50 protein-coding genes and 1 tRNA gene (1 of these 51 running past the window's edge) are annotated in these 57,671 nt (G+C 41.0%); 22 read left to right on the top strand and 29 right to left on the bottom strand.

The genetic code is table 11. The annotated features are described in order from the left end of the window. From V2H41_RS13110 to V2H41_RS13080, 7 genes are all read left to right on the top strand, one after another. Positions 1–862: the 3' end of a glycoside hydrolase family 3 C-terminal domain-containing protein gene (locus tag V2H41_RS13110; RefSeq protein WP_330975619.1), read on the top strand. It extends 1,754 nt beyond the left edge of the window; 862 of the gene's 2,616 nt are visible here — the last part of the coding sequence; its start codon lies off the left edge, out of view; it ends in the stop codon at positions 860–862. Between the two features lie 44 nt (positions 863–906). Then, complete coding sequence (locus V2H41_RS13105; protein ID WP_330975618.1) at positions 907–2,829, top strand: sialate O-acetylesterase; 1,923 nt, start codon at positions 907–909, stop codon at positions 2,827–2,829. Between the two features lie 263 nt (positions 2,830–3,092). Further along, positions 3,093–3,740 carry a DUF47 domain-containing protein gene (locus V2H41_RS13100; RefSeq protein ID WP_330975617.1) on the top strand — a complete coding sequence of 216 codons (648 nt, stop codon included), beginning with the start codon at positions 3,093–3,095 and terminating at the stop codon, positions 3,738–3,740. A gap of 92 nt (positions 3,741–3,832) precedes the next feature. Then, a complete protein-coding gene (locus tag V2H41_RS13095; protein WP_330975616.1) occupies positions 3,833–5,035 on the top strand; it encodes an inorganic phosphate transporter in 1,203 nt (400 codons plus the stop codon). A gap of 161 nt (positions 5,036–5,196) precedes the next feature. Then, on the top strand, positions 5,197–6,237 hold the full coding sequence (gene galE, locus V2H41_RS13090; protein ID WP_330975615.1) for a UDP-glucose 4-epimerase GalE: 1,041 nt from the start codon (positions 5,197–5,199) through the stop codon (positions 6,235–6,237). A gap of 680 nt (positions 6,238–6,917) precedes the next feature. Continuing rightward, on the top strand, positions 6,918–8,954 hold the full coding sequence (locus V2H41_RS13085; protein ID WP_330975614.1) for a M13 family metallopeptidase: 2,037 nt from the start codon (positions 6,918–6,920) through the stop codon (positions 8,952–8,954). Positions 8,955–9,128: 174 nt separating this feature from the next. Then, positions 9,129–9,923 (top strand): HAD family hydrolase, encoded by a 795-nt coding sequence (locus tag V2H41_RS13080; RefSeq protein ID WP_330975613.1) that lies wholly within the window; start codon positions 9,129–9,131, stop codon positions 9,921–9,923. A gap of 16 nt (positions 9,924–9,939) precedes the next feature. On the opposite strand, the gene V2H41_RS13075 is transcribed toward V2H41_RS13080, so the two are convergent. From V2H41_RS13075 to V2H41_RS13045, 7 genes are all read right to left on the bottom strand, one after another. Next, positions 9,940–10,962: a pectinesterase family protein gene (locus tag V2H41_RS13075; RefSeq protein ID WP_330975612.1), complete on the bottom strand. Its 1,023-nt coding sequence runs from the start codon at positions 10,960–10,962 to the stop codon at positions 9,940–9,942. Positions 10,963–11,094: 132 nt separating this feature from the next. Further along, the gene (locus V2H41_RS13070; RefSeq protein ID WP_330975611.1) at positions 11,095–11,979 is read right to left on the bottom strand and encodes a glycerophosphodiester phosphodiesterase family protein; all 885 of its coding nucleotides are present in this window, start codon (positions 11,977–11,979) and stop codon (positions 11,095–11,097) included. A gap of 44 nt (positions 11,980–12,023) precedes the next feature. After that, positions 12,024–13,511 carry a mannitol dehydrogenase family protein gene (locus tag V2H41_RS13065; RefSeq protein ID WP_330975610.1) on the bottom strand — a complete coding sequence of 496 codons (1,488 nt, stop codon included), beginning with the start codon at positions 13,509–13,511 and terminating at the stop codon, positions 12,024–12,026. 2 nt (positions 13,512–13,513) lie between these two features. Then, positions 13,514–14,443, bottom strand: a complete 930-nt coding sequence (locus V2H41_RS13060; protein WP_330975609.1) for an ABC transporter permease — start codon at positions 14,441–14,443, stop codon at positions 13,514–13,516. Further along, positions 14,424–15,929, bottom strand: coding sequence for a sugar ABC transporter ATP-binding protein (locus V2H41_RS13055; protein WP_330975608.1), 1,506 nt, complete (start codon positions 15,927–15,929; stop codon positions 14,424–14,426). The genes V2H41_RS13060 and V2H41_RS13055 overlap by 20 nt, the downstream gene beginning before the upstream one ends. A 3-nt stretch (positions 15,930–15,932) precedes the next feature. Then, complete coding sequence (locus tag V2H41_RS13050; protein ID WP_330975607.1) at positions 15,933–16,949, bottom strand: substrate-binding domain-containing protein; 1,017 nt, start codon at positions 16,947–16,949, stop codon at positions 15,933–15,935. Between the two features lie 28 nt (positions 16,950–16,977). Further along, complete coding sequence (locus V2H41_RS13045; RefSeq protein WP_330975606.1) at positions 16,978–18,054, bottom strand: LacI family DNA-binding transcriptional regulator; 1,077 nt, start codon at positions 18,052–18,054, stop codon at positions 16,978–16,980. A 230-nt stretch (positions 18,055–18,284) separates the two neighbouring features. Here V2H41_RS13045 and V2H41_RS13040 point away from each other — a divergent pair, with 230 nt between their 5' ends. From V2H41_RS13040 to V2H41_RS13025, 4 genes are all read left to right on the top strand, one after another. After that, on the top strand, positions 18,285–18,872 hold the full coding sequence (locus V2H41_RS13040) for a Crp/Fnr family transcriptional regulator (protein ID WP_330975605.1): 588 nt from the start codon (positions 18,285–18,287) through the stop codon (positions 18,870–18,872). A gap of 98 nt (positions 18,873–18,970) precedes the next feature. Continuing rightward, complete coding sequence (locus V2H41_RS13035) at positions 18,971–19,888, top strand: DMT family transporter (protein ID WP_330975604.1); 918 nt, start codon at positions 18,971–18,973, stop codon at positions 19,886–19,888. Next, complete coding sequence (locus tag V2H41_RS13030; RefSeq protein ID WP_330975603.1) at positions 19,885–20,601, top strand: GNAT family N-acetyltransferase; 717 nt, start codon at positions 19,885–19,887, stop codon at positions 20,599–20,601. The genes V2H41_RS13035 and V2H41_RS13030 overlap by 4 nt, the downstream gene beginning before the upstream one ends. A 2-nt stretch (positions 20,602–20,603) precedes the next feature. Beyond that, complete coding sequence (locus V2H41_RS13025; RefSeq protein ID WP_330975602.1) at positions 20,604–21,233, top strand: NAD(P)H-dependent oxidoreductase; 630 nt, start codon at positions 20,604–20,606, stop codon at positions 21,231–21,233. A 117-nt stretch (positions 21,234–21,350) separates the two neighbouring features. Here the strand turns inward: V2H41_RS13025 and V2H41_RS13020 are convergent. The 4 genes from V2H41_RS13020 to V2H41_RS13005 form a co-directional block, all read right to left on the bottom strand. Beyond that, positions 21,351–21,425 (bottom strand) — tRNA-Arg (locus V2H41_RS13020). 53 nt (positions 21,426–21,478) lie between these two features. Further along, positions 21,479–22,507: a LacI family DNA-binding transcriptional regulator gene (locus V2H41_RS13015; protein ID WP_330975601.1), complete on the bottom strand. Its 1,029-nt coding sequence runs from the start codon at positions 22,505–22,507 to the stop codon at positions 21,479–21,481. Positions 22,508–22,666: 159 nt separating this feature from the next. Next, on the bottom strand, positions 22,667–24,208 hold the full coding sequence (locus tag V2H41_RS13010; RefSeq protein ID WP_330975600.1) for an alkaline phosphatase family protein: 1,542 nt from the start codon (positions 24,206–24,208) through the stop codon (positions 22,667–22,669). A 190-nt stretch (positions 24,209–24,398) separates the two neighbouring features. After that, the gene (locus tag V2H41_RS13005) at positions 24,399–25,043 is read right to left on the bottom strand and encodes a ThuA domain-containing protein (protein WP_330975599.1); all 645 of its coding nucleotides are present in this window, start codon (positions 25,041–25,043) and stop codon (positions 24,399–24,401) included. Between the two features lie 256 nt (positions 25,044–25,299). Here V2H41_RS13005 and V2H41_RS13000 point away from each other — a divergent pair, with 256 nt between their 5' ends. Beyond that, positions 25,300–25,926, top strand: a complete 627-nt coding sequence (locus V2H41_RS13000; RefSeq protein WP_330975598.1) for a DUF4332 domain-containing protein — start codon at positions 25,300–25,302, stop codon at positions 25,924–25,926. A gap of 55 nt (positions 25,927–25,981) precedes the next feature. Here the strand turns inward: V2H41_RS13000 and V2H41_RS12995 are convergent, their stop codons facing one another. After that, entirely contained in the window at positions 25,982–27,001 is a 1,020-nt protein-coding gene (locus V2H41_RS12995; protein WP_330975597.1) for a COX15/CtaA family protein, read from the bottom strand. Between the two features lie 75 nt (positions 27,002–27,076). Between V2H41_RS12995 and V2H41_RS12990 the strand changes: the two genes are divergently transcribed. After that, positions 27,077–27,778, top strand: a complete 702-nt coding sequence (locus V2H41_RS12990; protein ID WP_330975596.1) for a tetratricopeptide repeat protein — start codon at positions 27,077–27,079, stop codon at positions 27,776–27,778. Positions 27,779–27,804: 26 nt separating this feature from the next. On the opposite strand, the gene V2H41_RS12985 is transcribed toward V2H41_RS12990, so the two are convergent. Continuing rightward, positions 27,805–29,214 carry an Ig-like domain-containing domain gene (locus V2H41_RS12985; RefSeq protein ID WP_330975595.1) on the bottom strand — a complete coding sequence of 470 codons (1,410 nt, stop codon included), beginning with the start codon at positions 29,212–29,214 and terminating at the stop codon, positions 27,805–27,807. A gap of 88 nt (positions 29,215–29,302) precedes the next feature. Here V2H41_RS12985 and recR point away from each other — a divergent pair, with 88 nt between their 5' ends. Both recR and V2H41_RS12975 read left to right on the top strand, forming a co-directional pair. Next, on the top strand, positions 29,303–29,920 hold the full coding sequence (gene recR, locus V2H41_RS12980) for a recombination mediator RecR (protein WP_330975594.1): 618 nt from the start codon (positions 29,303–29,305) through the stop codon (positions 29,918–29,920). 93 nt (positions 29,921–30,013) lie between these two features. Next, on the top strand, positions 30,014–30,970 hold the full coding sequence (locus tag V2H41_RS12975) for a lipid A-modifier LpxR family protein (protein ID WP_330975593.1): 957 nt from the start codon (positions 30,014–30,016) through the stop codon (positions 30,968–30,970). Between the two features lie 46 nt (positions 30,971–31,016). Here V2H41_RS12975 and V2H41_RS12970 read toward each other — a convergent pair whose 3' ends face one another. From V2H41_RS12970 to V2H41_RS12940, 7 genes are all read right to left on the bottom strand, one after another. Continuing rightward, on the bottom strand, positions 31,017–32,402 hold the full coding sequence (locus V2H41_RS12970; RefSeq protein ID WP_330975592.1) for a peptidylprolyl isomerase: 1,386 nt from the start codon (positions 32,400–32,402) through the stop codon (positions 31,017–31,019). 108 nt (positions 32,403–32,510) lie between these two features. Continuing rightward, a complete protein-coding gene (gene infB, locus V2H41_RS12965) occupies positions 32,511–35,381 on the bottom strand; it encodes a translation initiation factor IF-2 (protein ID WP_330975591.1) in 2,871 nt (956 codons plus the stop codon). Positions 35,382–35,440: 59 nt separating this feature from the next. Further along, positions 35,441–36,688: a transcription termination factor NusA gene (gene nusA, locus V2H41_RS12960; RefSeq protein WP_330975590.1), complete on the bottom strand. Its 1,248-nt coding sequence runs from the start codon at positions 36,686–36,688 to the stop codon at positions 35,441–35,443. Between the two features lie 48 nt (positions 36,689–36,736). Next, the gene (gene rimP / locus V2H41_RS12955) at positions 36,737–37,264 is read right to left on the bottom strand and encodes a ribosome assembly cofactor RimP (RefSeq protein ID WP_330975589.1); all 528 of its coding nucleotides are present in this window, start codon (positions 37,262–37,264) and stop codon (positions 36,737–36,739) included. Between the two features lie 359 nt (positions 37,265–37,623). After that, complete coding sequence (locus tag V2H41_RS12950; RefSeq protein ID WP_330975588.1) at positions 37,624–38,049, bottom strand: YybH family protein; 426 nt, start codon at positions 38,047–38,049, stop codon at positions 37,624–37,626. Between the two features lie 12 nt (positions 38,050–38,061). After that, a complete protein-coding gene (locus V2H41_RS12945) occupies positions 38,062–38,463 on the bottom strand; it encodes a MerC domain-containing protein (protein WP_330975587.1) in 402 nt (133 codons plus the stop codon). 145 nt (positions 38,464–38,608) lie between these two features. Beyond that, complete coding sequence (locus tag V2H41_RS12940) at positions 38,609–40,129, bottom strand: lipopolysaccharide biosynthesis protein (protein WP_330975586.1); 1,521 nt, start codon at positions 40,127–40,129, stop codon at positions 38,609–38,611. 98 nt (positions 40,130–40,227) lie between these two features. Here V2H41_RS12940 and V2H41_RS12935 point away from each other — a divergent pair, with 98 nt between their 5' ends. Continuing rightward, the gene (locus tag V2H41_RS12935) at positions 40,228–40,833 is read left to right on the top strand and encodes a hypothetical protein (RefSeq protein ID WP_330975585.1); all 606 of its coding nucleotides are present in this window, start codon (positions 40,228–40,230) and stop codon (positions 40,831–40,833) included. 38 nt (positions 40,834–40,871) lie between these two features. Here the strand turns inward: V2H41_RS12935 and V2H41_RS12930 are convergent, their stop codons facing one another. Both V2H41_RS12930 and guaA read right to left on the bottom strand, forming a co-directional pair. Continuing rightward, positions 40,872–42,035 (bottom strand): ABC transporter substrate-binding protein, encoded by a 1,164-nt coding sequence (locus V2H41_RS12930; protein ID WP_330975584.1) that lies wholly within the window; start codon positions 42,033–42,035, stop codon positions 40,872–40,874. A gap of 93 nt (positions 42,036–42,128) precedes the next feature. Beyond that, positions 42,129–43,661, bottom strand: a complete 1,533-nt coding sequence (guaA, locus tag V2H41_RS12925) for a glutamine-hydrolyzing GMP synthase (protein ID WP_330975583.1) — start codon at positions 43,659–43,661, stop codon at positions 42,129–42,131. A gap of 148 nt (positions 43,662–43,809) precedes the next feature. Between guaA and V2H41_RS12920 the strand changes: the two genes are divergently transcribed. After that, positions 43,810–44,532, top strand: a complete 723-nt coding sequence (locus tag V2H41_RS12920) for a head GIN domain-containing protein (protein WP_330975582.1) — start codon at positions 43,810–43,812, stop codon at positions 44,530–44,532. Positions 44,533–44,567: 35 nt separating this feature from the next. Beyond that, on the top strand, positions 44,568–45,326 hold the full coding sequence (gene recO / locus V2H41_RS12915; RefSeq protein ID WP_330975581.1) for a DNA repair protein RecO: 759 nt from the start codon (positions 44,568–44,570) through the stop codon (positions 45,324–45,326). Positions 45,327–45,335: 9 nt separating this feature from the next. Here recO and V2H41_RS12910 read toward each other — a convergent pair whose 3' ends face one another. Further along, complete coding sequence (locus V2H41_RS12910; protein WP_330975580.1) at positions 45,336–46,457, bottom strand: amidohydrolase family protein; 1,122 nt, start codon at positions 46,455–46,457, stop codon at positions 45,336–45,338. Positions 46,458–46,508: 51 nt separating this feature from the next. Here V2H41_RS12910 and prfA point away from each other — a divergent pair, with 51 nt between their 5' ends. After that, positions 46,509–47,573: a peptide chain release factor 1 gene (prfA, locus tag V2H41_RS12905; protein WP_330975579.1), complete on the top strand. Its 1,065-nt coding sequence runs from the start codon at positions 46,509–46,511 to the stop codon at positions 47,571–47,573. 4 nt (positions 47,574–47,577) lie between these two features. On the opposite strand, the gene V2H41_RS12900 is transcribed toward prfA, so the two are convergent. From V2H41_RS12900 to guaB, 3 genes are all read right to left on the bottom strand, one after another. Further along, positions 47,578–49,944, bottom strand: coding sequence for an efflux RND transporter permease subunit (locus tag V2H41_RS12900; RefSeq protein WP_330975578.1), 2,367 nt, complete (start codon positions 49,942–49,944; stop codon positions 47,578–47,580). Positions 49,945–50,083: 139 nt separating this feature from the next. Continuing rightward, positions 50,084–50,362, bottom strand: coding sequence for an Rdx family protein (locus V2H41_RS12895; protein ID WP_330975577.1), 279 nt, complete (start codon positions 50,360–50,362; stop codon positions 50,084–50,086). Between the two features lie 57 nt (positions 50,363–50,419). Next, positions 50,420–51,916, bottom strand: a complete 1,497-nt coding sequence (gene guaB, locus V2H41_RS12890; RefSeq protein ID WP_330975576.1) for an IMP dehydrogenase — start codon at positions 51,914–51,916, stop codon at positions 50,420–50,422. A 173-nt stretch (positions 51,917–52,089) separates the two neighbouring features. Between guaB and V2H41_RS12885 the strand changes: the two genes are divergently transcribed. Then, entirely contained in the window at positions 52,090–52,827 is a 738-nt protein-coding gene (locus tag V2H41_RS12885) for an ABC transporter ATP-binding protein (RefSeq protein ID WP_330975575.1), read from the top strand. 99 nt (positions 52,828–52,926) lie between these two features. Continuing rightward, entirely contained in the window at positions 52,927–53,154 is a 228-nt protein-coding gene (locus tag V2H41_RS12880; RefSeq protein ID WP_330975574.1) for a YtxH domain-containing protein, read from the top strand. Between the two features lie 63 nt (positions 53,155–53,217). Here V2H41_RS12880 and dprA read toward each other — a convergent pair whose 3' ends face one another. From dprA to V2H41_RS12865, 3 genes are read right to left on the bottom strand one after another with little or no spacing between them, the layout of a single operon-like run. Continuing rightward, positions 53,218–54,318, bottom strand: coding sequence for a DNA-processing protein DprA (gene dprA, locus V2H41_RS12875; RefSeq protein WP_330975573.1), 1,101 nt, complete (start codon positions 54,316–54,318; stop codon positions 53,218–53,220). 51 nt (positions 54,319–54,369) lie between these two features. Further along, positions 54,370–55,248 carry a phosphatidate cytidylyltransferase gene (locus tag V2H41_RS12870; RefSeq protein ID WP_330975572.1) on the bottom strand — a complete coding sequence of 293 codons (879 nt, stop codon included), beginning with the start codon at positions 55,246–55,248 and terminating at the stop codon, positions 54,370–54,372. Then, complete coding sequence (locus tag V2H41_RS12865; protein ID WP_330975571.1) at positions 55,238–56,203, bottom strand: CPBP family intramembrane glutamic endopeptidase; 966 nt, start codon at positions 56,201–56,203, stop codon at positions 55,238–55,240. Before V2H41_RS12865 ends, V2H41_RS12870 begins: the two co-directional genes overlap by 11 nt. Before the next feature lie 138 nt (positions 56,204–56,341). Here V2H41_RS12865 and dusB point away from each other — a divergent pair, with 138 nt between their 5' ends. Then, on the top strand, positions 56,342–57,427 hold the full coding sequence (gene dusB / locus V2H41_RS12860; protein ID WP_330975570.1) for a tRNA dihydrouridine synthase DusB: 1,086 nt from the start codon (positions 56,342–56,344) through the stop codon (positions 57,425–57,427). Positions 57,428–57,671 lie beyond the last annotated feature (244 nt).

The raw sequence follows: 57,671 nt of genomic DNA, 5'->3' as shown, positions 1-57,671 counted from the left end.
CGGTGGTAAAGTAAAAACCAATTTTAAAGCGCTTGCTGAAAGAATTAAAGATGCAGATGCTATTGTGTTTGTAGGAGGTATTTCACCCCAACTCGAAGGAGAAGAAATGCCTGTAAACTATCCCGGCTTTAACGGTGGAGATAGAACATCCATAATGTTACCTGCCGTTCAAACCGAACTAATGAAAACGCTAAAAACAACCGGCAAGCCTGTAGTATTTGTAATGATGACTGGAAGTGCGATTGCTATTCCCTGGGAACATGAGAATATACCAGCTATCATCAATGCATGGTATGGCGGCCAAGCCGCCGGTACTGCAGTAGCCGATGTGCTATTTGGCGATTACAATCCAGCAGGAAGATTGCCGGTAACATTCTATAAATCGGATGCAGACTTACCGCATTTCGAAGACTATAGCATGGAAAACCGCACCTATCGCTACTTTAAAGGAACGCCTTTGTATCCTTTTGGTTACGGATTAAGCTATACCCAATTCGAATACAGTAATCTGGAAGTTCCTATCACTGTAAAAGCAGGAACTACTATTCCTGTAAAAGTTACGGTTACCAATAAAGGAAGCCGTTCCGGAGAAGAAGTGGCTCAGCTGTACATAGCTTATACGGATCAAAAAATAAAAGTTCCTATCAGAGCGCTCAGAGGTTTCAATAGAATAGAATTGAATGCCGGAGAATCTAAAACATTACACTTCCATCTAAATGCTGAAGACTTAATGGTTACCGGCGAAGATGGTAAAAGTCTTCAGCCCAAAGGAAAACTTTTAATAAGTGTTGGAGGAGGACAACCTGACGTAAAAATTAAAACAACTAGCAATGTTATAACTAAAGAAATCCGCATTCAATAATCGCATTATATTATCTGATATATACGACTTTTAAAAATGGTCCAATGAAAAAGTTTGCACTACTTGGCATAAGCATATTTTCAATACTGACAGCGCATAGCCAAATAAAATTACCGCAACTCGTACGCGATAGCATGATATTACAACGCAATGCGAAAGTAAACATCTGGGGATGGGCATCGCCCGGCGAAAAGGTTACGGTAAACTTTAAAGGGAAAAAATACACTACCAAAGCAGGTGGCGATGGCAAATGGAAAGTGCAATTACAACCGCAACCTGCCGGAGGTCCTTATACCATGACGTTAAGCGGAAAAAATAAAATCACACTCAACCATATTCTTATAGGTGATGTATGGTTGGCTTGTGGGCAATCTAATATGGAACACCAGGTGCGTTTACACGAAGTGCTATACGCACGCGAAGTGGCAACAGCAAACTATCCGGAAATCCGACAGTTCAAAGTTCCCAATGTTACTAATTTAAATGCTCCTCAGGAGGATTATCCTTCCGGTGCCTGGAAATGGGCTAATCCTTCTGATGTAAGAGAGTTTTCAGCGGTAGCTTACTTTTTTGCAAAAGCCTTGTACGATCGCTATCACATTCCCATCGGCATTATTAACGCTACTTGGGGTGGGACCCCCATCGAGGCTTGGATGAGTGAAGAAGGATTTAAAGAATTTCCCGAAATAATCAAAACAATTGAGAAAAATAAAGATACCAGTTATATCAATAGCTTCAGAGGTGGTCCTCCGCAATTTGCAATGATGAGACAACCTGAAGACAAAGGACTTGAACAAAAATGGTATGCCCCCGAATATCAACCAAAAGGATGGCGCACCATTGCCATTCCGGGTTATTGGGAAGATCAGGGAGTACGCAATTTAGATGGTGTAGTGTGGTATCGCAGAGAAGTAGACATTCCGGCCTCCATGGCGGGTGTTCCGGCTAAAATATTTTTAGGACGCATAGTAGATGCGGATGAAGTATACATTAATGGTACAAAAGTCGGAAACACCACCTACATGTATCCGCAACGTCGTTATCCTATTCCCGAAAATGTTTTAAAACCCGGTAAAAACATCATTGTGGTGCGTGTTACCAACAATGCAGGAAAAGGAGGTTTTGTTCCCGACAAGCCCTATTACATCGCTACTGAAAAAGATACCGTAAATCTTACAGGATACTGGCAATATAAAGTGGGTAGAGTAAACCGCCCCATGCGAGGTTTTGGAGGTGGTCCGCGTGGTATTGCATTCCAAAACCAACCCACAGCTTTATTTAATGCAATGCTAGCACCCGCAGTTAATTATACGCTTAAAGGCTTCCTTTGGTATCAAGGAGAAAGTAATACAGGCAAACCCGATGAGTACGCCTTATTGCAACCTGCAATGATCAAAGATTGGCGCCGCCATTGGGGTAACGAATCATTACCGTTCTTATTCGTACAACTTCCCGGATTTATGGATTACGATTATTTACCAGTGGAGAGCGGTTGGGCTAAATTCAGAGAAGCACAAGCCAAATCTCTATCCGTTCCTAATACAGGAATGGCCGTGGCCATTGATTTGGGAGAATGGAACGATATTCATCCCGACAGAAAAAAAGAAGTAGGCGAAAGATTAGCATTGGCTGCACGAAAGATCACATATGGAGAGAATATCGTGTATAGTGGCCCTATTTATCAATCTGCTGAAATATCAGGCGATAAAATCATCATCAGCTTTACCAATACAGGAAGTGGTCTTACTACCAGTGATGGTGAACCATTGGAAGAATTTGCCATTGCAGGTGAAGACAAAAAATTTGTATGGGCAAAAGCCGTTATCGAAGGTGATAAAGTGATTGTTTCGAGCGATGAGGTAAAATCGCCAAAGTATGTACGTTATGCATGGGCTGATAATCCGGTAAATCCTAATTTGATTAACAAAGAAGGACTTCCGGCCTCTCCATTCAGAACAGATAATTAACTATATTTCATATGCAGTCATAACTTTTCACTTTCCCTGTATGATGGGCGCTTCTTAAGAAAGCGCCTTTTTACTTTTGTATCAGCTGCATAGCTCAGTTTTTAATCTAAAAAAAGTGCCTTTCCGCATATTTTTTCGGTAAGTATCAAGGATTTATCAATATTTCTTCAAATTCTAATATTAAGGAATTATTAATTCCTTTAACTTTAGAGTATACAAGTTCTTATCAGGATATTTTTGCCATTGAATAAACATACAATTTTATGAGTCTGAACTCAATACTTAAAATTTTTACTCCCGCCAGCACAGTCTTCTACGAACTGTTTGAAAAAATTGCCGAAAACGTTGCTCTTTCCGGAAAAATCTTAAAACAGGTGGTATATGAGCCCGACTTCGATAAAAGAAGCACCTTGGTTCAAAACATCAGTGATGTAGAACACGACAGTGATGAGTATACCCACAATATATTTACTGAGCTAGGACGCAATTTTATTACCCCCTTTGACAGAGAAGATATACACTATCTGGCCGCAGCCCTCGATGATATAGTGGATTATACCTACTCAGCTGCTAAAAAAATCAACTTTTACCGTGTAAATCCCAATGAAACCGGGTTTCAGAAAATGGCAGAACTTATAGAGCAGGGTACCGAACACGTTAAAACCGCAGTGGCCGAGCTTCGAGATATGAAAAAGGTCAGAAACATCACCGAAGCGCTGGTCAAAATCAACAGCATCGAAAATCAGGGCGATGATGTTTTCGATATGAGCATCGAAAAACTATTCAATAGTGATATTGATGCAAAAGAACTTATTAAAAGAAGAGATATCTACCAGGTAATGGAATTGGTAACAGATAAATGTGAAGACGCAGGTAATGTAATTGAATCGATTATTATCAAATATGCATAGTTAGTGGTTCATTAATTTTCATTTATAATGCCGGAGAGATAATCCCGCTGCATCCAAGAACCATAGAACGATCTATCACCAACTATTAAATTATGTTCACCTATCTCGTAGTTATCATAGCCCTGGCTCTTATCTTCGATTATATTAACGGCTTTCACGACGCAGCCAATTCAATCGCTACAATAGTTTCTACCAAGGTTCTCACTCCTTTTCAAGCTGTTTTATGGGCCGCTCTTTTCAACTTTGCAGCATATTTTGTTTTTAAAGACCACGGTGTGGCTAATACCATTGCCAAAACCGTAAAGGAGAACTATATTACTCTTAATGTGATTTTTGCCGGTCTGGTAGCAGCTATTTCATGGAATATTTTTACCTGGTGGAGAGGCCTTCCTTCTTCATCATCGCATACACTCATTGGGGGTTTTGCGGGTGCTGCTATTGCACACTCACAAACAGTAGCTTCGGTAAACTCGGCCGTGGTATTGAAGATTGCCTCCTTTATTTTCATGGCACCACTTATCGGATTTATCATGGCATTCATCTTATCCATCTGGTTTATCAACTCTTTTAGAAAAGGATGGGCTATGAAGTTGCTTTCCATTGCCATTATTATTGGAGTACTGACTTTTTGGGCCCTCACTCTGGAAACTGATCCGGCAAAGCTTGCTACCCACTACGACTCTTACCTCGCAAAAGTTATATTCTATTCCACTAACTTTAAGTTTCTGCTATTTGGCCTTATCATTATTATTATGGCTGCATTTTCGCTCTTCTTGAGCAGCCTTAATGCACACAGAGCTACCATTTGGTTCAAGCGTCTGCAATTGGTTTCTTCAGCTATATTCAGCATTGGCCACGGCGGTAACGATGCACAGAAGGTGATGGGAATTATTATGGCGGCATTAGTGGCTTATGATCCTGATAATTACAGCATCGACCACATGGTTTCTTGGGTACCGTTGGCCTGTTATACAGCCATTGCACTAGGTACAATGAGCGGCGGCTGGAAGATCGTAAAAACCATGGGAACAAAGATTACAAAAGTTACTCCTTTTGAAGGTGTGGCCGCCGAAACTGCAGGAGCATTAACACTTTTTGTTACAGAAGAGTTACGTATTCCTGTAAGTACTACTCATACCATAACCGGCTCGATTATGGGAGTAGGCGCCACCAAACGCCTGTCTGCAGTACGTTGGGGGGTAACTATCAACCTGCTTTGGGCTTGGATTCTCACCATCCCTATTAGTGCTATTTTAGCCGGAATCGTTTACTTTATCGTAAAACTGGTATCTTAAACATCTTACCGTTGATTTTTACATAAAAAACGCTCACCTTTGTCCATTAGAGAAAACAGGGAAGGAGGGAGTATACATTGTTAATATTTTATTTTCCCTGAAAAAAATTGCTAGCCATACGGCTGCTTCATATTTTTAACTTTAACACGACTGACACTCTTATGGCTAAAATATTGGTTACCGGTGGTTGCGGATATATAGGCTCGCACACCATAGTTGATTTAATTCAAAGCGGATACGAGGTTATTTCTATCGATAACAATAGTAAATCTAACCCTGATGTACTGAAGGGCATTGAAAAAATAACCGGAAAAAATGTAAAAAACTATCGGGTAGATCTTTGTGATTTTGACGATACCCATGCCGTATTTCAAGAAAATGAAGACATCATCGGCATTATTCATTTTGCGGCTTATAAAGCTGTAGGCGAATCGGTAGAAAGACCGATTATGTACTACGAAAACAATTTGAACTCTTTGATTAATGTATTGAAATGCGTGCGCGATTTTAAAATACCCTACTTCGTATTTTCATCTTCATGCACCGTTTATGGCAACCCGGATTCTATTCCGGTAACAGAAAAAACACCCACTAAACCTGCAGAAAGCCCCTATGGTGCTACCAAACAAATGGGTGAGCAGATACTGAAAGATTTCTCAAGAGTATTTACAGATACAAAAATTATCTCCCTTCGCTATTTTAATCCTGTAGGCGCCCATCCTTCTATTGAAATTGGAGAGCTGCCCATCGGACGTCCGCAAAATCTATTCCCGGCCATTACTCAAACAGCTATCGGCAAACTTCCTAAACTAGTGGTTTACGGTTCGGATTACGATACACGAGATGGCAGCTGTATTCGCGATTTCATTCATGTAAGCGATATCGCACATGCACATACCCTTGCACTGCAGTTTTTGGAAAACAATAAGAATACCTCCAATTACGAGATATTCAATCTTGGTACCGGCAATGGCGTTACCGTGCTAGAAGCCATTCAGGCCTTTGAACGTGTAAGCGGACTGCAATTGAATTATGAAATAGGCCCCAGACGTCCCGGTGACGTAGTAGCTATTTATGCCAACAATGATCACGCCGTAAAAAGCTTGGGCTGGAAAATCCAATATGGTATAGACGATATGATGCGTACTGCCTGGCTGTGGGAACAAAAACTTAAAGCGCAGGAATCAGCCAAGGAATCATAAAAGAAAAAGCATCGTGTTTGAAACTACAAAACGATTGCTCACTCTGTAGCTAAACCCGATGCTTTTAATAGCTTCAACTTTGTCTGCGGGCAGCTTCTCAGTTTCTATAGAATGCTGATTGTCTGCCTGACAATTGGCAAAGCATCCGCTAAAATGCTTAGGCTTTGTCAGGGTAGCCTGCTTCAAAAACTATCCCTGGTTTTACTGCAGAGATTAAAGTTTCTGTATCAGTAGGCATTTTGCCCTGCATTACCTCAGCACATACAACATCATACATTTGCTTGCCATGTACCAACCTGTACAGCGATAGCAGTAGCTTATTGCCATTGCTTCATTACTGACTGGTTTCTAACGGTACACTTTGTCAAAGAATCTGTTGTATGACACTGCCTCCGAACCTGAGTAACTCATTTAATGTTTACCCGCTACTTCCGCAGTGCATTATGAAATTACTACTTGAAAAGCCCGGTTCCCAAATTTTTGGCCATTTTAATACACACTGCTTGTAAACATATTTTTGCACACCCTTATAGCAGGTTATGCACAGCTACGCACAGGTTATGCAGATATTGGTGTGCATAAGCGACCTCTCACTTGAGGCAACGCAATAAAATAGTGTTAATCTCTAATCTGCTTAAAACTTTTATTACTTTCATATCCGAATTTTTAAAACGCATCACATGAGAAAATATTTTATACAGGCAATCGTATTTACCGCATGTAGTCTAGTATGCGCCCTAACCTATGCACAATTGGGGCAAAACGGATTTTTAGACCGTGCCAATATGGATGAAAACGTAAAACCAGGAGATGATTTCTTCACTTATGCCAATGGCACTTGGTTAAAAAATAATCCTGTCCCACCCAAAGAAACTCGTTGGGGTAGTTTTCTTCAATTGAGAGATTTTAATATCAATGCAGTAAAAAACATTCTTGAAAAAGCTGCTGCTGATAAGAATGCTCCTCCGGGCTCGGTTACCCGCCGTGTAGGAGACTTTTATGCTGCAGGGATGGATAGCATCGCCATAGAAAAGGCAGGCTATACACCCATTCAACCCGATCTACAGCGCATTACAGCTATCAATAGTCTGGAAGATGTATTGAAAGAAATCAACTATCAGCGAACCCACGGCATTGCCTCTCCTCTTTACGGATTCTACGTAGGACAGGATAGAAAAAATGTTGAAAAAATGATACCTCAACTCTCACAAGGAGGTATCGGCCTTTCTGATAAGGATTATTATCTCAAGGATGACAAACGCTCTCAGGATATAAGAAATGCCTACAGAAAATACATTATCACGCTGTTTAAATTAGTGGGAGCTGACGAAGTGCAGGCCGAGAATAATGCCAATATTATTTTCCGCATAGAAAAAAGCTTGGCCGAAGCGCATTACAGCCGTGTGCAAATGCGTGATGCCTATCTTACCTACAACAAATTTGCTGTGGAAGATTTCAGCAAAACCACTCCTCATATCAACTGGAGACAAACACTCCATGAACTGAAAGCTGCAGGACAAGACAGTATTCTAGTAAACAATCCACGCTTTTTTGTTACTGCCGACTCATTATTGAACGTAACGCCTATAAGCGATTGGAAAGTATATCTACAATGGGGTGTATTGCGCGGTGCTGCTAACTATTTAAGCTCACCATTTGTAAACGCTGCCTTTGCGTACAATCAGGTAATTACCGGACAAAAAGTGCAAACGCCACGCTGGCAGCGCATATCATCCCTTACCGATGGCTATATTGGAGAGCTTTTAGGACAATTATATGTGAAAGAATACTTTAAGCCTGAGGCTAAGAAAAGAATGGAAGAATTGGTAGAAAACCTCCGAAAGGCGTTCGCCATCCGCATCCAACGCCTTGACTGGATGAGCGACTCTACCAAACAAAAAGCTTTGGCAAAGCTCGCTGCATTCCGTCCGAAAATTGCTTATCCGGATAAATGGCAGAACTATGACGGATTTGAAATCAGCCGCCAGAGCTTCTTTAAAAACATAAGAAACGGTGATGCCTGGAGATACAACGATATGGTAAGCCGTTTAGGAAAACCTGTCGATAGAGAACGTTGGGGCATGACACCTCCTACCGTGAACGCGTATTACAGTGCAACCCTCAATGAAATTGTGTTCCCTGCAGGTATTCTACAGTTCCCATTCTTCGACCCCAATGCCGACGATGCCATTAACTATGGAGGAATCGGTGCTGTAATTGGCCACGAAATGTCTCACGGCTTTGATGATAACGGTAGTAAATATGATGCCGATGGCACCTTGCGTAATTGGTGGACAGAGGAAGATCGTAAAAAATTTGAAGCAAAAGCAGATGCATTAGCCAAACAATTCGATAGCTATACTGTTTTGGATACATTGCATGTAAACGGAAAGTTCACACTGGGCGAAAACATCGGAGACCTGGGAGGATTGAATGTAGCGTATGAAGCATTTAAAATGACCAAACAGGGACAGAGCAATGAAAAAATAGATGGTTTTACCCCCGATCAAAGGTTTTTCCTGTCCTGGGCTCAAGTATGGCGCACCAATATTCGGCCCGAAGCCGCAGCACAACAAATCGTTACCGATCCGCATGCTCCGGCTCAATATCGCACCATTGGTCCCATCGTAAATATGGATGCATGGTATGAAGCCTTTAATGTAAAAGAAGGTGATAAACTGTATAAGAAACCGGAAGACCGAATAAGAATTTGGTAAATATTTTTACTTCGATAACCGAATACAAAGCCGGGATATCCTCCCGGCTTTGTATTTTACTTACTCACAAAGATCTTTGCCAATGGACTATCACTTCTTTATATTTGCCGCAAACGAAAAACTTTCTAAAAACTTAAACTGAAGAGCGGATACAGCGATTAAACAAAAAAGATCATGATCAAACTTATTGCGATAGATTTAGACGGCTCCTTGCTTACCGATTCCAAACAACTGCCTCCGGATTTCTGGACCATAGCAGATAAACTATTTGAAAAGAATATTACCCTAGCCATCGCAAGCGGCCGCCCTTTTCATAACATCGCTAGCATTTTCCAAAGAATAAAAGACAAAATTTATTTCGTTTGTGACAACGGTAGCTATGTCGTGCACAATAACGAAGAACTACTCACCGATCCGCTGGATTTTGCATCAATCAAAAAGTTTATCGATCTATCACGCCCACTTCAGGATGTGTATCCGGTTTTATGTAGTAAACATCTGGCGTATATAGAAGATCAAAATCAAGATTTTGCCGATCAGGCCTTACAATATTATCAGGAGTTTAAAGTAGTGGAAGATTTAACAAAGGTCGAAGATGTTATTCTTAAAATTTCCCTTTGCGATTTGAAAGGCTCCGAAACTAACAGTTACCCATTTTATAAACAGTTTGAGAAAGATTATAAAATCGCTATTGCCGGACATATATGGTTAGATATCACCAGTCCTACAGCTAGTAAAGGCAATGCTATTAAAGCTATCCAGAAAAAACTTAACATCCTTCCCGAGGAGACTCTTGTATTCGGTGATTATTTGAACGATTTAGACATGATCAAAGAAGCAGGTTTTGGATATGCCATGAAAAATGCGCACCCCAAAATATTAGAAGCTGCAAAATATACCACCGAACTAGATAATAATCATTATGGCGTCATTCATACCATCAAACAGCTTCTAAATATTGAAAGTTGATCATACACCATAATTATCACTTAGCTTTTCCATTCCAAACAAATGGCCTGAGGGAAGTTTGTTTAAACCAATCTTTTTCTCCAGGTAAATCAGGATACATGGATGCGAAAATATTTTCCAAAGTATATGCCGCTGCTTCTTTATCAGTAAGCTGCTTCGACCAAGGCACTCGATGTTTTGTATCAGCTCCTGGTCCGGTGTTTTTATACTCCGCATAAAAAGCAGTTTTTTCATTTTCGGGATTGCTCCAATTGTGCCATCCTTCGGGAGCAATTTGTGCAGGCAGCTTACAACGAATGAAAACAGTTTTGGCATATGCCCTCCATGGACGACCTAGATATACTTTCTTAACACCTTCCGCTACTTGTATATCGCAATCCATGAACACATAACCAAACTTTTTGCCTTGTGTTGTACTAGCTGCGGTAATGTATGAATTGGCTTTTGCCTTTATCACGCAGTTCTTGAAAACCGCAGTTGCCGGTCCAAAGATAAAATCGGTTGTACCTTCTATATAACAATCCTCAAAAAGTTGGCGTGAAGTTTCTCCGGCAGTTAGCACGGTATCTTGATTTCCCAAAAACTTACAGTTCTTAAATACAGCTTTATCCGCATCTACATACAACGCTACAGCTTGTCCTACAGGACCTGCAGTATTGGCAAATGTGATGTTTTGCGCATAAAATCTGTTGCCGGAAATTTTAGCAGTAAACGATGTGAACGTCGTAATACGTCCACGCCCACTATAATCATCAAAAGTAATGATGGTACTGTCTACATTCTCGCCAATAAAGATTACATCTGTATTATTAGGCGGCAATACAATTTTCTCCACATACACACCGTTTTTAATGTACAACGTAATGGGAGCAAGTGGATAACCCCGCATGGCATCAATAGCATCTTGAATATATTTAAAATCGCCGCTTCCGTCTTTAGCAACAGTAAAAGTGTATTTGTATTGACCCGGATTGGCTGTTTGTGCATGCACTCTTAAACAGGCTAGTATTACAATAAAGCACAACAACAATTTTTTCATAAACATTTCAAATATTTCATTACAACAGCAATATGTGTATTTTATTACCGAATGGGGTTATGCGCGCTTCAAAATAAATAAAAAATACAACCCAATGCAATTTCTACTCATATTTATAAGATGCATCCGTAATTATTGCTGCAAGCCTGCAAATAACGCCGGATAATCCGTTTCGATGATATCTGGTCGTTTAATCAGCTCCGCGCAATAAGCTCTAATCCGCTCTTCATCGGTTTTAAGTTTATCAAATGTCGGCGGAAAAGAATAAAAGCACATCACTCCTTTACGATGTAGAAAATCGCAGAGCTCTCTTGTTTTGTCAGAAACAGCATCTCCCACATAAGCTATAATACGGTTATAAGGAATTCCTGTGGCCTGAAAGGCCTTCAAGTCGGCGTCGCTTTTTATAGCAACACAAAACATCACATTATCCAGCCGCTCATAATAATATAGCGCTTCTTCCATGGAGCGCACGCTCAATACGATATTGGGATAATCACCACTTTTTAACAAATCCACATACATGGACCAAGGAATTTTTTTATTATCTAGATTGAAGATAGTTTTGTCTTTTCCCCAATCCAGCACCTCTTTTAATGTGGGAACTTTAAAATCGGTGAGGTTACCTTGGCGATCTTTTAGGCGTGCTTTGGAGATTTGTTCATAAGTCAGTTCGCTTACTTTACCCTTCATATTTGTAGTGCGTTTTAGATCCTCATCATGCATAAGAATCATCACACTATCTTTTGTTAAACGCGGATCTATTTCAAAAAAAGAAGGAAGTAAGCTCAGTGTTTTTTCCATTGCTTCTATACTATTTTCGGGATAACCCGGAAGCATACCTCCGCGGTGTCCGGATATAATTACAGGCTTCCCATCTTCATAATGAAAAAACTGCTGCAGCTCTGACATATTTCTTACACGAATGGTATGTAGTTTCTTTTGCGCGCACACCTCAATAACAAAGAACAACAGTATGCTGCATACAAGAAGAATCTTTTCTATACTTTGCTTCATATCGATCGGTTTTAGGCTTTAATGTTTACTAAAATAAATTAAGGTTACACTTGTTGTAAGAGCTGATGAATAACGGCACGTGCCTCGCGACTTAAAAAATCATTTACATACTGCAAGAATAATTCCCGAACTATTGGGGCATCCTTAATCGAATGCAACATAGGCACGCGGTCCATAAACATGGATGCTTCCCATCCCGGTTCACTAAATAATTGCATTAACAAATCACGATGCTGATCTTGCACTTCACGCATTTGATTTTTCTTAAACTCTCGGTCTAAGTAATAATACCATGCAGCAAGAATGAATACACCTATTCGTATTTGAGGAGAACTCTGACGTAACTGATCCCATATCACCGGCAACACAAACTTGGGAAGCTTGTCGGTAGAGCCCGAAATAATTCGAGCAGTACTATCATTAATCATGGGATTGCCAAAGCGCGCCACCAACTGCTCCACATAGTCGTTATAATGCACTCCATTAATAAACGACAAAGTAGGAATCACTTCTTTATTACAATAATGCATGTATACCGAATGAATACCGGTATCCTTTATAGCAGTATGTATGCGATCATAACCTAATGCATCTCCCAACAATCCAGTCAACGAATGTCCACCGTTGAGCAAGCGCAGTTTCATTTCTTCAAAAGGCGCTACATCATCCACCAGCGTAGCACCCATTTCCTGTAACGGAAAATCTGCAAGAGCCGGATGCTCTTCTATTACCCACTGAAAGAAGTCTTCACAAACTACTAAACAGTTATCCTGAATATCGACTTGTTGAAGCAAATCATTTTTCTGTTGTGGTGTAGTAACCGGCGTGATACGATCCACCATGGTTTTAATAAAGGCGGCTTTTTGCTGCACCCGATCTATCATCGAAGGATCATAGCGATGTAAAAACTCCAGCAATGCCAAACGCAACACATCTCCGTTGTGCTGTACATTGTCACAAGACAGTAATACAACTCCTTCGTCGCATGCCTCTTTCCGAAGCTTTAATCCTTCTGCCAATATGCGGAAGACGGTTTTAGGTATTCCTTGCTTTTTTAAATCTTCCTGCACTGTGGAGGTTTCCCATATAAAACGATTTTGAGAAAGATCCACATTATACCCCCCCTCCGTAATAGTAAAGCTGATGATTTTTGTTTCAGGCGATGCAATACGTTGTAAAATCGTATCGTAATCTTCCGCAACATGCAATATCTCCTTAATCGTTGTAATAAGTTCGGTTGTTTGCGTTCCCTCGGGAGCATACCGTTGTACAAAATACAAACCATCCTGTGCCCGTAATGCTTTCACAAACGCTAAATCCTGCGGCATCACATTTACGCCCGTTATACCCCAATTGCTGAACTTGGCAGGATGCTTATTCAACAATTGTTGTAATGCCCAAGCTTGATGCGAACGATGAAAACCACCAACGCCAAAATGCAATATAGGATATGGAGGCTTAGCATTTTTCGAAAAGCCAATAGGCAGCAATCCTTTTAAACGAGCATTGTGATAATTTAATACCATGGCCATTCTTAGTTACGTTGAAACACTACAGCAGCAATAATGATAATTCCTTTAATGATTTGCTGCAAATAAGAAGTGATGTCTAAAAGGTTCATCACGTTGCCGATCATGCTTAATATAAATACACCCAATAACGTATTCACCACCGAACCTTTTCCTCCCGCCAATGATGCCCCTCCAATCACTACGGCAGCTATAGCATCTAGTTCCAATCCTACACCGATATTGGCTGTTCCCACTCCGGTACGACCAACCATCAGCAAACCAGCCAGTGCAGTAATTCCAGCACAAATTACATACACGGCAAACTTGGTTCTTTTTACATTAATTCCTGATAAACGCACCGCTTCTTCATTGGAACCAATGGCCAGCACAATTCTTCCGAAAATGTTATATTTCAGCAATACATGCAGCATTATAAAAATACTAAACAGTATCAATGCAGAAACAGGAATGCCTAAAAGGGTTCCTGTTCCTAACACTAGAATTTTTTGAGAATAAGGTCCCACACTAATTGGTGCACCTTTTGACAATAAATATCCAGCACCTCTTACCATCGACATCATGGCCAGCGTTACGATAAATGGTGCTATGCGCCGATAGGAAACCAGAAATCCGGAAATACTACCTACAACAAGTCCTATCAATATCGAAAGTAAAAAGGCATATGGATAGTACACCTCATAACTCAGTAAAGAAAAAGTCACACCAATCATAGCTACCACTGAGCCTACCGAAAGATCAATGCCGCCGGTAAGTATCACCAGTAGCATACCCAAACTCACCAAACCTATAGGCGCCGACTGGCGGAGCAGATTGGAAATATTATTGGCAGTAAAAAAGTTATCGGTAATAAATCCCGATATCACCAGCATCACTATAAAAATGATGAGGGTGTTGTACTGAGAAAAACTACGACTAATTTTTTCGGCTTTCATTTACATAAGTTTTTTCTTCTATAGCTAATCTGAGTAAGGTTTCTTCGGAAAAATCTCGGCGCTGCACCTCTCCTGTAATAACACCTTTTTTCATTACTACAATACGATCGCAAATAGTCATCAGCTCTTCTAAATCAGAAGAAACAATAATCAACGTTTTCCCTTTATTGGCAAGATCAAACAAGATTTCATAAATCTGTGCACGTGCACCCACATCGACGCCGCGCGTAGGCTCGTCAATCAATAGTATATCAGCACCACTATTCATCCATTTTGCCAAAATCACTTTTTGCTGATTTCCGCCACTCAATGAATCGATATTTGCATCGAGTGATTGACACTTAATTTGCAACTGATCTATCAATGTGCGTACGTTATCTAACTCTCGCTTATGATCAATAAATCCCCAGCCTTTATTAATACTTCTATAATTGGTCATGGATATATTGTTGCGGATACTTTGATTGATAATAGCTCCCTCTTTTTTACGATCTTCCGGAACCATTCCTATACCACTAGCTACACTTACTTTGGGAGATGTAGTAGCAATAAGCCTTTCATCAATATATACGCGCTTACCTTCTGCAACATCGGCACCATAAATCGCGCGTAGCAGCTCGGTTCGTCCGGAGCCTACAAGTCCCGCAATACCTAGTATTTCCCCTGATTTTGCAGTAAGCGAAACTTCATTTTTTGCCATCGACAGTTTAATACCGGTAACTTTAAATTCCGAAACTTTATCGCTATGTAATTCTCTTTTCCTATGTGTGTGTAACAACTCCTTGCCTAACATCATGGCAATGAGCTTATCGTTATTAAGATCTTTATTAGCTTCCGTTGCAATAGATTTACCATCTCTTAAAACGGTGATGGTGTCAGATATCTGCAAAATCTCCTGCAAATGATGCGAGATATAAATAATGGCAATATTTTTCTTCTTTAAGCGCTCGAGTACTTTGTACAAAATAGCCACTTCATGCGGACCCAGCACATCCGAAGGCTCATCGAAAATAATCAGCTTTAAATCATTGGTAAGAGCTTTTGCTATTTCTACAACTTGTTGTTCGGCAACGCTAAGCTGTGATACTTTTTTTGTTACATCGATTTGAAAACCGATATCGGCAACTAAGTTTGCTGCTTGCTGATGCAACTTGGACCAGTTGATCCAAAAAGATTTTCCCAGTTGGTTTAAAAAAATATTTTCAGATGCGGTAAGCTCCGGTACCAGTGAAAATTCTTGATAAATAATACCGATGCCCAAATCGCGCGCTTTACGTGGCGAATCAATCACACACTCTTGGCCGTCGATAAAGATGCTTCCCTCGTCCTTTTCAACAGCGCCGGAAAGTATTTTCATTAAAGTAGACTTGCCGGCTCCGTTTTCACCCAGTAATGCATGGATTTTACCATACTCTACAGAAAGGCTCACATCGTCCAATGCACGTACACCGCCGTATGATTTGGATATACTTTTTAACTCAATCATCGTTTAAAACAGTGAGTTAGGATTATAGAATTGGTCCACATTGTTTTTGTCAATAATTACCGACCGAGTGTAATTGACTTGTTTAATACCAGGTTCGTCATTCAGATAACGCGCTACAATGGTTACCATGTTTTCTCCTAGTATTTCCGGACTGTTTTGCGCTGTAACACTGTATTCGCCTTTTTTAATGAGCTCGTATGCTTCTTTCTGACCATCCAATCCTACTAGAGCAATTTTACCTTGCATGCCCATCTCTTTAATCGTCTTGAGTGCACCAATGGCCATGGCATCATTTTCAGCAAACAATACATTGATGTTCTTATGTGCTACTAAAATATCTTCCATTGCTTTAAGACCACCATTATTGGTCCAGCCACCCCAACCCTGCGTGACAATGGTAAATTCCACCCTGTTGTTTTTGTGCAATTGCGCATCGGCTATACCTCTTACAAAACCTAGTCTTTTTTCCCTTCCTACGGGGTTGCCTTGGTTACCGCTTATGATAGCAATGTTTAAATGAGCCTGTTTAATATTGTTCACTACCCATTCACCCAATAACTCGCCATTGAGTTGGTTATTGGCATATACACTGGAAATGTACGGCGCTTCTTCATCAATAAAGCTATCCAGTATAAATACCAAAACACCTTGTTCACGTGCCCGCTTCACGATGGGTACTAGCGCTTTAGGGTCTAGCGGATTCAATATAAGTACGTGAATGCCTTTGGATAAAAGATCTTCCACAGCAAGCACCTGCTTATTGATATCTCCTTGTCCATCCGTAGCCAGATATTGCATGCCATAACGCAACACATTTTCCCGAACCGATTTTTCCAAAGCCACATAGAAGGGTGCATCTAGGGTAGGGGTACAATACCCTACAACGGTTCCTGATAAATCTTTTTTAGAAACATACGCTCCAGTACTATCGCTTAATATTGCTTTAGCCTGCATCTTTTTGTCCTCAGGAATGCAGGAAAAAAATAACAAGCAAAGCAAACAACCGTAAAAGATTCGCATAACTTTCATATTTGTGATGATGGGCGCATTATGACCGCACCAAATGTTGATTCTTTCTTTTTACAATTGATAAACTACGTTTTGACGATGATTCTTTTACAACTAACGTCCCTTTAAATTCTTTAATTGTTATAGATGGCTTTTCTTTAGGATGTTCTATTCGATTAATCAAATAGCTCACTGCAGCCTTACTCATAGTTTCGATGGGCTGCTTCAAATAACTCACCGGAGTTTTGAACAATTTATACGCTTCGGCTTCGTCAAAACACACTACACCTAATGTTCCCGGTACCTCCACATCAAGCGCAGCAATTTCAGAAAGACCCGCCATTGCTATTTTATTAGTAAAAAAGCACAAACTATCTACTTTATCCTCGTATAAACTTCTTCGAATTATGTGGTGCATTTCTTCTTCCAATTTCTCTTCATGCAACTCATATACAAAAGGGAGCTTTTTAAGCAGTTCTTTGCAAGTAGTAGTAAATCCATCTTTACGCTCCTTCAAATGGCAAAGCTTTCTATTGATAGTTATCAACCCTGGGCGTTTATAGCCATTGGCAGCCATATGCTTTACGATTTGCTGCGATGCATCGTAATTATCGAGAAGTATGGAAGGTGCTTTGGGAGCATTCTTGAATTTTCGATCAATAACCACAAAAGGCTTATTAATACAGGTCAATTCATGAATACTCTTTTCAGCATTTTCAGGAATAGCTAGGATGAGTCCATCTACCTGACGTGCCAACAATACATTTAAAAGTTGCTCAAAACGATCGTGGCTTTCATGTGCGCTTCCATAAATAACCTGATAGCCGTAAGCACTTGCTTCTTCTTCGATATACTTGGCAATAGAAGAGTAAAACAAGTTGGATATATCGGCCACTATCAATCCCAACGTATTAGTTCGATTCGTCTTTAGACTTTTGGCAATTTGATTGGGTGTATAATTCATTTTAGCAGCCAGGGCCTTAATGCGAGCTGCCGTACGCGCATTAATCTTGTTTGTCTTTTTTCCATTCAGCACATACGATACCAATGCTACGGATACGCCGAGCTCATTGGCAATATCCTTCATGGACACCCTTTTATGAATTACATGCTTCACTGGCAAGATTTTAAGGCAGTATTGATGTACTCACAGCCGTCACGACACACTTTCATTGACGATGCAAGCTATCCTCATCGTTCGGGCAAGCAATTTTATAAAGGTTTAATCGATTAAATCTGAAATGTAAATTAGAATATTTTTTTCTTTTTTTAAAAACAATATAATTTTTCTACTGTTTTGAAGATAAAAGGAGTTCGAGTGCTCATACATAAAAACGTTAGAAGGTAATGATCGACTTCATCATATCCAAATTCACGGAAAAAATAAATGCATTCTATCCCATTTCCAAAGAATCGCTTCAAACGTTACTGGATATAAGTAAAGTGTTTCAGCTAAAAAAACAGGAAACGCTAATACAGCAAGGATTTGTAGCACGCTATTTTTCTTTTTTATACTCAGGTTACATGGTCGCCTATATTACCGACGATAAAGGAAAAACCTACAATAAAAACATTTTTGTAGAAGGTGACTGGGTTGGCTCCATGGTGTCAGCTATTACACGCAAACCCTCTGAGTTTACACTGAAATGTATAACTGATTGTGTCTTGCTGAGCTTACCATACAATAAATTTAGAGAATTGGTTTTTGAAAAAGATGACCTGAAGCGGTTTTATATTCATTACTTGGAAAAAAACTGGGTGATAGATAAGGAAAAAAGAGAGGTTTCGATAGTTATGGAAGATGCGGCAACCAGATATAAACGCCTGTTGTCAGCGCATCCTCAGATAGAACAATATGTTCCTCTGCAGGATATTGCCTCACATTTGGGCATTACACCTACGCAGCTCAGTCGCATCAGAAGTGCCAAACGGTGATTCTTGATATTTTTATTCTTCAACATCCACCCGATTACGTACATCTCTCAACATATGTAAAAGGTTGCGCTTTTTGTGCTCCATAGCTTTGCATCGCTATGTTAGATAGATCAAAGCTAGGGGCCATCGGAGCTCTATTGCTGAGCACCCTTATCATGGGAGGTTCCTTTGTGATACTAAAAATCGGATTACAGTACGCCTCAGCGTATTCGCTGCTAGTAGATAGGGTAGTCGTTGCTTTTTTAGCGATTGGACTATTAAAAATAACTAAGGTTGTTATAATAGAAAAGATAAGCTCAAGGCTAAAAACAATATTGTTTTTGCTTTCCTTGTTATATCCAACAATATTCTTTCTATTTCAAAATTTAGGCATGAAGTATATTACAGCTTCGGAAACTGCCATAATGTATGCACTTATTCCGATACTAACGCCTATTGCATCCACCTTTATTTTGAAAGAAAAAACTACTGCACTTCAATATTTCGGTATTACCATTTGCTTGTCTGGAATGATGTATATCATAGCCCAATCGTTTGAAGGAGCATCCCAAAACCTTCTGGGCTATATTTTAATCCTAAGCTCGATAGCAGCCATAGTACTATATTATACCTTCCTAAAGAAAACAACCAGTAAACTTTCCACCTTAAGTATCACGTACTATTTGATGCGCTATGCTGCAGCATCTATAGTCACAATCTATGTGTTATCAGCATTTGCTTTTCCAAACTTTAATCCCGACGTAGATCGTTTTGAGCAATATCCCTATATCCTCACCTTGCTATACTTAGGCGTTTTGTCTACGTTGGGGACCTCTTTTCTTACTAATGTCGGAATTAAATACTTATCGATTGTTCAAACGGCGATTCTTTATAATCTGAGTCCGCTTTTCGGAATTGTAGCTGGGGTGGCTATTATGGGAGACATTCTCAAAACCTATCATTTTATCGGAGCGGTTCTGGTATTTATCGGAATATTTATTTGTTTAAAGTTTCAAGCTAAAAAAACAATGTTATGAAACAAGCGAATATTGATAATCTGGTTTCACTTTGGCTAACTGCTGCGCAGGCATTTTCGGGCTATAACCGATCGGGAAATTTACATATCATTAGCATATCCAATTCTGAATGGCCCAACAGAATTTGGTGCAATCCGGACGATGCCATTCATGCGGAAGAGGTTCAAAAACTTATGCAAGAACATAATGGGAAGCTAACCTTTTCACATTGGATCCCCGTAGATAGAGATGAATATCTAGAGTCTGAAAAATTAGGCTTGCAATTAAAAAGTCTGCAAATTGGCATGTCTTTGTCTTTATCCGACTATCAGGAAGAACATATAGCACCTACTGTATCATTGAACCCTGTGAACACGCTTGAAGAAGCACAACGTTGGTCCGAGGTATTTAAAAACTGTTTTAATTATTTGATTCCTGAAAAAGTTATTAGCGCCATTAGAGACAAAGCAAACTTTTATTTAATTACTAAAAACGCCGACACGGTCGGTTGTGTAGCTACCTATATTAAGGATGGTCAAATTGGTATTCATTGCCTAGGAACATTAGGTACTTATCGCAAACAGGGTATTGGTGAGAACGTGATGCACCAGGTATTAGCTGATGCTAAAAATAAAAATATCACCACCGCGCATTTGCAGTCCTCAATGATGGGATTAGGTATCTACACTAAGTTAGGATTTAAACAACTGTTTAAAATGTGTAATTGTAAATAACTATGGAAGTACTAAATCTTTTAAATCGCAGGTATGCTACTAAGAAGTTCGATACAAATAGAAAAATAGCTGAAACAGAAGTAGCACTTCTTAAAGACGCAGTGAATTTATCTCCCACCTCCTATGGGTTGCAACTCTACAGATTACTTGTGATCGCAGACAAGGATACAAAAGAAAAACTAAAACCCCTTTGCTGGAATCAGCAGCAAATAGAAGAATGCTCTCATCTGTTTGTATTCTGTAGTTTCAAAACTTACGAGGAAAAGTTTGTTGACGATTATATAGAATTGATGTCAAAAACACATAGAGTTGAATTAAACACTGTGAAAGGGTATGGGGACTTTATTAAGAAAAAAATAGCTGAAAAAGACAAATACGAACTGCAGTCTTGGATGGAGAAACAAACCTACTTGGCAGCTTCCAATCTGATGCTGGCCTGTGCCGAACTCGGAATAGATAGTTGTCCAATGGAGGGGTTTGATGCTCCGGACGTTGATGCATTTCTTCAGCTTCACGAAAAAAATCTCACTGCCACGGTTATGGTTGCCACCGGTTATAGGCATCCTGCCGATGATACCCAATACGCTCCCAAAGTAAGAATCGGTGCTGAGCAGCTTTTTATAAGAGTATAAAAAGTATAGACAATCTACTGAGCTATTCTATCCCTTAAACCGATCGCCCTTTAGGCTTAAATTAAAATAAAAAACCGGAAAAGTGAAGTCTATTCCACCTTTCCGGTTTCTGATTTTTGGTAGCCCGGACAAGAATCGAACTTGTATCTAGAGTTTAGGAAACTCCTATTCTATCCATTGAACTACCGGGCCAAAGCCTCTGTATAAGAGGGGCTGCAAATATAGCGAACATTTAATTTTTGCGATTATTTCTGGCTGCTTTCGCGTATGATAACCTCGGGGGCCAGACTTACCAGTTCAAAATCAGTCACCTTACGTTTGCTTTCCACTAGGCTGAAGAGCAATGTAGCCGATATTTCACCCATCTCAAAAGCCCGCTGTCTAATTATCGATACTGAAGGAGACATCATGGAAGTATAATCAGAATTGCTGAAACCGATAATACCGATTTCATTGGGAACTTGTATGTTTTTTTCTTTCAGTATCCGCAGCGTTTCAGTAGTGATTTTATCCGACAATAATACCAGCGCATCGGGCTTTTGCTTCTCTGCTAGTAACTCGGAAAGCACCCGGCGAACTTCCTCCGGCTCCAAGCCACCATGAGCGCAATATTTCACCAAAGCCGGATTGTAAATCATGTTATGCTCTTCCAGTGCTTTTTTATACCCTTCTAAGCGTTCTTTTGTAATAAATAGGGTAGGGGAGTTCGCTATAGCCGCAATTCTTTTGTATTTATTACGGATAAGATGTCGTGTGGCCTCGTATACACCACTGAGGTTATCGGTAATCACCTTATGGGTTTTAATTTCATCCACCACCCTATCGAAAAATACAATGGGTAGTCCCTTACTGTGCAATGCTTCTAACCTGGAAAAGTCTTCCGTTTCGGAAGAAACGGAAATAATCAGTCCATCGATGGATCTCGATGTGAGATATTCCAAAATCTGTTCCTCCCTTTCGTAGGATTCCTTGGTTTGAGAAATAATTACATTATAGCCTTTTTTAGAAGCAATAGACTCAATACCGTTAATGACCTGACTAAAGAAGGTATTGGCAATTTCTGCTACCACTACACCGATCGACAATGTTCTTTTTTCCTTAAGGCTTAATGCTACCGGATTGGGCCTGTAATTGATTTGCCTGGCATAATCCCGCACCCTTTTCTTAGTGGCTTCGCTGATTTCATAGCTATCGCGCAGTGCACGCGATACGGTGGATACGGAAAGTCCTAGCGCTTTGGCAATATCCTTTATGGTTGCTGCTTCAAACTTCATATTGGCCAGGCTTTATAATACGAAGATATACAATTATACTTGCTCATTTATATAAATATGATTCTCCAAGGATGTTTTGGTTTTGCGTTTCATAACAAATACAAAGGCTGCCGTAAGAAAGTTCTTACAACAGCCTCCCGTCTCTAATTGCAATATAACTTATTTAGATGAAGAAGTTCTAATCACTTTTGCGTAATCAATATAACGATATTTTCCGAATTTCGTTTGTTTTAGTTGCAATTCGTAAGTTCCTCCGGCATAAGAAGCCTTGGTAGAAATGGTTTCTTCCTTTATTTTATTCTTAGATGGCGCTTTTCCTACCATCAAATCCGCTAACACCCTTCCGCCCATGGATGCTGGTACTGGAATGTTGTACAAAGCCAGCACTGTAGGTGTAATATCTACATTAGATGTAGGAAGATTGTATTCCTTGATTTTCTTAAAACTGGGACCAGAAACAATCAACGGAATTTTTACTTCATAAGGGCTTAATCCACCGTGCCCCCCGGCACCCTTAGCAAATCCGGCTCCCGCATATCCTGCGCTGTTTACACGATCGTCCCAATTGCGGTCTACCAGAATATCTGCGGCTCTTTCCGGATGGTTCCAGTGAATCGCGTCAAAAGAAAGCGTTCCCTCTACCCAACCTTTCATATCGCCGGGCTTGGCAGCTTTAGTGAATATGGCTCCTACCCATGGCTGTTGCTGCAGTGCTTGCACAATTTTGCGGATAGTATCCGGATTTTTGTCTTTCAGATATAAAGCCCCATCTGCTACAACAATATCGTCAGACTCTTTGCTCTTTTTAAATCCTTCTTCTATCAAAAACTCTGTAAGTGATTTCTTTCCTACATAGGTTACAAAACCATGATCTACTGAAACAATAATATTGTACCGCTCCAGCAATCCTCGGTTTTTCATTTCTGAAATAACTCTGCCAAATTGCCTGTCAACCGATTTAAGTGCTGCTTTTACTGGAGGTACCCCTACGCCGTTAGCATGGCCGGCATGATCCGGATCCGACAACCAAATAGCACTTACCTGAGGCCCATCGGGTGCCAAGCCGTATTTGAGAAGTGCGTCCACTGCCCACTGGTGACGCTCTTCATCCGGTTGTTTATTTGACGGAGCAGGCCCCAATTCTTTATGTACTTTTTCTTTCAGCGATTCGGGCAGAATCATATCCGTATTGATAATACCATTTCCTTTTACTTTATGATTCTGCAGCAAGGCCTGGCCTGTGGAACCCGAGCTGAACACCATCATGTTTTTACCATGAGATGCCAGTACCTCTGCTAGTGATACGGTAGTAAGCAAATTGCCATTAGTAGCGTCGGCCACTTTCATCAGGTCCTTTGCATTACCGGTATTAAGCGTTTTGCTGGTACTTACTTGAGGGATGAAAATCACATTCCCCATTATACCATGTGTTTTAGGGTAGCTGCCAGTGGCATAAGAGGAAGCGTTCAGGCGGGTTACAGTAGGAAATACACTATGATGGCGGGTGCCATAAGTAGCCTGTTGCTTGAACGCATATAAATTGGGCATATCATCAGCTGTAATATAATCAGGTCGCAATCCGTCAAAGAAAAACAATAAAGTGCGTACTTCAGTAGAAGCAGCTTGATTTTGTGCGTTTCCTTGCAATAAAAATAATAGGTTTAAGATAACTACCTGAACAAGTGTAATGGCTTTTAGCATAATTTTTCGTTTAATATTATGTAACTCCCGTGAAAACTATAATAGCAATAGACAGACGTTTTGGTTTATACAAAATATTTTTTATCTGCTGCTTAAGTGTTTTCAATTAGCGATATATTCCGTTGTCTACTCATTTTACTCATTAAGGAACTACTGGAAAGACTTACGAAACTTTCGAAACTTCCTAAATCTACTTTTTCTTGTTTACTCCCATTGCGTATTGTATTCCGCCTAATAGGTGTTGCAGGAATAGAGGTTCTTCGTAAGATTCATCAGTGTGTCCTAGGCCGGTATAAAATGCGCGACCTCCTTCAAATTCATGATACCAAGCTATCGGATGAAAATCGCCATTAGCACCACCTTTATAGCTTGTTTCATCTAATAGAATCAGTGGTTTAATATTTGGGTTTATGTCTTTATAGTTGTACCACTCGTCTTTTCTTTCCCAGATTTCCGGTAAATGACGTGTAGACTTATGATTTCGATCCTTCACAATTAGTTTAGCTACCTGTTGTGGAGGATGGTTTAAAAACCAGGCACCTACCAGTTTGTTATACCATGGCCATTCGTATTCGGTATCAGCGGCTGCATGTACCCCTACAAAACCTCCTCCGGACTGAATGTACTTCTTAAACGCCTCTCGTTGTTCATTATTAAACAGCGTTCCAGTAGTGCTCATAAAAATCACTGCAGCATACTGTTTCAAATTTTGTGTATTAAAGTCCTCAGCATCCTTGGTCACATCTACATCAAATCCGTTTTCTCTACCCAGTTTCTGTATAGCTGCTACCCCCTTAGGAATAGACTGATGATAAAATCCAGTCGTTTTAATCATTACCAAAACCTTGGGTTTTGAGACTTTGTGAAAAGCAAGTGCAAGCAATGCTACAATACAAACAATCGTATAAAAAAAACCTCTAGTCATAACCTTTATTTAGAGAACTCGATTTAGGCTGACTAAAATAGCCAATTCTTCATTAATTATTTTGCACAATTCATTATTTCTTATGATTGTAAATTCAGGCCGACCCGGAACTATTAAGTATCTTTGCCACACAAACACTCCTCATATTTTGTCACTAAGTATCGATATGAAAACAAAAACAGTCACTTTTACACTTCCCGCCGAGGCTTTAGGTTCTGCTACTGAAGCTATTTTACTTGGCGATTTTAATGAATGGAATTTAGAAAAAGGCATCAGCCTTACCGTACAACCGGATGGCACTTTAGCCGCTGCTGTTGCGTTAAAACCTGGCACCTATGAATACCGTTTCTTTCTGAACAATGGCACTTGGGTCAACGACTGGGCTGCTCAAGCCTATGTGTATAAGCCAGAATTCGGCATAGACAACTCTGTAATTACGGTTGAGGAAGCAACAGCAACTACTTCCAAAAAACCAGCTAAAAAAGTAGCGCGTAAATCCACTACTTCCAAAGCGGCAGCAAAAAAAGCAAAAGCAGTTGTGAAAAAAGATGATCTCACCAAAATCGAAGGCATCGGAACCAAAATAGCCAAATTGCTGGAAGCAGAGGGAATCAGTACCTATAAAGAATTAGGAAAAACTACCATTAAAAAATTAAAGTCCATTTTGGAAGCTGCCGGTACACAATATCAGATGCATGATCCTAAATCTTGGCCCAAGCAGGCAAAATTAGCAGCAGCAGGAAATTGGGAGGAACTTGCAGCACTACAGAAAACACTTATCAAAGGAAAATAAAATTCCTTTAGTTGCTTATGGCATGTATTGCAGCAGTGCTGAGAAGGTTTTTTAACTATCTTCTGATTTTGGCGCTGTAGAAGTAGGCAATCACCAGACATAGCAATAACAGCATACCTGTAAATTGGTGCACGATAGCTAACCACAGCTTGGCGGGAGTGAGGTATTTCACCAATGTGAAGATGCCCAGAGCTACTTGTATCAGTGTAATAATCAAGGGCCAATTGCGCATTTTATACAGAAAACTGCCCCGGCTTTGTCTATATAGCTGTATAGTATAAAAAATGATCAGTATTGTAATTAAATAAGCTAACCCGCGGTGAATAAACTGTATGGCAAGTAGATTATGAAAGATGCCACCTTCCTCCATGTTAGGAATGATTTTTCCATTAATGCTCGGCCAGGTAATGGCGGCCTTGGCAGCATGTGTTCCAGCCATGAAGGCTCCATATACTAGCTGAATGGTTAGTATAAACAACAATATCCATGTGAAATTGCGTACAGATGGAATAAACTCCTTTTTATACTCAGGTACAGAAATCTTGAGTGCAAACCATACTACATACACCAGCAGCAACAAAGCAGCAATGAAATGAGCCGCTAGACGAATGTGGCTTACATACACCCGATCTGTTCCTATACCACTTGCCACCATAATCCACCCTACCAGACCTTGCAATGCGCCTAACAGAAAAAGTACGACCATAGGCCACAGCATGCTCCGGTCAATTCTTTTCTTAAATATGAAGTATATAAATGGAATGATAAATACAACCCCCATAAAACGAGCCCAGTTGCGATGCAACCATTCCCAGAAATAAATAAATTTAAAATCTTCTAAGGTGAAATAATTGTGAATGTATTTATACTGAGCGATTTGCTTGTATTTCTCAAAGGCTTCATTCCAGTCACGTTCATTCATTGGCGGAAGAGCACCTAAAATAGGTTGCCACTCGGTAATAGAAAGACCGCTGCCGGTAAGTCTGGTAATACCTCCCAGCAATATCTGTATTATAATCATGCCCGCACCTATAAACAACCATATAGCTACAGGCTTGTTTTTTTTGATATCCATGGTTGCCTGCAAAATTATGGCTAAACGGCTATAAAAGCATATTTCTATCCTATGTTCTGCGTTAATTCCGGAAATATGCTGCTTAACTCAGAACCCGTATCTTTGCCACCCAAATATTTTACTGAAATGAAAGCGTACAACTTTTTGATAAGATACAGATTGACTATTGGTATCGTGTTACTGTTACTGGGCGGCGTTACAAACTATGGAGCCGGCTTCTGGCCTGCATTTCCACTCTATTTTATAGGGGCTATTCTCATTTTTGGACATTTTTTCTTTGGGCCGCTACGCCTGATACAGGAATATATGGAAAACGGTGATTTGGAAGGTGCTGAAAAGATTTTAAACTCGATTAAGTTCCCTAATCTGTTATACAAACCCATCCGCTCTGTGTATTACACGCTCAAAGGCAATATTGCTATGAGCAAACAGGATTTTGACAGTGCAGAAGCGATGATGAAAAAAGGTTTAGATCTGGGTATTCCTATGAAGGAAGCGGAAGGCGCTAGTATGCTCCAAATGGGAATGTTGGCTATGCAGAAAGGCAATCTAAAACAAGCCGAAAGCTATATTCGTCAGGCTATCAGAAAAGGATTGCCGGATAAGGAAAACGAAGCTGCAGCTTATTTACAGATGTGCAGCATTATGATGAATAAAAGAGAGTTTCGTGCTGCAAAAGATTTTTACAGAAAAGCCAAAGCCTGCAAGCCTACTACCGTTCAAATTGTAGATCAACTGAAAGAAATAGGAAAATATATCTCCAGAATCCCCGGATAAATAAAGCGAACTGGCCAAATAGTAGATTATTTGGCCAGTTTTATTTCAAACTCTGTTTCCCAATCTGCTTTTACGACCAACTTTCTATCCAGATGCGTGACCATTTCGGGTTGTCGCTTTTCAACAAAAAACTCCCCAGGGTCCCACTTTCCATTCTGATTGGTATCGTATACTATTTCCATATCGTACTCTCCGGGCACGCAATACTGCATCTGAAACACATCGCCGGTTAGCGGAAACGAATATTTAGTTTGCTCTCCCTGGTTCAACAATAACAATGGATTCTTGGATAAATCAAGATTTACAAATGTTATTCGCACCTGACCGTAATCTTTCTGCGCTTTGGTGGTGAAAGTTATCGTATCGGCTTTCAACAGTTGCCTATCCAGACTATCTGAAGCAAAATCTTTTTGCAATACCAGATTATAGGTGGTATCCTGCAGCCACTGCACGTTCATGGTTAGGAGCCTACGCGTACTGTCTAAGGTTAATTTATAATCTCGAAAAGGCTGAAAATCCGAACCTATGCTCACCGCTATTTTGCTGCTATCGAAGTTTTTCAGAGGACTTTCAAACTTCATTTCAAATGCTTTAAGGATGTCTTGTTTGGAGGCATCTAGGTTGGTTGTAAATTTCAGGCGTTTCTCTTTTTTATTTATTTCAACAGCGGCATCGGTAGCATCCTCTTTTTTCTTTTCCGGAGCATAGGCCCATAGCTGAATAGGCTCGGGAGGAGTAGCACTCACTACCACCGGAGAATCGGCAAAAGCAAAAATTTGCTCACCGTTGTACAAATAAGAGCCGCTTTCATCTTTCAGCGCATAAATACGATAAGTGCCTGGAGCCAGATAGCGGAAGAAAAATGTACCCGATGTATCCACCCTCGTTATATATCGGGGTCGTTCCTGTACCACTGCACTGTCATCCATATTACTATGCAGCATTACCACCAGTGTGCTATCGGCCTTTCCTGTACGAGCCATTTTTACATTACCGCTCAGCTGCAAAGAATCGAAATAATTACCTGTAGAAACCACGTATAGCAGATCTTTTGCGGGATTACCTTCATTCACATCTTTAATTACTCGTGCAAAATTGTACACGTATGTAGTATTGGGGGTAAGAGTGTCTTTGATTTTTACGGTTACAGTTTTGAGCTTACGGGTTACCTCAGGCATTACCTTGGGAAGGGGAGAAATTAGCAGATTTTTGTACACATCGTTCAATTCGACATATTCATCAAAAACGATCTTTATCTCTTTGGCATTAAAGTTTGTTGTTTCATGAGGCGGATCCACCGAAACGATGGTGGGCGGAATGGTGTCTCTTGGTCCTCCGGAAGGTGGCACCACATTGGCACAGCCCGACTCCACCAATAACAAAACCGCGGTGCAGCTTATAATCAATATAAAACAGAGAAAGCCCTTTATTTGCATATAGCAAACATAAAACGTTTTAAGCAAGAAGATTCTGAATTTTTCATTTTTTAATTTTCCATTAGCAAGCACGGTTTATCTTTGTGCGATGCAATTTTCATCTGCTTTACTGGAAGCTGCCGTCAATGAGTTTTCCCGACTGCCTGGTATCGGGAAAAAAACTGCATTGCGTTTGGTGTTGCACTTGCTGAAGCAAGATACGGAAGCTGTGCTGCAGTTCACCAATGCTATAGCTCATATGCGTCGGGAAATCCGCTTCTGTAAGCGTTGCTTTAACGTGGCTGATGAAGATTTATGCAGCATCTGTAGTAATACCTTCCGCCAACAACAGACTATCTGTGTAGTGGAAAATATCAGAGACGTTATTGCAATAGAAAATACACAGCAATACAACGGTGTGTATCATGTACTGGGCGGTATTATATCTCCCTTGGATGGTGTAGGACCCGATGACCTGAATATTGAAGCATTGCTGCAAAGGGTAGCAGAAGAAAAAATCGAGGAAATTATCTTTGCCCTAAATCCTAATATACAGGGAGATACCACTATTTACTACATTCAGAAAAAACTTAGCGGAAAAGATATTCGTATAACTACAATTGCCCGGGGTATTGCTTTTGGCGGTGAGTTGGAGTATGCAGACGAGCTTACACTCGGTCGCAGTCTTCAAAACAGATTGCCAGTAGAAAATTATATGAACCGCTAGAGTCGCTTCATCTCTAATGCTTTACCTTTCGGTAATTCTTGTTATAATTGTTATACAAACTTGCCATAATATAATGACTGCCCTTTTTAGAGTATGAACCTGTCCTGCCAAATCTACTGCTACACCTCTGTGATACTGTCTGCAGGCAGTTTCTTTCCCTCTAGCATACACGCACAGGAGCCCCTGTCACGACAAGTGCTTATCGTGACAGAGAATGACGGGATGATCTCGGCAGATAATGATGGGTATTACACTAATGGCGTAAATATCTCTTATCAATGGTACCTTCATCGACCCGAGAAAAGAAACGCAAACAGGGTGCAAGCCTTACGGATGGGACAAAATATCTATACCTCTCGATTTTCCGGTGAACCTCGTAAAGAAAATCTGGATCGGCCCATTACCGGCTATTTATTCGCGGACTATCATCAGAAACTGTATAACGAAAAAGAAAGGTTATTGCAGTGGGGTATCGGTGTTGGAGTTGTAGGACCTCATGCTTTTGGAAAAGAAGTGCAGTCTTTTGTACACCGCGTGGTGCAAATCTACAAACCTACTTATTGGGAGCTACAACTCCAAAATGCTTTTGGATTCACGGCCGATATTACCTGGTCTCCACAGATCGGAAAACCCAACATCCATCCCCATCTGGAGTTGAAGCCGCAGCTTTCTGCAACGGCCGGAAATTTGTTTAACCATATAGGAATAGGAGGCGCACTTATCTATGGAAAAATCCATTCTAACAGTACATCAGCTTTCTGGTATAATCACAGGGGCTTTGGCAAGCAGGATCGGGAACTATTTTTATATCTGTATCCTGTTTTATATCTGAAGGCATACGATGCCACGGTGCAGGGCGGGATGTTCAAGCGAAGCCCGGAGGCTATAGAAGGAAAACTCAATCCGCTGTTTCTAAACAGCCGATGCGGAATTATGTATGCAGGAAATAAATTTAATCTGGGTGCCTCCTTCGTATATGAAAGTAGGCAATCGCTTACACAAAAATCACCTCAAGTCTACGGAAGTATACAGGCTGCATTACTTTGGTAATTGTTGAAATAAGAACGGAGATACCCATGTTACGCAGCCTTGATTATTAAAAACCTTTTTCATCCGTAACCTGATATTTTTTCAGGTTTTCGCATTGATTCGCGGCCTCTTTATCCACCAATACATAATAAGTGGGGATTCTTTTGGCCAGCCAATCATCCACTACCTGACTTCTTTTTTGTGCCAACGCCATATCTGCTATCTTGCTATAATCATCCTGCAGATTCATGCGGTGCGCATCGGTACGAGATTTCAGGTAAATGATGCGTACACCTTTTTTACCCTGACTATTGGTAAACTCGTGTGGTTCGGAATATTCGCCTACTTTCATATTACCTACAATACGCACCATATCTCGGTCAGGTAGTTGATCTAGGGTTACAAAAGTAGAACCATCGGAATCCAACACATATGGACCATAACTTTTTACAGCCTCATCTTCACTGTATTTATAGGCTGCATCTTTGAAAGATATTTTTCCGGCGAGAATATCATTTCTTACCGAATCCAATTTAGCTTTTGCCGCATTCAGTTCAGTAGGGGTAACAGGAGGAACGCGCAATATCATTCTCACTTTGGCATTGTCACCTCTGCGGCTTTCTACCTTAATAAGAAAGAAACCGAACTTGTTGGATTTTACAGGGAGTGAAATTTCTCCAGCCTTTAGACGGAATATGGTAGAAAGGAATACGGGATCCCACTGATCCTTATCGTTTCTGTTTACTTCATACTCTCCGCCACGATCCTTACTTCCTGGATCTTCAGAGAATCTTTTAGCTGCCTCCGCAAAAGATAGCGTACCGGCTTCGATCTGCCGGCGGTAGTTCATCATTTCATTATAAATATAATCTTCTACTTCTTTTGCAGCTTTGGGATAGATATTAATTTGTCCTACCTCCATTTGCGATTCGATGAAGGGGACACTATCTGGAGGTACCCTGTCGAAGAAGGCTTTTACCTCAGTAGGTGTAATGTGTACGTTTTCTACAATCTTGCGATGCATAGCCTGTGCCAGCATCTGCTCTTTAATTTTCGGACGCATTTCGTCCTTAAACTGATAAATACTTTTACCGGCGATTTCTTCCACTGCCTCGATACTACCAAACTGCATTACCCAGCTTCTGATACGCATATCCATATTGGCCTCTACTTCATCATCACTCACTGGCAGCGAGTCTCGCTCGGCTTGCAGTGCTAGTATTTTGGAGATCAGTTTTTCTTCCAATATTTGACAGGCGGCATCAGGTGGCGGTTCCTGACCGGCTCTCAGATAAAAGTCGATGATATCGTTCTGAACATCAGACTGCAATACTATGCGATCCCCTACAGCCCCTACGATTTTATCAATCACCACCTTCTGGGAAGCACCTTGCGCCATTGCAGCAAAACTTATAGCAAAAGCCAGTACGCCAGTAAATAAATACTTGATCATATATTCAAAATTAATCAGGGCAACTGCAATAAAGAAGCCGTTGATGCCATTTAACAAAAGTTTGATAATAGCAGGCAGCAACTTTTTCAATTACTGCCTACTATAGTTTTATAGCGTTCTTTTCACTTCTTCCAGTTCGTAAGCTTCGATAACGTCGCCCACCTTTATATCATTATAGTTCTTGATGGTAAGACCACACTCCATACCCATCAACACTTCCTTAGCATCATCTTTAAAGCGTTTCAGTGAAGCCAGTTCTGCCACCGCATTTTCACCTACCGGGTAAATCACAATACCGTCGCGAATTAACCGCACTTTGTTATCGCGTTTCAGCTTACCGTCCAGCACATAACATCCGGCCACAGTAGCTTTGTCGAACTTGAATACTTCGCGAACCTCTACATTAGCCGTAACCCTTTCTTTTACGGTAGGCTCCAGCATACCTTCCATTGCACTCTTCACTTCCTCGATGGCGTTATAGATCACGGAGTATGTCTTGATTTCGATACCCGCATTTTCAGCCTGTCGGGCTGCCTGTGCAGAAGGTCTTACATTAAAGCCGATTACAATAGCATCTGAAGCCTCGGCCAGTACGATATCACTTTCGTTTATCTGACCCACCCCTTTGTGAATCACATTCACTACAATTTCTTCGGTAGAAAGCTTTTGCAGTGAGTCGCTCAGCGCTTCTACAGAACCGTCCACATCACCTTTAATGATTACGTTCAGTTCCTTAAAGTTGCCTAATGCCAGACGACGGCCAATTTCATCCAAGGTAATGTGTTTGCGGGTTCGCATTCCCTGTTCACGCAGAATCTGCGCTCTTCTATTGGCCACACTTTTTGCTTCGGATTCATCCTCATAAACCTTGAATTTTTCACCCGCTTGTGGAGCACCGTTCAATCCTAATACTACTGCGGGAGATGAGGGTCCGGCGCTGGCCAGTTTTTTATTTCTTTCATTAAACATGGCTTTTACGCGACCGTAGTACTGTCCACTCACAATAATATCCCCTTGTCTCAGCGTTCCGTTCTCTACCAGTACAGTGGCCACGTAACCACGACCTTTATCCAGTGTAGCTTCGATGATGGTTCCGGTAGCATCTCTGTCAGGATTGGCTTTCAGCTCCAACATTTCGGCTTCCAGCAAGATTTTTTCCAGTAGTTTATCTACGTTCAATCCTTTCTTGGCCGATAGTTCCTGACTCTGATACTTACCACCCCACTCTTCCACCAGAATATTCATCTGCGCCAGTTGTTCATAAATTTTGGTAGGGTTGGCCCCATCTTTATCGATTTTGTTGATAGCAAATATCATGGGTACACCTGCTGCCTGAGCGTGACTGATAGCCTCTCGGGTTTGAGGCATCACCGAATCGTCTGCAGCAATTACGATTACCGCAATATCGGTAACCTTAGCACCACGAGCACGCATCGCGGTAAACGCTTCGTGACCAGGAGTATCTAGGAAGGTAATCTCTCTACCAGGGCTTACTTCTACACGATACGCCCCGATGTGCTGCGTAATTCCCCCCGCTTCACCGGCTACCACGTTAGCATTGCGGATATAGTCGAGCAAAGATGTTTTACCGTGGTCTACGTGTCCCATGATGGTTACAATAGGACTACGAGGTTTAAGATTATCGCTGTCATCTTCTTCCGCCTCACTTTCTTCAATCTCCATTTGTTTTTCTACATCGATGAACTCTACATCATAACCAAACTCAGCCGCTACTAGTTCTATCACTTCTGCATCCAGTCTTTGGTTGATGGACACCATGATACCCAAGCTCATACATTTGCTGATTACATCAGCAAAGCTTACATCCATCAGGCTGGCCAGCTCGCTTACACTAATAAACTCGGTAACTTGCAGCAGGTTATTCTTTTCATCTTGGTGCATGGCATATTCGGCCTCATTCCTACGCTCTCGGCGCGCTTTAGCCCTTAATGCCTTCTGCTTATTACCAGCTCCACTTAGCTTGGCCTGTGTTTCACGAATCTTTTCCTGTATTTCTTTTTCGTCGATTTGTCTTTCTTCTTTGTGATGATGAGAAGACCTTCTGTCTTTGAAATGCTCCTTACGATGGTGATCGCCTCGGGACCCACCATGGAAGCCCTTCTTAGCAGCAGTATCCGTTTTTACCTCTTTTTTCTCTATTGGAATACGCTTGCGTTTGCGTTTTTCCTCTCTCTTAGGTCTTGTATCATTATCTACCGGCAGTTCAATTTTACCCAAAATCTTCGGTCCCTCTATTTTCTCTGCTTTAATTTTAGTGATTTCGGGTTCCGGAGGTGTTGTGGGTTTTTCCTCTTCTGCCTGCTGTGTTGGAGCCAACGGCGGTGGTGCAGGAGTAGCTGGTTGAGGTTCAACCTTTTCTTTGGGCGCTTTAGCTTCCGGCTTTTCTTCCTGCTGTTTGGATTTTGCAGCTTTCTTAGGGCGCGTAGACCTTTCTATAGCAGAAAGATCAATCTTGTCCAGAATTTTTGGCCCTTCAATGCCCGGTACACCTAGCTTAATTACTTTCTTTTCTTCTTTTTCCTCCGGAGCAGGGGCAGGGGCAGGAGCTTCCTCCTCTTTTGTTTCCTGTTGTGGGGGCTCGGGTTGTACTTCCACAACCGGTGGTGGTGGCGGAGGTGTTACAGCCGGTGGTTCAGGAGCTTTTTCAGGCTCTTTTTTTACCGTAGGAGTAGCAGCTTTTGCTTCTTCTTTACGCTTTCTTGCTTCGCTGCCAATACCCTTGGGAAGGTCTACCTGACTACTCTTGATTTTGGCTGCTTTATCACTGTGGAAAGCTTCCTGTAAAGATTCGTACATCTCCTGAGTGAGCCTAGTTGAAGGTTTCAGCTCATCACGGGAAAAGCCTTTGCTTACAAGATACTCAATAAGTGTATCCTGCCCAATATTGAACTCTTTGGCTGCTTGTAATAATCTTGGAAGTTTAATCTCTGACATATAAATTCTCTCTGGTTTGCCCATTAGGGCGCTTTTAATTTACCATTCTGCACCTATGTATAACGACCGCCTTTGGCAAAAGGCTACTCTTTATCCAGCTCTTCTTGTAAAATTCTTCTAATTTCTGCTACGGTTTCTTTTTCCAGATCCGCTCTTTTTTCTAATTCATCGGGAGTCATTCTCATCACACTGCGTGCGGTGTCACAACCGATTCTCTTTAGTGCATCAATTACCCAGCCATCTATTTCATCACTGAATTCTTCCAGATCCACATCAAACTCTTCTTCTTCATCCTCGCTTTCTCTGTACACATCCAGTTCGTATCCGGTAAGTTCAGACGCTAGCTTAATGTTAGCGCCGCGTTTACCGATGGCCAGCGAAACCTGATCGGGTTTCAAATAGATGCTTGCGCGCTTTTTCTCGGTATCGATATTCATGCCGCTAATCTTAGCAGGCGTTAGCGCTCTTTGTATCAATAACTGGATATTATTTGTCCAGTTAATAACATCGATATTTTCATTTTTCAATTCGCGAACGATGCCATGTATGCGGCTACCTTTCATCCCCACACAGGCACCTACGGGATCGATTCTATCGTCGTAGGATTCTACAGCCACCTTCGCTCTTTCACCTGGTTCGCGTACAATCTTCTTTATGGTGATCAGTCCGTCGAAGATCTCTGGTACTTCTATTTCGAGCAGTTTTGCTAGGAATTGGGGTGAAGTTCGGGACAAAATAATTACGGGGTTGTTATTTTTCAAATCCACCCGCACTACTACTGCACGAATGGTTTCACCCTTTTTGAAATAGTCTTGAGGTATCTGCTCACTTTTGGGAAGAATTAATTCATTGCCTTCTTCGTCAAGTAGTAAAATTTCTTTTTTCCATACTTGGTATACTTCGGCGCTGACGATTTCACCAATTCTGTCTTCGTATTTTTTGGCCAGTACGCTCTTTTTCAGGTCGCTGATACGGCCGGCAAGAGTTTGTTTAGCAGCCAGAATTGCTCTGCGTCCAAAATCTACCAAATCTATTTCTTCGTAAAGATCTTCTCCTATCTCATAATCTGGTTCCAGCTTAATGGCTTCGGAATAGGCAACTTGCTTGAGCGGGTCTACCACTTGTCCATCTTCCACAATAGTACGATGGCGTACTATTTCCAGGTCGCCTTTTTCGGCGTTTACAATAACGTCGAAGTTTTCATCACTACCGTATTTCTTACGGAGCAATGTCTTAAAAACATCTTCCACTACTTTCATCATAGTGGGTCTGTCAATGTTTTCAGCGTCTTTAAATTCCTGGAACGCCTCTATAAGATTAATACTTGCCATAGCAATTCATAATTTAAGCTTTGGGACTTCCTTTCTAAGGGAAGCCGGTTAAAATTTAATTTGAACTTGAGTTGATTTTATTTCCTGAAAAGAAATATGATGGATTATCTTTTCTGCTTTTTTCCCTTTTCCTTTTGTTTCCGATACGGTTATTTGATTGTCGTCAACGGCTTCTAATACGCCTTCTACCTTGGTGCCATCATTCTTTACTACCTCTACATATCTACCTACATTCTTTAGGTATTGTCGATGCAATTTCAGCGGTTCTCCTATTCCGGGGGATGATACCTCCAGTGAAAAATCGCCATCGGGAAAAAGCTGTTCTTCTTCTAATTCCTTATACAAAGCTCTGTTATATTTTACCAAGTCATCAATACCCACACCTTTATCACCATCAATAAATACTTTTACATTATTGGTGGGCTTGATTTTTATTTCTACCAAAAAATGGTCGGGATAGTCTTGTAAGAGCTCCTGTATTTTTTGTTCAATCTTAGTTATTACAATTTCCATGCAACAATACTGAAAAATAAAGAAGGGAACGCCACCGTTCCCTTTTCCCAAAATCTCGGGCAAAGTTATGGATTTTCCTCCGAAAAAAGCTGATTTAAGGATAATTTTATAAGTTCTGGCTATTTCCTAAAACATTTCTACCTTTCACCCGTTTACCATATAACAGAAAAAAATTCGGAAAAATATTACGCATGGGTGTTTTAGGTTATCTTTTACTGGGAATTTTTTTGTACTTCTTTTACAATCTGTTCGTAAAAGTTATTTGGCCGATATATAAAACCACCAAACAAATTAGAAGACAATTTAAAAATATGTCTTCCCAAAACCAGGAACATTTCACCCCTCCTCCACAAAATAAAAATAATCGCACAACATCCTCACAGGTTGGAGAATACATTGATTTTGAAGAAATTAAAGATTAATTAGCTGGAGTGATCCTGTACTATTAGCCATTTGCCGTTAATTTTTCGGAGCAACAATGTGTAGTGCCCTTCAACATTACCTGATACTCTCGTCAGTTGCCATTTGCCCACTACATTGTACATTTTAGAGGAAAGTTGCTGTACTTTAATAATGGTAAACTGCAGGGTGCCCATGGCCGCTCTGTCGGGATAAGATTTTTTATAACGCTCCAGTGTGCGATGCCAACCGTAAGTAACGCCACTCTTACCTACGTAGAGTAGCGAATCGCTTTGCCAATAGGTTTGCATAAATCCTTCAATATCACCCTTATTCCAGCATTCGGTTTGCTTGGACAACAACTGCCTGATAGCATTTTCATTTCGCTGGGCTAAAAGGGTAAAACTACCTCCTAAGAGAATTATTAAAAAAATGATTTTCAACCTCATGAGAGATAATGTTTAATAGTGATCGTGGTTGCAATCATCGGCATGTGCATGATTATGCCTTCGACAGAGCTTATAGTTGAACCAATGCGCCGCAACCAGCCCAATTACAGCTGGAATTAGTAATATAATATGATACTCTATAAAGATTTGCTTGAGAATCAGACAAATCATTCCCACACAAAAAAGTACCAGTGGTAGCCTATTGTGATGATGCCACTTGTATCCATGCCACAGCGCATAACACCCTATTCCAAAGGCCAGCACAATCATACCAATTTCAAAAACAACATTATCGACTATATTGATGCCGAACAAAGGCAGTGTTACCAAAAACAACGGAAGAATGGCACAATGTATGGCACAAAGAATAGAAGTCGTAATTCCCAGCGCATCCCAATTTATCTTCGGCTTCATAGTGTACAAAAGTACTAAAAAAGCAACAATGTTGCAAATTTTTAGAATCCTTTAGTTTACTAAACGATATAAGAGATACCCAGAAATAATGCTCATAATAAACAGCTAAAAACCTTATTTGTTTATGGCTAGATATAATAGCAAATTACTCAGCCTGAGTGCGTCTACTCAAAAATTTGCCAACAACCGGAAGCTGCGCAAATTCTTTGCGCTCTACATTTAGTATAAAAAAGAAATATAGTAGCAGTAATATGGTAGCGATCGTGTAATTCACCCATGCTAAGCTTATGCTTGCTGTGGCATAATGATGTAATATTTGAAACAATACGGCAATCAGTATATATGCACACAATTTTTTAGTGGCATACGGGATGCGATAATGTTTTTGCCCCCATACATACGAAATTACCATCATCGTACCATAACAGGCAAAAGTAGCCCAGGCGCAGGCGATATATCCATACCTTGGTATAAAGAGGTAATTAATAAGTATGGTAATTGCCGCTCCTATCAATGTAATGTAAGCCCCCGCCAATGTTTTGTTGCCTAGTTTGTACCAGATGCTGAGATTGTAATAAATACCCAGGAACATATTAGCTAGCAACAGAATGGGCACTACTTTCAATCCAGCCCACATAGCGGGGTTTTGAATAAAATGTTTCCAGATATCAAGATACAGCATCACAAACAAAAACATCAGACATACCGTAATCACAAAAAATTTCATCACACGAGCATAGATACGAGGTGCATTTTCACTGGTAGACTGTTTAAAGAAGAAAGGTTCGGCCCCCATCCTGAAAGCCTGAATACCCAATGTAATAAGAATGGCCAGTTTGTAACATGCAGAATAAATACCCACCTGTTCTGCGGCATCGCCCGAAGCCCCATCGGGTTTCCACCATCTCAAAAGCATAATGCGGTCGGCCGTTTCATTGACCATACCCCCCAATCCCACAATAATGAGTGGCAGACTATAAACCATCATCTCACGCCACAGGCGTCTGTCAAACTTAAATTGAATACTCCAAAACTCCTTCGACAATAATAGAAAGACTACGATATTCTGAATGAGATTGGCCACTAAGATATAACCCACAGCCCAGTCTTTCTGATATAGATGGCTGAAAACATTCTGGCTATTCTGCTTAGCCCAATCGGGAAAATAACTTAAAAAGAAAAAAGTAGCCCCGATATTCACAAATATACCAACCAGTTTTACCACAGCGAATTTGATAGGACGCCCATCCAGACGCAGTTTGGCAAAAGGAATGGTTGTAAGCGCATCTAATGCTATAATACCTGCAGTAAGCACTAAATATTCAGAGCGATCAGCAAATTCCAACAATCGAGAAAGCGGCTTATTAAAAGCAATCAGTAGTAGGGTTAATGTAAGTGTAGAATAAATTAAGGACAAACTGGAAGTACTATATACCTTATCCTTATCATCGGTTTGCGAGAATCGGAAAAAACCGGTTTCCATCCCATAAGTAAAAATCACATTCATAAAAGGGATGAAAGCATACAGCACACTCATCTGCCCATACTCACCGGTAGTGAACTTGTAAGTAAGATAAGGTGTGAGTAGGTAATTAATAAACCTAGCGGCAATAGAACTTACGCCATACCAGATTGTTTGTCCTGCTAGTTTCTTAATTCCGCTCAAGAGTAAAAAATTATTCGTGCAAATTTAAACTACTTAAAATAAAACATAGAGTTAATATACCTTTGCAAAAGTTATATCTTTAACCGTCAAGCATTATTATGATTAAACAACTGGCGCTTATCACAACATGTGTAATGGTTTCGGCCTATGCCTATGCTCAGGCTTATGAAGGAAAAGTAAAATACGGAAAAGAAGAGGAACCAGCCATTGTGATGACCTACGATTACCCGCAAAAAATTGTAGAAAGCGCTCTTATTGCCAAACTAACCGATAAGCAACTCAACGGAACATTGAATAAATTAGGTTTTTACGAATACCCAGATGTTGTATTACCCGACATCAGTAAAAGCAAGCTGGATTATTACTTTAAGTTGGAAGAAACTGGTAACAGCAATGCTAAAAAAACCACACTCTACATGATAATGCATGGCAGTGGCGACATAGAAGGTATAGGACAGCTGGCCACCCGTGCTAAAACTTTTCTGGAAAACATGTCTGCCGATGTAAAACGCAGTAATACCATTGCAGCAATCAAAAAACAAGAGTTGTTATTGGTGGAGGAAGAAGAAAAGCTGTTTGAATTGCGCAAGCAACAACAGGAGTTAGAAGAAAAACTTGCTGCACATAAAGCAAAAGTAGAGGCGCAGCAAAAAATCGTTAATTCACAAAAAATGCTTGTTGAAGATCTTAAAAAACAGCAATAACCTATTTCAAAACTTGCGGTAATTATACCCTCAATGAATTAATTAACTGCTATAAGATTTCCGTCTTTATATTTCAGAAAGTATAGTTTTTTATTCTCGTAGTTGCGAATCTTGCCGTTCAAATACACAGGTTGTATATCGAAATCGAAGAACACTGATTCGATTTTAGCGGCCAAGTTATTATTGATATCTTTTCCGTATTGGTTCAACAACTTTCCGAAACGATAAGTAAGTCCATATGCTCTAAAGACTAAATCACTGGGACGTGCATACATTTTTTTATTGTAATAATCCACGATGGCTTTAGCAGCCGGATTATTACCCGCGTGATAAAAAGGGGTGCTGTAAATTATTTCCACTCCCTTATAATCGCTACTTGACAATTTAAGATTTTCCCAGGTAGGCATGCCAATAACGGTTAAGGAAGCATAATTATTACTGTTGGTAGCAAATTGTTTCAACACATTGTGTCCAAATTCGGTATCAAGCGAACCTACTACATACACTCCTGCCTGTGTGGGTTGTGTGGTCGTACCCAAAGCCTTTAAAGCAATTTCGTCATTCACCGGCCTGAACTTCAGCTTAACAGCCTCATTGTAATATTTATTCAGCTTTTCGAATGCATCTTTTATATATTTTTCAGACTGCATATTGCGGGTAATAAACGTTATTTCCTTTCCCACATAATTACTTTTAAGATAATTATACAACCCTTCAATCTGTGTTTGTAAGGTAGGATTCAGCACTACAAAATAGGGGTTATCAGAAGTATTGGCATCGTTGGGTACAGTAGCATTCAATACAGTTATCTTCTTATCAGCACCTAATCTTGCCAGCTTAGACAGTTCTGCTATTGTACAATTGGCGAGGATAAGCTCCACACCGTCAGCTGCACATTTACTGAATTGCTGCTCTATGGTTTCTCTTGAAGATTTGGTGTCGTACACGTATACATCGAGCGGAATATTTTGTTTATTCAACGAGTCGATTGCCAGCAAAACCCCGTGATAAAACTCCAACCCTTTAATGGATTGTGTAGGAAAGTTCTTTCCGGAATATTTATAGTTTCCAGCTGCGTCAAAAGCCTCATCTAGATAGAGGGGTGTAAAAATGGCCATTTTATGCCGGGTGGTTGACGGAGCTTGGGCAATGGCAAACAAACCAGCCAATAAGGCAATTGCAACACTGAATAGTCTCTTCATTTATATTGTTTTAAGTCAAAATCATCATTTACATATGATGAATGGACTATGAACAAATATTATTCCGAACTGACTGAAGATACCAAAAATAGCCTACTCCCATTCTATAGTGGCCGGGGGCTTACTGCTGATATCATATACTACCCGGTTGATGCCACGTACATTATTAATAATGGCATTACTTACATCAGCCAGAAAATCGTAGGGGAGATGCGCCCAATCTGCTGTCATCCCATCCACACTGGTAACGGCGCGCAGCGCAACGGTATACTCATAAGTACGCTCATCACCCATCACACCTACGCTTTTTACAGGTAATAAGATAGCTCCTGCCTGCCAAACGGTTGCATAAAGCCCTGTTTCTTTCAGTGCATTGATATAAATGTGATCGGCTTCTTGTAGTAATTTTACTTTTTCCTCAGTTACCTCACCTAAAATGCGTATAGCCAAACCGGGACCGGGGAAAGGATGTCTGTCTATTAAGTTAGAAGGAATACCCAGTTCGCGCCCCACTTTTCTTACTTCGTCCTTAAATAAGTAACGTAAAGGTTCTACTAGTTCTAGGTGCATTTTTTCCGGCAAGCCACCCACATTGTGGTGCGATTTGATGGTTACAGAAGGACCATGTACGGAAACACTTTCTATTACATCAGGATAAATAGTACCCTGTCCTAACAATTCGATGCCCTCTATTTTATTGGCCTCTTCCTGAAAGACTTCAATAAAAAGGCGGCCGATGATTTTACGTTTTGCTTCAGGCTCGGGATTACCTTTCAGTTCTTTATAAAATAGCTTACTGGCATCTATCCCCTTTACATTCAACCCCAGCTGCTTGTAGGTATCCAGCACCTCCTGAAACTCATTTTTTCGTAATACACCGTTGTCGACAAATATGCCGTGAAGCCTGTCGCCAATAGCTTTATGAATAAGGGTTGCAGCCACAGTGCTGTCCACACCACCGCTTAAAGCCATAATAACTTTGCGGTTGCCAATTTGCTCTTTCAGGCGCGCCACCGTATCAGTAATAAAGTGGGCGGGCGTCCAGTCTTGACTACATCCGCAGATATTCACCAAAAAGTTCTTAATGATTTGTTTTCCCTCAGTACTGTGGTATACTTCGGGATGGAACTGTAAGCCATATAACGGGTTTTCTTCATTGCATTTAAATGCAGCAACCGGAATACTTTCTGTTGTTGCCAGCACTTCAAAGCCCTCAGGAAGCTCCAAAATGCTGTCGCCATGGCTCATCCATACCTGACTTTTGGGGCTGATGCCTTTCAGTAATACGTCAGTTTCATTCTGCACAATCATCGATGCCCTTCCGTATTCTCGCTTACTACTTTTCTCCACACGACCTCCATAGGTTTTTGCCGTCAGCTGTGCTCCGTAACAAATACCCAGCACAGGCAGCTTTTTCACTAGATCTTTTACGCTAATCGCGGGAGCATTTTGATCATTTACCGAAAATGGCGAGCCGGAAAGAATAATTCCCTTTAAATTGCTATCGATTTCGAAAGGTTTTGAATAAGGGATAATTTCGCAATAGACATTTGCCTCTCTTACAGCACGGGCAATTAATTGGGTATATTGTGAGCCAAAATCCAGAATAAGTATTCTTTCCGTCATAATGCGGCGAAGGTAATACAATTTAGGTTTTTGAGGGGACAGAAATTTGGGAGCCATCAATCGGATATGAAGAAGAACATATTCAAATATCCGTTTTAATAAACCCGCCGAATCAATGTTATTTCGGCTAATTTAAAAAACACAACACATGAAATACTTAAGCATTTTTGTAATTACAGCGCTGCTCATCAGTTCCTGTAATGTTGTCAATACACGTCGTATTAAGGGCGATGGAAACATCACTTCCAAAACTTATACCTATAAAAACTTTTCGTCAGTGGAAGTGGAAAATGCCATGAAGGTGTTCCTGAGACAGGATTCGGCTTATAGTGTACGTATTGAAACGGACGAAAACCTTTTTAACTGGATTGAAGTGCAGGTTAAAGACGGAAACAAACTGATTGTGGAAAACAAAGACAACGTCAGTTTATCCCCTACAGATGAAATTAAGATATACATAACGATGCCTTTGTTAGACAAAATCTCTTTGTCCGGAGCCTCTCAACTACATACCGAAAATAAATTTATACAGGATCAAAAACTAGAAGTAGAACTATCTGGCGCATCCAGTGGTAACCTTCTTGTTAAAGCCCCGATTGTGGATATTGAAGTTACCGGAGCCAGCACCATCCATGCCGAGGGAGAATGCCGCGATATTATTGCCGAAGCAGTAGGGGCCTCAACCATTAATGCTTTTAACCTGCTGGCCGAAAGTGGAAAGGCAACTGCTACCGGGGCCAGTACCATAAGATTATTCAGCAGCGTGTCTTTGAAAGCCGACGCTACAGGAGCCAGCAGCATTAAATATAGAGGCAATCCTAAAATTACCGCTAATTCCACCGGCGCCAGTAGTGTAAGTAAAGACAATTAGCCCCATTGATATTTGTGCTTTAATTTTCATCGGGAGTGACAGATAAAATTCACAAGACGAAGGGTATTGTATTACGAAACGTAAAGTACGGAGAGACCAGCCTTATTGTTGCTGTATATACTGAGTTATTTGGACTGCAATCCTATTTGCTAAACGGCATCAGAACGACTTCCAAAAAAGGGGCCAATAAAGCGGCTTTTTTTCAGCCGGGGGCAATACTCGATATGGAGGTTTATCACAACGAGTTTAAGCAGCTGAACCGTGTGAAGGAGTACAGATGGTCTTACATGTACCAAAATGTCTTTACCGATGTGCTGAAAAACGGCGTGGCAGCTTATATGATTGAGCTGCTTTCCAAATGTCTTCACCAGCCAGAAAGCAACTATGGTCTTTTTGGATTTATGGAAGACTGTCTGCTATTACTGGATAGCTGCACCGATAAGGTAATGGCTAATTTTCCCGTTTTTTTTGCTACCCATTTAACGGCCTTCTTCGGGTTTTCTCCACGTAGTGCCACACCCGAAGTTTTGCAAAGCGACCGTATGTTATTTGACATTGAAGAGGGATGCTTCACCACCGAAACAGTCTTTCACAGCCGGTACCTGGAAAGAAAAAGTGCCTTGGTTCTCGCCGAACTGTTACAGACGCGACACCCACATGAACTTGCAGAAATTAACGCCAATGCGCAAATCCGCCGCCAGATACTCGACGCCATGGAATATTATTACAGTCTGCACCTACAAAACTTCGGAAAAATGAAGACCCTGCCCGTGTTAAAAGAGCTCATGGCCTAACCCTTTTGATTATTTAAAAACTGCTATACCCGGCTTCTTTCCTTTCTCGAAACTGCCATACTGATGGTCGATTTTTAATGCTCTAGCACCATTAAGCGTTGCCCACTGCAGCATGTTCTCTAGAGGGATGGCCGGAAAATATTGTTGCAATAATTTTATTTCTGCCGCAATACTTAGTTGATGATTCGAGGCAAGGCTATCCGTACCCAATACGATATTACAATTGTTTTGCATTAATAGCTCCACAGGCGGCAGCATACGACTGATATAAAAATTGGCATGAGGGCATAAGCACCAAAACACATCGGTCCCCGCCTGATGGACAAACGCAATATCACTGGGACTTGTGTATACATTATGAACCAGTATTACCCGATGCCCGGGGCGAAAATGGTGCAGATAGGTTTGCAAACTGGTTTTTCCAGAAGGCTTGAAAAAATCCATTTCCATTCCCAGAGCCTTGAAGAATTGCTCAAAAGCTCCAGTTTTCTGTTCAAACCAGAGGTTTTCTGCTTCCGTTTCCTGATTATGTATGCTCAAGATTCCGTTTTGCGGAAAACTCATGAGCTTTTCCCATAATGCATCCGACATAGAATAAGGAGCATGGGGGGTAAGTGATACCCGGTCCATACTGAAGTGATCGGAAAAAATGCGATATACACTTTTATAAATTCCGAAATTTCTATCTGCCGCAGCAGGTTGGGCTCCCATAGCCTCCACGAAGTTGTGGTAATACAGGTTGTTTTTTTGCTTCTGGGTTAAAGTGTGTGTAGTATTGCAGATATCGCCGACAGCTACAATACCACTTTCTTGCATTTCCTGCTCAGCATCAACAATGGCTTGTAAGATGGTTTCTTCCGGAAAAACTCTTTTTTGCATAATTTGTAATAGAAATCCGGTAAGACCGGTCTGCTCTGGAATAGCGCCCTTTAAATGACTGAGTTCCAAATGACAATGACAATTTACAAATCCCGGTGTTAAAACTCCCTCAACTTCCTGTACATCGTCTCCGGCCTCTTCAAGGCTCACAATATTCTCCACGGCTCCGTCATCTTTTAATATCAGCACACTATTCTCCCGGATACGGTATCCGTCAAACAATTGCTTTGCCGATAACTTATTAAAACGCATCTTATAAAATAATTTAACTTTGCTCCCCTTCTGTAAAAGTAAGAGATTAACATGTTAGATAGACTAGAAGCTATAAAGGCCAAGTACGACCAGCTGGCAATTGCATTGACGAACCCAGAAATTGTGAGTGACAATAAAAAATTTGCAGCAACCAGCAAGGAGTATCGTAGCCTAGAAAAAATAGTAAACGCATACAACGAATATAAAAAGTTACTCGACGATATTGAGTTTAATAAAGAGGCTCTGAACGGAGACGATGAAGAACTGCGGGAGCTGGCCAAGCTGGAAACAGCCGACCTGATGGAACGGAAGGAGCAAATGGAAGCTACTATACGCCAATTACTCATTCCTAAAGATCCTCAGGATGAGAAGAACGTGATTATCGAAATTCGTGCCGGAACCGGTGGCGATGAGGCGAGCCTATTTGCAGGCGACCTGTTGCGCATGTATATCAAATACTGCGAAAAACAGGGATTCAAAACTGCCATCCTCAGCGAAAACGAAGGTACAGTAGGAGGGTATAAAGAGGTTCAATTGGAAGTAGTAGGAGATGATGTTTATGGTACTTTAAAATTCGAAAGTGGTGTACATCGCGTACAGCGTGTACCTGAAACCGAAACACAAGGACGTGTACATACTTCAGCTGCTACAGTAGCCGTAATGCCTGAGGCAGATGAGATCGATTTTGAGCTGAAGGAAAGCGACGTGAAGATGGAAACAGCCCGAAGCGGCGGTGCCGGTGGTCAAAACGTAAACAAGGTAGAAACTAAGGTAATGCTTACCCACATTCCTACCGGAACCGTAGTGGTATGCCAAACCGAACGCACCCAGCTGGCCAATAGGGAAAAAGCGATGCAGATGCTTCGTACCAAACTATATGAAGAGCAGGTACGCAAGCAGGAAGAAGAAATTGCAAGACATCGTAAAAGCTTGGTAAGCACCGGTGACCGAAGCGCTAAAATTCGCACTTACAACTATCCGCAGGGTCGTGTCACCGATCACCGCATCAATTATACTTCATACAATTTGGATGCAGTAATGAACGGCGATTTGCAGGAGTTTATCGACAGATTGCAATTTGTCGAAAACTCAGAGAAACTGGCTAAGCAGCAATAAGCCACTATTGCTTTTTTCTACCTGATAGGCTGATCAATAGTGCCGGAAGAAGAATAAGATTGGTGATGGTTGCCGTAACTAGTGTCAGTGAGGTGAGCCATCCCAATGCTTTGGTGCCGCCAAATCCGCTGAAACAAAAAATGACAAACCCAGCAATCAACACCATGGAAGTATAAATGATACTAATGCCAGTACTGTGTATGGTTTGTATTACCGTACTTTTTACATCATGGTGATGATAAGTCAGTTCCTGCTTATAATTTACCAGAAATCTAATCGTTATATCAATTGCTATTCCCAATGCCACACTAAAAATAAGTACAGTGCTTGGTTTTAAAGGTACTCCTACCCAACCCATAATACCGGCAGTAATGATTAGCGGTATAACATTGGGAATTAAGGAACATAACAGAATACGTAAAGATTTAAAAAGATAAAGCATACACAGGGCAATCAGTAGAAATGCCCAAAAAATACTTTCCTTAAGTCCGTTGATAATAAATCTCCCTCCTTCCAGAAAAGCAATACTGCTGCCTGTAAGGGATACATTATATTGGTCTGCTGGGAAAAGTTCGTCCGCACGTTTCTGTATATCGGTCAGTAATTCAGGAAGCTTATTGGTACCAATGTCGGCCATGTTTACGCTCAGGCGGGCTTCTTGGCGAGCACTGTCCATAAAGCGATTGATCAGCTTACCGAAAGTATTTTCTCCTTCTGATGATATTTCGGCACTATTATTTCGCATGTTCACATACTGTGAAAGGCCGGGTAAATCCAGTTCGGAAGGCATGGCATAGTTGTTACTATCGCCTTCATAAAAAGCCTGTCGAGCAAATTTTAACCCCTCTACCAGACTCAAGGGGCGTGCCATTTCAGGTCTTGCTGCCAGATATTGTGCAAAAGAATCAATTTTTGTCAGATTACTAAAGTTTCGTGTAACACCGTACTTCTTTTTTGTATCGATGAGAATTTCCAACGGCATAACGCCTTTGAAATTTTTCTCAAAAAATTTAAGATCGGTATAAATTCTATCAGTCTTAGGTACATCGTCTACCATGTAAGCGTTGCTCTGCAACCTGAAAGTGCCTGCTACCGCAATAATCGCCAACACCGCCGTTAAGGTGTATATCAGTTTGCGATGCGAAAGGGACCATCGCTCCAGTCGATCCAGCCAACGGTTCAAGCGCGGATTGTCTAGATAACGCACATGTCTGTTTTTGGGCGGCGGTAGAAAATAAAGAACGATGGGTATTAGAATCAACGATATGAAAAACAATAAGGTGATATTGAGACCTGCCACTATACCGAATTCTTTCAGGATGGCACTTTTGGTAAGCGCAAATACCGCAAAGCCGATGGCTGCCGCCACATTACAGAATAAGGTAACGATACCCATTCGGCTTACCATATCCACTATAGCATTCTTTTTTTTCTGCTGTACCGGAATATCGTTGCCTAACTCGGCTTGTTTTTGCCAACTAGTGTGATACTTATTCAAAAAATAAATACAGTTAGGGATACCAATCACAACAATCAGCGGCGGAATTAATGCCGTAAGTAAGGTAATCTTGTATCCCAATAAATGCATAGTGCCTACACTGAATACCACTCCGATAATTACAACACCCAAGGAAAGTAGCATGGCGCTTACCGAACGGAAAAATAAAATCAGAATCACAGCAGACAAAACCAGCGAAGCTATCAGAAAATAGCGCATTTCATTGGCTATACGTGCTGCCAATACGGTACGGATATAAGGCAATCCGCTTAATTTTACTTCCACGCCGGTATTTTGCTCAAATTGCTGGATGCGATGAGTAATGGCGGCAACTACATCATCTCTTTTTTTGGAATTGATGACAGTGGGATCCATATTGAGTCCCATGAGATAGGCTTGGGTTTCCGGATTATAGATCAGTCCTTTGTAAAAGGGAAGATTTTGAAATATTGCAGCGCTGTTATCTATTTGTTGTTGAGATAATGGCAAGCTTGGAAAAATTCTTTTTGCCTGTAGTTGGGAGGAAGTAGCATCCTTAATAATATTGACGGCACCGGGAATACCAATGATGTCTATAACGCCAGTAATTTTTCTAAGATCGTCGTGAAGAGCAACATACTGGTTAAAAAATTTTTCACTGAAGAAAGCATCTGTCTGAACGCCTAACACAATTACATTTCCATCCTCTCCGTACTTCTTTTTAAACTCTTGAAGTGCAATATTCACCGGATGATCTATCGGTATCGCCTTGGTATATTCATAACCTTGCTCCACTTTGCTTCCCCATACGGCAAACAGGGCCGTGACCACAATCATTACCACCAAAAGCACAAAACGATTCTTCAGGATAAATTTTCCAAGTTGCTCCCACATAAAGACTATAAAGTTTAAACTATGGCTATTGTTTTATTCGATCAATACCTTGTCCATCAGGCATAAAAAGATGCCATGAATATATAATCTTTTCTACTTATACTGATGACAAGTGTTTATGATGAGTTTTTCGAGAAAACTACTTTGTATCAGAATGCCCTAAACTTAAATCGGGCTTTATGATATCACGGATACGTTGTTTTAATTCTTTTATCTCAATAAATCCGCCATCCGCCTTTCGGTCAAATATCAGGGTACCTTCTACATATATTTTATATACTCCGCCCACTACTCCCGGTTTTAAAGACACCGCTTCCACATAATCGGAAAATGTGGAAAGGAATTCCTGTGCCATATAAGCCGCGCGGAGCATCCAATTACACTTCGGACAATATTCTATAGTGATAGTAGGTTTCATATTTCAGCATAAAAAAGACAGTTAACAAAAGCTGTTAACTGTCTGTCAATATAAAAACTATTTTCTACTATAGTTAGGCGCCTCTTTTGTGATGATGACATTGTGAGGATGGCTTTCGTTCATTCCGGCGTTGGTAATGCGTACGAATTTTGCCTTTTTCAGCTCGGCGATGTTTCTGGCTCCGCAATAACCCATACCGGCACGTAACCCGCCTACATACTGATATATCACTTCCCGCAGGCTTCCTTTGTATGCTACACGCCCTTCAATTCCTTCGGGCACAAATTTTTTCACATCATCTTCTGGATCTTGGAAGTATCTGTCGCTACTTCCGGTAGCCATAGCACCCAACGAGCCCATACCTCGATAGGCTTTAAACTTACGGCCTTCGAAAATGATGGTTTCGCCTGGACTTTCTTCCGTACCGGCAAATACGCTTCCCATCATCACACAATCCGCACCGGCTGCGATTGCTTTTACCATGTCTCCTGTATATCGGATACCTCCATCGGCAATTAACGGAATACCTTTTTTAGACAACACTTTGGAAGCCTCCATAATTGCTGTCAACTGTGGCATACCGGCACCCGCAACAATACGTGTAGTACATATAGAACCCGGACCAATACCTACTTTCACAGCATCTGCTCCGGCTTCGGCCAGTGCTAATGCGCCTTCTGCCGTACCCACATTACCGGCTATTACATTCAGTTTTTTAAAGTTTTTCTTTACCTTCTTAAGGGTTTCGATCACTCCTTTAGTATGACCGTGCGCACTATCTAGTACTACCACATCTACTCCTACTGCAGTAAGGGCGCTGATACGATCCAGCACATCCAAAGTTATCCCTACACCGGCACCCACCAACAATCTTCCGTATGCGTCTTTAATGGCATTGGGAAAACTAGTTACTTGTAGAATATCCCGATAGGTAATCAAGCCCACCAAGCGGCCCTGCTTGTCTACTACAGGTAATTTTTCGATTTTATGCTTACGCAGAATGATTTCTGCCTTTTTAAGGTCGGTGCCTTCGGGAGCCATAACCAGATTTTCGCTGGTCATTACTTCCTTTACTTTGCGATTAATGTCTTGCTCAAAACGCAAATCGCGATTGGTAAGAATACCTTTGAGTTTTCCATTTTTGTCGATGATAGGAATACCGCCGATTTTATTTTCCTTCATCAACTTCAATGCATCGCCGATGGTTTCGTCCTCATACAGGGTAAGCGGGTCGAGTATTAAACCGCTTTCGCTTCTTTTTACCTTACGTACATGAGCCGCCTGTTGTTCGATACTCATGTTTTTGTGTAAAATACCCAAACCTCCTTCGCGCGCAATAGCAATAGCTAGGTCGGCTTCGGTTACCGTATCCATTGCTGCGGATAAAATAGGGGTATTTAAGGTAATATCTTTGGTAAGACGAGTGCGGATATCAACATCACGAGGTAATACCTGACTGTAAGCAGGTACCAGTAACACATCATCAAACGTTAAACCTTCCAGTATAATTTTAGGGGAATTTGCAGAATCTGCTACTTTCTTTCTTGTTGCCATGTGCAAAATTAAGGGAATGAGAATAAATGCAAACAGCTCTTTTTTAAAAACCCTCATTTTGGCCAATACAATATCATCCCGCGCTTCTGTGACACAAATAGTTAGGTACGATAACAAAACTGTTGGAACTACCATGCTTTTATTCGGCTTATATTTATAATATTTGCGTTGTAATGAGTGCAATCCAGATAGAACAACTTTCTTTCAGATACAAAGGCCAGCAGTCTTTGATTAAAAATCTTTCTCTTACGGTAAATGTGGGGGAGCGGTTCGGCATTTTCGGACCTAACGGAGCGGGAAAGACCACCTTAATGAATCTGATAACGGGTTTATTGCCTTACGAGCAAGGCAGTATAAAAATTCTGGATAAGGAGGTACGCAGTTTTAAAGATGAAATCAAACAATTAATAGGCCTAGTGCCTCAGGATTTTTCCTTTTATGAACAACTAAGTCCTATAGAGAACATGCAGTTCTTTGGAGCCTGGTATGGCATGTCCAAAATGGCTATTAAAAACAAAACAGAAGAACTGCTACAGGTAATGGGATTGGATACGGTAGCCCATAAGCCGGTAAAATTATTTTCGGGAGGAATGAAAAGGCGTGTGAACCTTGCTATTGGGGTAATGAACAATCCGCAAATCTTATTTCTTGATGAACCTACCGTAGGTGTGGATGTACAGTCGCGAAACGCCATCATTGAGTTTCTTAAAAAATTAAATGCCTCCGGTACAACTTTGGTATATACATCGCATCAGCTGGGTGAAGCCGAAGATTTGTGTAATGTTGTATCTTTATATGACGAAGGTGAAATTATTGCGCACGGTGCGCTCGATGTATTATTGAGTACGCATCGGCATACGGGATTGGAAGGGCTGTTTCTGGAATTAACCGGACGTAACTATCGGGATTAAACCGCTATACAAAATCCCGCTGTCTTGGTTTTTGGCAAATTATTTGCGTCTATTTGTATAAACACGCGATATCTTTTATAACACTTTAAATTAATAATTATGAATAAACTACTTACAGGTTTTGTATTGGGTCTTGTTGTGGGTGTGTTATACGCTCCGGACAAAGGTTCTTATACACGCCGCAAAATAAGTGATAAGGGAAATGACCTGAAGAATCAGTTTGCCGACTTCATTGATAGCTTGGCAGCCAAATTTGAAAATGCCGCAGATGAGGTAGAAGATTACGCTCATGAAAAAGCGGAAAAAATACGCACTGAAAATATCTAACCATTCAACCTTAAGTATATAAAAAGCTGCTATGCTAGCAGCTTTTTTATTTATTGGATAGGATTAATCCAGCAACTTGTACATTTTTCCGGGCAAGGCTTGTATGATATACTGCATTTCTAGATTTAGCATGGATGCCGCCACCTTGCTATAACTTAATCCGCTTCTAAGATGTATTTCATCAATACTAATTGCTTCGCCACTCTTCAAAACATCTATGATTGCTTTTTCGTCTTCGGTAAGATGAATGAAAAGCTCGCGTGTGTGCTTTTTTTTAGGTTTCTCCGCATCAGACCAGTTTAGGGTCTCGAGTAGTTGTGTGGCATCCGTTAATAAAATAGCTTTATTGGTTTTTATCAAATCATTACAGCCCGCACTCTTTTTATCTGTGACCCGACCTGGAAAAGCAAATACATCTCTATTATAACTATTGGCCAATTCTGCGGTAATCATACTGCCGCCTTTAACATCAGTTTCAATTACCACGGTGGCATCACTCATGCCGGCAACAATTCTGTTTCTACTAGGAAAATTAAATTTATCGGGTGGGGTTCCTTTTCTGAATTCGGTAAGCAGCCCTCCGTTCTGTATCATCTCATACGCCATATCGGTATGATGATACGGGTAGATCTTATCCAATCCGTGCGCCAGTACTCCAACGGTAGGAATGTTATTCTTCAAACAAGCCTTATGAGCAATGGAGTCGATACCGTAGGCCAAACCGCTCACCACCAGTACCCCGGCAGCGGACAACTTCTCAATAAACACTTCGGTAGTGTATTTACCGTAATCCGTATTACTACGAGATCCCACTACGGCTACAATGCGAGGATGATTCAGATCGGCATTTCCCTTATAATATAAAAGTATCGGAGCATCATAACAGTTCAACAAACGTTTCGGATAATGCTCACTTTGTATAAATAGCGGCTGAATCTTATGTTTTTCAATAAAGGCTACTTCCTTTTCGGCCGTAGCAAAATCTTTAAACTCTAGTATTTGTTTTACTCTTAATGCGCCCAGCCCTTCTACTCTTTTTAAGGCAGCCGCTTTAGCCTTGAATATCTCCTCTACCGTAAAATGCTCCAGCAGATTACGAGCATGTACGCATCCAATACCGGGAATTAAGGTTAGCGCAATCTGATAAAGTAAAGAATTGCTCATTATCATAGGGTAACGACAATTCTAAATTAGTATCTAATTCGAAAAATACAACTATTTCAAGAGATAATTCACCAGTTCTAGAAACATCCACACAGCAGGCACTGCTATTAGCAGGGAGTCAAACCTATCCAGAAAACCGCCATGTCCCGGCATTATGCGTCCGCTATCTTTTACCCCGGCCATCCTTTTAATTTTCGATTCTAACAAATCGCCCAATGTTCCAAACACCGATACCATCAGAGAAATTCCCAATAATAACGGCCAGTTAAAAAACGGCTGCAATATCAATGTGATGGCCGCAACACATAATATCATGCCGCTCAGGGTTCCTTCCAGTGTTTTCTTAGGCGATATTTTGCTAAAAGGTGTTTTTCCAATGGCCGACCCTACCAGATAAGCCATGGTATCGTTAATCCATATAGCTAGTATAATGATAATGGGTACATAAAATCCGTTTTCATGTCCCCACAATTGACCGCTATCTTTTATTAACGGATACTGGGACAACCGCATATATAACAGCAGTCCTACACTTAGTGAGATATATAACAGCCCTAGTGCTGCTATACCCAATGCTTTCTTATGTATGTAAGCCTGTCGAAAAATTCCCCAAATAATAAATACCAGCCCTGCAACAAGAAAAGGGAAAGAAAAACTACGAGCTACATGATAACCTAGAAAATAAAAATCACCAAAAAGTAATACTATATGAAAACCCAGTAGTGCAAACCCCAAGTGCACAAAAACATCCTGACGTGTAGCATGTATCTTATCGATAAGCTTCAGGTACTCGTACCAACATCCAAAATGAATGATGGTGATTAAAGCAAAAAAGCTGGTATAGCTTCCCAAAAGCCCTGCAGCCATTACCGCTACAAAAATCAGTGCCGTAAAAGTTCTTGTCCAAAATGTGGTCCAGTTAAAAGCCATTCGATGCAGTTGTTTTATGAGCGATGCTTTTTCTGTATTCTATAAATAAGTAAATGATAACAGGAACAACTGCCAAGCCCCAGTAGCTACCGTCTCTGTCGTTCAGTACTTCCTGCAAGGTTTTTCCCTTGCCGGTCTGTACATACATCATTATCACCGCAGTCGCATTATTCAAAAAATGCGCTAATATGCTCAGCCACAAGCGACCGCTATATTGAAAAATCAACCCCAACACAATACCCAATGCTACCCTCGATAAAAATCCATATACCGAAAAATGTACGGCACTGAAAATCACACTCACCACTATTACACTCATCCACAATTTTCCCGTACTGCGATACAGATAGTTCTGCAATCCACCTCTAAAAAAAGTTTCCTCACATACCGCCGGAACCAGCGCCAACACAATAATAGAGATAATCAGGTCGGGTATAGAAGCAAAACTGATAATACCTGCCGCTGTTTCGGCGTAATTGTGTTCCAGTCTGTCAAATACAATTCTCCAGTTTACCGGAAAGGGCAATTTATAGGTAAAATATCCCAAAGCACTGCTCAGCGCTAGTCCGCATGCCATTATCAATATAACCAAGCCGACTTCTCTGGCGGAAATAGCACCCTTAAAACCAGTTAAAGCCAGCGGACGTCTATTGATTCTTGATGCCACAAAAAGAGTAGGCACCAAAAAGCCGATAATAGCCGAAAGCGATTGCAACACCTGTATCTCTCTTAGATAGGCTTTATTCCCCACCATTTCCTGCAGGTGCTGCGTAACGAAAGCTATGCTTTTTCCACTCATCAGCGACACCAACGGTATGGCTATCACGCCGCTCAGAATAGTGCAGCCCACACCAAACGCAATCAACATAAAAAAGGCTGCAGAGTAAGAAACACCTTTTCCGGTAGCCTCCAGCTCATCCCGCTCCACCTGGGGAGTGTTATTCTCTTCTATCATGGTTTAAAAATAAGTGCGTAATTTTGCAGGCTCAAAATTAGGACTAAAAGTTGCTTATTTTTTATTAATTTAATTGTGTAACCAACGGCAGTGCAGGTGGCATCGTATTTGCCACGCTCGTTTTATCGTTCCGACTATATGGCATCCAATACAAATACAAAGCAGGTAGTAATAACTTCTCCTTCGGAGAAGTTTAACAGCATCATACTACCCGAATTTCCACTGCTGCTGGCACCTATGGAAGATGTGAGCGACCCGCCCTTCAGAGCGGTGTGTAAAGACAATGGTGCCGACCTGATGTACACCGAGTTCATCAGTAGCGAAGGTCTTATTCGTGATGCCATTAAAAGCCGCCGTAAGTTGGACATTTTCGATTACGAACGCCCCATCGGTATCCAAATCTTCGGAGGCGATGAGGAAAGCTTGGCCCTTGCGGCCAAAATCGTGGATGTAACACAGCCCGATTTGCTGGACATCAATTTTGGTTGTCCGGTCAAAAAAGTAGCATTGAAGGGTGCCGGCGCAGGCGTACTCAAAGATGTAGATTTGATGGTACGTCTTACCGCTGCCGTGGTAAAAAGCACATCGCTACCCGTTACCGTAAAAACCCGTTTGGGGTGGGACGAAAATTCGCTAAACATAGAAGAGGTAGCAGAACGCCTGCAAGATGTAGGCATTAAAGCATTGACCATACATGGCCGCACCCGTTGTCAGATGTACAAAGGCGAGGCCGACTGGACCCTCATCGGAAAAGTTAAGAACAATCCGCGCATTAAAATCCCCATATTCGGTAATGGCGATATCGATAGCCCGCAAAAAGCGTTAGAATACAAAAACCGCTATGGTGTAGATGGCGTCATGATAGGCCGCGCAGCCATCGGTTATCCGTGGATATTCCGCGAAATCAAACACTATTACAAAACCGGAGAGCTACTGCCTCCACCCACTGTAGAGGAAAGGGTAAATGTAGTGCGCAAACACCTCCGCAAAAGCCTAGAATGGAAAGGGCCTATCGTAGGTATTAATGAAATGCGCCGCCACTATGCCAACTATTTGAAAGGACTACCTAATATTAAAGAATACCGCAACAAATTGGTTACCCTCACCAATCCTAATGAAATAGAAGCCGTGCTGGACGAAATTATCGTTCGGTATTCCGGCTACGAATTTACCCGCACACCTATTGAGCTGGTGGATTATCATGAAAAGTGTAAATTACAGTAATAAGAATAGGTAGCGTTGCTGCCTAAATAACACCGCAGGTTAGAGCCTGCTCATTGTCTTATCTATGTAGATTTACAGTAATTAGTTTACATCAGTATTATCCGAATATTTTCTAATTAACCTAAGTTGCTAGTTATGTAAAGAAGTAAAAAAGAAAGCATGTTTATAATAATTTTGGATTACCACATCTAAAATATATAAGCCATGCTTTCCGATAGTAAAATTATAGCTCTTTATTGTATAG

Source organism: Niabella digestorum (assembly GCF_036409055.1).
Taxonomy (GTDB): domain Bacteria; phylum Bacteroidota; class Bacteroidia; order Chitinophagales; family Chitinophagaceae; genus Niabella; species Niabella composti.
Note: the sequence above shows the minus strand (reverse complement) of the source record. Positions and strands in the feature narration are given on the sequence as shown.

Coding starts and splice junctions, on each gene's coding strand:
- V2H41_RS13105 (WP_330975618.1), top strand. CDS start 907: ATGAAAAAGTTTGCACTACTTGGCATAAGCATATTTTCAATACTGACA.
- V2H41_RS13100 (WP_330975617.1), top strand. CDS start 3,093: ATGAGTCTGAACTCAATACTTAAAATTTTTACTCCCGCCAGCACAGTC.
- V2H41_RS13095 (WP_330975616.1), top strand. CDS start 3,833: ATGTTCACCTATCTCGTAGTTATCATAGCCCTGGCTCTTATCTTCGAT.
- galE (WP_330975615.1), top strand. CDS start 5,197: ATGGCTAAAATATTGGTTACCGGTGGTTGCGGATATATAGGCTCGCAC.
- V2H41_RS13085 (WP_330975614.1), top strand. CDS start 6,918: ATGAGAAAATATTTTATACAGGCAATCGTATTTACCGCATGTAGTCTA.
- V2H41_RS13080 (WP_330975613.1), top strand. CDS start 9,129: ATGATCAAACTTATTGCGATAGATTTAGACGGCTCCTTGCTTACCGAT.
- V2H41_RS13075 (WP_330975612.1), bottom strand. CDS start 10,962: ATGAAAAAATTGTTGTTGTGCTTTATTGTAATACTAGCCTGTTTAAGA.
- V2H41_RS13070 (WP_330975611.1), bottom strand. CDS start 11,979: ATGAAGCAAAGTATAGAAAAGATTCTTCTTGTATGCAGCATACTGTTG.
- V2H41_RS13065 (WP_330975610.1), bottom strand. CDS start 13,511: ATGGCCATGGTATTAAATTATCACAATGCTCGTTTAAAAGGATTGCTG.
- V2H41_RS13060 (WP_330975609.1), bottom strand. CDS start 14,443: ATGAAAGCCGAAAAAATTAGTCGTAGTTTTTCTCAGTACAACACCCTC.
- V2H41_RS13055 (WP_330975608.1), bottom strand. CDS start 15,929: ATGATTGAGTTAAAAAGTATATCCAAATCATACGGCGGTGTACGTGCA.
- V2H41_RS13050 (WP_330975607.1), bottom strand. CDS start 16,949: ATGCGAATCTTTTACGGTTGTTTGCTTTGCTTGTTATTTTTTTCCTGC.
- V2H41_RS13040 (WP_330975605.1), top strand. CDS start 18,285: ATGATCGACTTCATCATATCCAAATTCACGGAAAAAATAAATGCATTC.
- V2H41_RS13035 (WP_330975604.1), top strand. CDS start 18,971: ATGTTAGATAGATCAAAGCTAGGGGCCATCGGAGCTCTATTGCTGAGC.
- V2H41_RS13030 (WP_330975603.1), top strand. CDS start 19,885: ATGAAACAAGCGAATATTGATAATCTGGTTTCACTTTGGCTAACTGCT.
- V2H41_RS13025 (WP_330975602.1), top strand. CDS start 20,604: ATGGAAGTACTAAATCTTTTAAATCGCAGGTATGCTACTAAGAAGTTC.
- V2H41_RS13015 (WP_330975601.1), bottom strand. CDS start 22,507: ATGAAGTTTGAAGCAGCAACCATAAAGGATATTGCCAAAGCGCTAGGA.
- V2H41_RS13010 (WP_330975600.1), bottom strand. CDS start 24,208: ATGCTAAAAGCCATTACACTTGTTCAGGTAGTTATCTTAAACCTATTA.
- V2H41_RS13005 (WP_330975599.1), bottom strand. CDS start 25,043: ATGATTAAAACGACTGGATTTTATCATCAGTCTATTCCTAAGGGGGTA.
- V2H41_RS13000 (WP_330975598.1), top strand. CDS start 25,300: ATGAAAACAAAAACAGTCACTTTTACACTTCCCGCCGAGGCTTTAGGT.
- V2H41_RS12995 (WP_330975597.1), bottom strand. CDS start 27,001: ATGGATATCAAAAAAAACAAGCCTGTAGCTATATGGTTGTTTATAGGT.
- V2H41_RS12990 (WP_330975596.1), top strand. CDS start 27,077: ATGCTGCTTAACTCAGAACCCGTATCTTTGCCACCCAAATATTTTACT.
- V2H41_RS12985 (WP_330975595.1), bottom strand. CDS start 29,214: ATGCAAATAAAGGGCTTTCTCTGTTTTATATTGATTATAAGCTGCACC.
- recR (WP_330975594.1), top strand. CDS start 29,303: ATGCAATTTTCATCTGCTTTACTGGAAGCTGCCGTCAATGAGTTTTCC.
- V2H41_RS12975 (WP_330975593.1), top strand. CDS start 30,014: ATGAACCTGTCCTGCCAAATCTACTGCTACACCTCTGTGATACTGTCT.
- V2H41_RS12970 (WP_330975592.1), bottom strand. CDS start 32,402: ATGATCAAGTATTTATTTACTGGCGTACTGGCTTTTGCTATAAGTTTT.
- infB (WP_330975591.1), bottom strand. CDS start 35,381: ATGGGCAAACCAGAGAGAATTTATATGTCAGAGATTAAACTTCCAAGA.
- nusA (WP_330975590.1), bottom strand. CDS start 36,688: ATGGCAAGTATTAATCTTATAGAGGCGTTCCAGGAATTTAAAGACGCT.
- V2H41_RS12950 (WP_330975588.1), bottom strand. CDS start 38,049: ATGAGGTTGAAAATCATTTTTTTAATAATTCTCTTAGGAGGTAGTTTT.
- V2H41_RS12945 (WP_330975587.1), bottom strand. CDS start 38,463: ATGAAGCCGAAGATAAATTGGGATGCGCTGGGAATTACGACTTCTATT.
- V2H41_RS12935 (WP_330975585.1), top strand. CDS start 40,228: ATGATTAAACAACTGGCGCTTATCACAACATGTGTAATGGTTTCGGCC.
- V2H41_RS12930 (WP_330975584.1), bottom strand. CDS start 42,035: ATGAAGAGACTATTCAGTGTTGCAATTGCCTTATTGGCTGGTTTGTTT.
- guaA (WP_330975583.1), bottom strand. CDS start 43,661: ATGACGGAAAGAATACTTATTCTGGATTTTGGCTCACAATATACCCAA.
- V2H41_RS12920 (WP_330975582.1), top strand. CDS start 43,810: ATGAAATACTTAAGCATTTTTGTAATTACAGCGCTGCTCATCAGTTCC.
- V2H41_RS12910 (WP_330975580.1), bottom strand. CDS start 46,457: ATGCGTTTTAATAAGTTATCGGCAAAGCAATTGTTTGACGGATACCGT.
- prfA (WP_330975579.1), top strand. CDS start 46,509: ATGTTAGATAGACTAGAAGCTATAAAGGCCAAGTACGACCAGCTGGCA.
- V2H41_RS12900 (WP_330975578.1), bottom strand. CDS start 49,944: ATGTGGGAGCAACTTGGAAAATTTATCCTGAAGAATCGTTTTGTGCTT.
- V2H41_RS12895 (WP_330975577.1), bottom strand. CDS start 50,362: ATGAAACCTACTATCACTATAGAATATTGTCCGAAGTGTAATTGGATG.
- guaB (WP_330975576.1), bottom strand. CDS start 51,916: ATGGCAACAAGAAAGAAAGTAGCAGATTCTGCAAATTCCCCTAAAATT.
- V2H41_RS12885 (WP_330975575.1), top strand. CDS start 52,090: ATGAGTGCAATCCAGATAGAACAACTTTCTTTCAGATACAAAGGCCAG.
- V2H41_RS12880 (WP_330975574.1), top strand. CDS start 52,927: ATGAATAAACTACTTACAGGTTTTGTATTGGGTCTTGTTGTGGGTGTG.
- dprA (WP_330975573.1), bottom strand. CDS start 54,318: ATGAGCAATTCTTTACTTTATCAGATTGCGCTAACCTTAATTCCCGGT.
- V2H41_RS12870 (WP_330975572.1), bottom strand. CDS start 55,248: ATGGCTTTTAACTGGACCACATTTTGGACAAGAACTTTTACGGCACTG.
- V2H41_RS12865 (WP_330975571.1), bottom strand. CDS start 56,203: ATGATAGAAGAGAATAACACTCCCCAGGTGGAGCGGGATGAGCTGGAG.
- dusB (WP_330975570.1), top strand. CDS start 56,342: ATGGCATCCAATACAAATACAAAGCAGGTAGTAATAACTTCTCCTTCG.